This window comes from Enterobacter sp. WP_7_1, from assembly GCF_003688535.1.
Taxonomy (GTDB): Bacteria; Pseudomonadota; Gammaproteobacteria; order Enterobacterales; family Enterobacteriaceae; genus Enterobacter; species Enterobacter asburiae.
On record NZ_REFK01000007.1, the window covers coordinates 57672 to 113438 of the forward strand.

The following is a 55767-nucleotide window of genomic DNA, read 5'->3' on the forward strand; positions in this document are numbered from 1 at the left end:
AAAACGCGCCTACGCCGACCGTTCGGAATATCTCGGCGATCCGGATTTCGTGAAGGTGCCGTGGCAGGCGCTGACCAACAAGGCGTATGCCAAATCCATTGCGGATCAGATCGACATCAACAAGGCCAAACCGTCGAGCGAGATCCGCCCCGGCAAGCTGGCGCCGTATGAAAGCAACCAGACCACCCACTTCTCGGTGGTGGATAAAGACGGTAACGCGGTGGCGGTGACCTATACGCTCAACACCACCTTCGGAACCGGGATTGTGGCGGGCAACAGCGGCATTCTGCTGAACAACGAGATGGATGACTTCTCCGCCAAGCCGGGCGTGCCAAACGTCTACGGGCTGGTCGGCGGTGATGCCAACGCCGTCGGGCCGAAGAAGCGTCCGCTGTCGTCCATGTCGCCCACCATTGTCGTGAAAGACGGGAAAACCTGGCTGGTGACCGGCAGCCCTGGCGGCAGCCGTATTATCACCACCGTACTGCAAATGGTAGTAAACAGCATCGACTTTGGCATGAACGTCGCCGAAGCGACCAACGCCCCGCGTTTCCACCACCAGTGGCTGCCGGACGAGCTGCGCGTGGAGAAGGGCTTTAGCCCGGACACCATTAAGCTGCTTGAACAGCGCGGGCAGAAGGTGGCGGTGAAGGAGGCGATGGGTAGCACCCAGAGTATTATGGTCGGGCCGGACGGGGCGCTGTTTGGCGCGTCGGACCCGCGGTCGGTGGATGATTTATCGGCGGGGTATTGATGGTTTGCCGGGTGGCGGCTTCGCCTTACCCGGTCTACGTTTTTCATTCCCTCTCCCTGTGGGAGAGGGTTAGGGTGAGGGCAACAAACTACTTCATTCGCGCCATATAATACGCATCTACATACTCGCCGTTGCGCAGGGCATAGCGTTTGCCGGTGCCTTCAATTTCGAACCCGTGTTTTTTGTACACCGCAATCGCCGGTTCGTTATCGACAAATACCGTCAGCTCAATGCGGTCAACGCGCAGCCAGTTATCGCACATATCAATCATGGTGCGCATCAGCGCGCTGGCAACGCCCCGGTTTTGCCACTGCGCGCCGACACAAATCCCAAAATCAGCCACATGGCTGCGGCGCGGGCGTTGCGCGACGACGATGCACAGATGGCCGGCAACATGACCGTCTATGCAGGCGACGAGCTGCTTGATGCCGGGCTGGTCGGATAGCCGTTCTTGCCACATTTGCTCAGAGGGATGAGGAACCTGTAGCGTGTTGTGGTACACCTCCGGCTGGGCGTGGATCTGACGAATGGCGTCATAATCTTTCGGTTCCGCATGGCGTATCACTATCTCACTCATTCCTTATTCCTCAGTCAGTTAAACGTCCCTTCCAACATCAATGACTTTAAAATTTGAGTCAACCGCTATTTTTTGCAAAAAGTATTGGACAAGTGCGAATGAGAATGATTATTATTGCTCTGCATTCAGGAAGACCGCTACGGGAACCTGAAAGCACGACATTGCTCACATTGCTTCCAGTATTACTTTAGCCAGCTTTTAGCTGGCTTTTTTTTTGTTATGGTTAGACTCAGTAACCTTCCAAAAGGACTGAGCCATGACACTACATTGCGCATTTATTGGATTTGGTAAAAGTACGACCCGCTATCACCTGCCGTATGTTCTCAACCGTAAAGACAGCTGGCACGTCGCGCACATCTTCCGCCGCCGCGCGAAGCCGGAAGAGCAATCCCCGCAGTATTCCCATATCCATTTCACCAGCGATCTTGATGAAGTACTTAACGACCCGCAGGTCAAACTGGTTGTCGTCTGCACCCACGCCGACAGCCATTTTGACTATGCGAAACGCGCGCTGGAAGCGGGTAAAAACGTGCTGGTGGAAAAACCGTTCACCCCAACTATCGCCGAAGCAAAAGAGCTGTTCGCGCTGGCGAAAAGCAAAGGCCTGACCGTTACGCCGTATCAGAACCGTCGCTTTGACAGCTGCTTCCTGACGGCGAAAAAAGCGATTGAAAGCGGCAATCTGGGCGACATCGTGGAAATCGAAAGCCACTTCGATTACTACCGTCCGGTCGCGGAAACTCAGCCCGGTCTGCCGCAGGACGGCTCGTTCTATGGCCTGGGCGTGCATACTATGGACCAGATCATCTCCCTGTTTGGCCGACCGGATCATGTCGCATACGACATCCGCAGCCTGCGTAATAAAGCCAACCCGGACGACACTTTTGAAGCGCAGCTGTTCTACGGCGACCTGAAAGCCATTGTCAAAACCAGCCATCTGGTGAAAATCGACTATCCAAAATTTATCGTTCACGGCACCCTGGGCTCGTTCATCAAGTACGGCATCGACCAGCAGGAGACCAGCCTGAAGGCCAACATCATGCCGGGTGAGCCGGGCTTTGCGGCCGATGATTCCGTGGGCGTGCTGGAGTACGTGAACGATGAGGGCGTAACGGTCAGGGAAGAGATGAAACCGGAAATTGGCGACTATGGCCGCGTCTACGATGCGCTGTATGAAACTCTCACAACCGGCGCGCCGAATTACGTCAAGGAATCTGACGTTCTGACCAACCTGGAAATCCTCGAACGGGCCTTCGAGCAGGCTTCTCCTGCCACGGTAACCCTCGCGAAATAAGCAAAAACGGCTCCTCTGCGCTTGTTCATAATTTTTGAACAGAGGAGTCAATTTTCACCCTCTATGATCCCAGGCGGTTTGCGTCCACACTTACTCCATCGAAACGAACTGAGGGTGAAAACAATGATCTACTTACGCAAAGCAAACGAACGTGGTCACGCGAATCATGGCTGGCTGGACTCATGGCATTCATTCTCGTTTGCCGACTACTACGACCCAAACTTCATGGGCTTCTCCGCACTGCGCGTGATTAACGACGACGTGATTGATGCAGGCCAGGGCTTCGGTACCCACCCGCACAAAGACATGGAAATCCTGACCTATGTGCTGGAAGGGGCGGTTGAGCACCAGGACAGCATGGGCAACAAAGAGCAGGTTCCGGCGGGCGAGTTCCAGATTATGAGCGCAGGTACCGGGGTGCGTCACTCCGAGTACAACCCGAGCAAAACGGAAAAACTGCACCTGTATCAAATCTGGATCATTCCAGAAGAGACCGGCATCACGCCGCGCTACGAGCAGCGCCGCTTCGACGCAAAACAGGGCAAACAGCTGGTGCTGTCCCCGGATGCGCGTGAAGGTTCCCTGAAGGTGCATCAGGATATGGAGCTGTACCGCTGGGCGCTGGCGAAAGACGAACAGTCTGTCCATCAGATTGCCGCCAACCGCCGCGTCTGGATCCAGGTGGTGAAAGGAGAAGTGTCCATCAACGGCACCAAAGCGACAACCGCCGATGGCCTGGCCGTCTGGGATGAGCAGGCGCTCTCCGTGCATGCCGACAGCGAAAGTGAAATTCTGCTGTTTGACCTGCCGCCGGTGTAATAAATCATAAATAAATGCCCATCCTTCCCTTTGACAGGGGAAGGATGGGCTTTGTCCGTGATAAACTGAGCAAATCTCTCACTTCAAGATTTCTCAGGACGATGAAAAAGAAACGCCCCGTACTTCAGGATGTCGCCGATCGCGTCGGTGTGACCAAAATGACGGTCAGCCGTTTTTTACGTAACCCGGAGCAGGTTTCCGTGGCGTTACGTGGCAAGATTGCCGCGGCCCTTGATGAACTGGGTTATATCCCCAACCGCGCGCCCGATATTCTCTCCAATGCGACCAGCCGTGCGGTGGGCGTCCTGCTTCCTTCCCTGACCAACCAGGTTTTCGCCGAAGTTTTGCGCGGCATTGAAAGCGTCACCGATGCTTTTGGCTATCAGACCATGCTCGCCCACTACGGGTACAAGCCGGAACTGGAAGAGGAACGTCTTGAATCGATGCTTTCCTGGAACATCGATGGCCTGATTTTAACCGAACGTACCCACACTGCCCGCACGCTCAAAATGATCGAAGTGGCCGGTATCCCGGTGGTGGAGCTGATGGACAGCCAGTCGCCGTGCCTCGATATCGCCGTGGGGTTCGATAACTTCGAAGCGGCGCGCCAGATGACGGCGGCCATCATTGCCCGTGGGCATCGTCATATCGCCTATCTGGGTGCGCGTCTTGATGAACGTACTATCATCAAACAGAAGGGATACGAGCAGGCGATGCTCGACGCGAACTTAACCCCCTACAGCGTGATGGTGGAGCAGTCCTCTTCCTACACGTCGGGTATTGAGCTGATGCGTCAGGCACGACGCGAGTATCCGCAACTGGACGGTATTTTCTGCACCAACGATGACCTTGCGGTCGGCGCGGCGTTTGAGTGCCAGCGTCTGGGGCTCAAGATCCCGGATGATATGGCAATTGCCGGTTTCCACGGCCACGACATCGGCCAGGTGATGGAGCCGCGTCTGGCGAGCGTCCTGACCCCGCGTGAACGTATGGGCCGCATTGGCGCAGAACGCCTGCTGGCGCGCATTCGTGGCGAGACGGTTACCCCAAAAATGTTAGATTTAGGTTTCACCTTGTCACCGGGTGGATCTATTTGAACTGACAAATTTGAAGTAGCTCACACTTATTCACTTCGCGCACGTTTGGATATTGCTTCTCTTTTGCCCCGGCAGGACAATGTTACCGATAACTGTTACCCGTAACAATTGACTGAGGGACACCCTTTGAGCACGACTAATCACGATCACCACGTCTACGTCCTGATGGGCGTTTCCGGTAGCGGGAAATCAGCCGTAGCCAGCGAAGTGGCGCATCAACTCCAGGCTGCGTTCCTTGATGGCGACTTCCTCCATCCGCGCAGCAACATCATGAAAATGGCCTCCGGTGAGCCGCTAAACGACGACGACCGCAAACCGTGGTTGCAGGCGCTGAATGACGCCGCGTTCGCTATGCAGCGTACCAACAAAGTCTCCCTGATTGTCTGCTCTGCGCTGAAAAAAACCTACCGCGACCTGCTGCGCGACGGCAACCCGAACCTCTCTTTCATCTATCTGAAAGGGGATTTCGAGGTGATTGAAAGCCGTCTGAAGGCGCGTAAAGGTCACTTCTTCAAAACTCAGATGCTGGTGACGCAGTTCGAAGCGCTGCAGGAGCCGGGTGAAGACGAGAAAGACGTCTTAGTGGTTGATATCGATCAGTCACTGGAGGGTGTTGTTGCCAGCACCATCGAGGTCATTAATAAAAGGCAGTAAGTTTTGAGTACATTAACGCTAGTTTTGACAGCAGTGGGTTCCGTATTGCTGCTGCTGTTTTTAGTGATGAAGGCGCGCATGCACGCTTTTGTTGCTTTGATGGTGGTTTCTATAGGTGCAGGTCTCTTTTCCGGTATGCCGCTCGACAAGATCGCCGCGACGATGGAAAAAGGGATGGGCGGTACGCTGGGCTTCCTGGCGATTGTGGTCGCCCTTGGCGCGATGTTTGGCAAGATTTTGCACGAGACGGGCGCGGTCGACCAGATTGCTGTCAAAATGCTGAAATCCTTCGGCCACAGCCGCGCGCACTACGCGATTGGTCTGGCTGGCCTGATTTGCGCGCTGCCGCTGTTCTTCGAAGTCGCCGTGGTGCTGCTGATAAGCGTCGCGTTCTCCATGGCGCGCCATACCGGCACTAACCTCGTGAAGCTGGTTATTCCGCTGTTTGCGGGCGTAGCGGCGGCCGCAGCGTTTCTGCTGCCGGGGCCTGCGCCGATGCTGCTGGCGTCTCAGATGCACGCTGACTTTGGCTGGATGATCCTGATTGGCCTGTGCGCGGCAATCCCGGGGATGATTATTGCCGGTCCGCTGTGGGGCAACTTCATCAGTCGTTACGTTGAGCTGCATATTCCGGAGGACATCACCGAGCCGCACCTGGGCGAGGGCAAAATGCCGTCCTTCGGCTTCAGCCTGTCGCTGATCCTGCTCCCGCTGGTTCTCGTGGGTCTGAAAACCATCGCCGCGCGCTTCGTGCCGGTGGGTTCCAGCGCCTACGAATGGTTCGAGTTCATCGGCCACCCGTTCACGGCAATCCTGGTGGCCTGTCTGGTGGCGATTTACGGCCTGGCGATGCGTCAGGGAATGCCAAAAGACCGGGTGATGGAGATCTGCGGTGCCGCGCTGCAGCCCGCGGGTATTATCCTGCTGGTGATCGGCGCCGGCGGCGTGTTCAAGCAGGTGCTGGTGGATTCCGGCGTGGGGCCGGCTCTGGGCGAAGCGCTGACCGGGATGGGCCTGCCGATTGCGGTCACCTGCTTCGTACTGGCTGCGGCGGTGCGTATCATCCAGGGTTCCGCAACCGTGGCGTGCTTAACCGCCGTGGGTCTGGTGATGCCGGTGATTGAACAGCTGAACTACTCCGGTGCGCAGATGGCCGCGCTGTCTATCTGTATCGCGGGCGGTTCGATTGTGGTTTCTCACGTTAACGACGCGGGCTTCTGGCTGTTCGGGAAATTTACCGGCGCTACCGAAGCGCAAACCCTTAAAACCTGGACGCTGATGGAAACCATCCTCGGCACGACGGGTGCGATTGTCGGGATGATAGCCTTTACGCTGCTGAGCTGAATGCGGTGATTTAACAAGGCTCAAAAATAAGGCCCGGTAGCGTTAGCGCTTACCGGGCCTTTATATTATGCAGAACGCCAGGCCGGGTCAGGTGAAGCCACCACCCGGCTTTTTCACATCACTCGCCCTGCGTCGCGCTCTCGATCGTCAAACGCACATCCGACGTAATGAGTTCGGCCAGCATCTGGTACACCTTCAGCGTCTCTTCCGGCTCGGCATCGCCCGTATCGCTGATGTAGCCTTCGTCACGCAGCGTCAGGACCAGAGAGCTGAAGACCGCTTTGTCGAAGAACTCCGGGGCGTTAATGCCGTGCAGAACGGACAGGCGCTGTGCCAGCGTCCGGCTCTCTTTCTCCAGCGTACCGCGGTTAATAGACGGGTTCGCACTCAGCAGCCAGAACGTAATGGCGTAGCGCTGCAGCGTTTCGCGCGCGCCGGCCGCCAGCAGTTGCAGGGTACGGGAACGCGACGGATTGATGTGCAGCTCGTCGTTTGAAACGGCGATCAGCCCCTGACGACGCAGCTCTTCCGTCAGTTTGTCCAGTTCGCCCGCCAGCTCATCCTTGCTCCAGCGCAGGAACAGTTCCGCTTTCAGCATCGGATAGAGCGTCTCAACGTGACGCAATAGCTCCTGACGCGAAATACTGCGGTGCTGGGTGATGATAGCCGCCATGAGCGACGGCAGCATCAGCATATGGGTGATGTTGTTGCGGTAGTAGGTCATCAGCACTGCCTGCTCGCGCGGCAGAATGATTATGTCGCCGATCGTGTCCTTTTCGACTTCAAACTTGTTCATCTGCAGCGCGTGATCGATAAGCTCACTGGCGGTAGCAGAAGGCACGGTTGAATCAACGGAATACGGCACGTTGCGCATCATATCCAGATAGCAATCCAGCTGCTCCGTGAGCTGTTCGCGGGTCAGCGAGCGCTGACGCGAAGCCAGAAGCGCCGTACAGCACAGGTTCATGGCGTTAGCCGCACCGGCGTTGTTAATGCGCACCATCAGCTCGGACGCGATGCCGTTGACCGTTGGCGTCAGCCAGGCCGGACGAATCGCTTCGATAGGATCGATGGATTCACGCCACTCGGGAACGTGATGGTTCAGATACGTCATCAGCGGCATCGGTTCGCCGAAGTTCACGTAGCCCTGACCGAGATTGCGTAGCTTGCTCAAGCCGCGAAGCATCTGCGGCAGGCTCTCTTTCTCTTTGGTCGCACCGCGCAGTTCTTTGGCGTATGTGCCCACTTCCATCACGTGCTCATAGCCAATGTAGATTGGCACCAGCGTGATTGGACGGGTTCCTCCGCGCAGCATCGCCTGAATGGTCATCGACAGCGTGCCGGTCTTCGGATCGAGCAGACGTCCGGTACGGGAACGACCGCCCTCCACGAAGTACTCAACGGAATAGCCGCGGCTGAACAGCTCGCCCAAATATTCGCGGAACACGGTGGAGTAGAGCTTGTTGCCCTTGAAGGTGCGACGGATAAAGAACGCGCCCAGGCGGCGGAAAATAGGACCTGCGGGCCAGAAATTCAGGTTGATACCGGCAGCAATGTGCGGTGGTACCAGCCCCTGGTGATAGAGCACGTAGGAAAGAAGCAGGTAGTCCATGTGGCTGCGGTGGCAGGGAACATAGACAATCTCATGGCCATCGTGCGCCAGCTGGCGTACGCGCTCGGCGTTATGAACGTTGATGCCCTGGTAGAGACGGTTCCAGGTAAAGCCGAGAATACGATCGGACAGGCGAATCATCTCGTAAGAGAAGTTCGCTGCAATCTCTTCCATCAGCGCAATGGCGTTCTGCTGGGCTTTCTCATGCGATATTTTCTTGCTGCGCGCTTCGTCTTCAACGGCGCGAGCAATCGCTTTGGAGGCCAACAGCTTGTTGAACAGATCCTGACGCGCCGGGAGACGCGGCCCTACGGCAGCCAGGCGCTGGCGGGCGAAGTGCATACGCGCCACGCGCGCCAGTTTTTGCGCGATGATCTTGTCGGTACCGTGCTCGTCCGCCATTCGACGCAGCGAAACGGAAGGGGAGAAACGCACAAAGCTGTCGCGTCCCAGCCAGGAGACCGCGAAGAACTTCTGGATGCCGTTAAGCATGCGCAGCGGCGGGTTCTCTTCACCTTTTTCACGGCCCGGACGACGACCAAACATCACCGATACCGGCACCATCTGTACATCCAGATCGGGGTTGCTGCGGTGCAGGTCGAGATAGTCGTGGAACAGCTTGATGGACTCTTCTTTTGGCGTGTAGTAGGTAAACACGCGCGGTCCACCGTGAATGAACACGTAGCGCGGCAGCAGCGTACCGTCAACTTCAAGCGGTTCAAGCGGGTCAGGTAAGTCATGCGCCAGACACTGGGCGCGAAGCGTCAGTAAGTCTGCCTTCGAGTTATAAGGCAAAACGTACATAATAGGACGCGAGGTATCGAGCCCCAATTCCAGCGCGGGTTCTGCTGGGATAGACTTGCTTTTTACCAGGATGCTTAATGGTAAATTAAGTAATTTGTAGTAAATTCGTGGCCAGCCGGACATAAACGATGTAAAGCCTCTGGTTAATAATGCAATTGCGGCGCAAGGATAACAGAAAGCGCGCAAAATTTCTGTTGTTACCCGTCATACTTCAGGCTGTAGCGAAACGCGCTACAGTTCCTGTTACTGACGCTTTTTTTCATAAAAGGTTCTTTTAATGGCCAATAATACCACTGGGTTAACGCGTATCATCAAAGCCGCCGGCTATTCATGGAAAGGTTTCCGTGCCGCGTGGATCAACGAAGCTGCCTTTCGCCAGGAGGGCGTCGCCGCAATCATCGCGGTGATCATCGCCTGTTTCCTTGATGTTGATGCTATTACCCGCGTACTTCTTATCGGTTCCGTACTTCTGGTGATGATAGTGGAAATTCTTAATAGCGCTATTGAGGCCGTTGTTGATCGCATTGGTTCAGATTTCCACGAGCTTTCTGGCCGCGCAAAAGACATGGGCTCTGCTGCCGTGTTGCTGGCGATTATCACTGCCGTTATCACCTGGGTCACGCTGCTTTGGTCACATTTCCGATGAGCCTCGAGGAATAATTAAGTCCCTGGTTTTTTGTGCAGTTTTTGGTTCCAAAATCGCCTTTGACTGTATATACTCACAGCATAACTGTATATACACCCAGGGGGCGGAATGAAAGCGTTAACGACCAGGCAGCAAGAGGTGTTTGATCTCATCCGGGATCATATCGGCCAGACGGGTATGCCACCCACGCGTGCGGAAATCGCGCAGCGTCTGGGCTTCCGTTCTCCGAATGCTGCTGAAGAACACCTGAAAGCGCTGGCGCGTAAAGGCGTGATTGAGATTGTTTCAGGCGCGTCACGCGGTATCCGCCTGCTGGTGGAAGAAGAGACGGGCATTCCGCTGATAGGCCGTGTTGCTGCTGGTGAGCCTTTACTGGCACAGCAGCATATTGAAGGCCACTACCAGGTCGATCCTGGCATGTTCAAACCGAGCGCTGATTTCCTGCTGCGCGTCAGCGGTATGTCGATGAAAGACATCGGTATTCTTGACGGCGATCTGCTTGCGGTGCACAAAACGCAGGATGTGCGTAACGGTCAGGTGGTTGTCGCGCGCATTGATGATGAAGTCACCGTCAAGCGTCTGAAAAAACAGGGGAACACCGTTCAGCTACTGCCTGAAAACAACGAGTTCTCCCCGATTGTGGTCGATCTCCGCGAACACAACTTCTCTATCGAAGGACTGGCGGTTGGGGTCATTCGCAACGGCGAATGGCTGTAACCCCTTCCTGACAGGCTATGGCGCCGCTGTAGCCTGCTTCATTCTCGACTCCCGGTATTTTTCATGTCACTGCTGACGGCATCCGATAAGGCATTGTGGCGTCTCGCTCTGCCGATGATTTTCTCCAATATTACCGTTCCCTTGCTGGGTCTGGTCGATACTGCCGTTATTGGTCACCTTGATTCGCCTGTTTATCTTGGCGGCGTGGCGATTGGCGCGACGGCAACCAGCTTCCTGTTTATGCTGCTGCTCTTTTTGCGCATGAGCACCACCGGGCTCACGGCCCAGGCTTATGGTGCAAAAGATCCGCTGCGTCTGGCCCGCGCGCTGGTCCAGCCGCTGATCCTTGCGCTCGGTGCAGGGGCGTTAATCGTTTTATTTCGTACGCCCCTGATCGACCTTGCGCTCCATGTTGTCGGCGGCAGCGAGGCGGTACTGGCTCAGGCGCGACGTTTCCTTGAAATCCGCTGGCTCAGCGCGCCCGCCTCGCTGGCAAACCTGGTTCTGCTGGGGTGGCTACTGGGCGTTCAGTACACCCGTGCGCCAGTGATTTTGCTGGTGGTAGGCAACCTTCTTAACATTGTGCTGGATGTCTGGCTGGTAATGGGCCTGCATATGAACGTGCAGGGCGCGGCGCTGGCAACGGCGATTGCCGAGTACGGAACTTTTATTATTGGCCTGTGGATGGTCTGGCGCGTGCTGGCGATGCGCGGCATCTCCCTGGCGCTGCTCAAAACCGCATGGCGCGGCAATATCCGTAAGCTGCTGGCGCTCAATCGTGACATCATGCTGCGCTCGCTGCTGCTTCAGCTCTGCTTCGGCGCGCTGACGGTTTTCGGGGCTCGACTGGGGCCAGAAATCGTCGCGGTCAACGCGGTATTGATGACGTTACTGACCTTTACCGCCTACGCGCTGGACGGTTTTGCCTATGCGGTAGAAGCGCATTCCGGGCAGGCGTACGGCGCGCGCGAAAGCGGGCAGCTGCGGGACGTCTGGCGGGCAGCCTGCCGCCAGTCTGGGCTGGTGGCGCTGGCGTTCGGCCTGGTTTACGCCTGCTTTGGTGAGCAAATCGTCGCATTGCTTACGTCTATCCCTGCGCTGCGCGAGCTGGCGAGTCACTATCTCATCTGGCAAGTCATCTTACCGGTGGTCGGCGTCTGGTGTTATCTGCTGGACGGCATGTTTATTGGTGCGACTCGCGGAGCGGAAATGCGTAACAGCATGGCGGTCGCGGCGGCCGGGTTTGGTCTGACGCTGCTGACGCTTCCCTGGCTGGGTAATCACGGTTTGTGGCTGGCCCTGGCCGTTTTCCTCTCGCTGAGAGGGATATCGCTGGCTTTTATCTGGCACCGCCACTGGCAAAACGATACCTGGTTCCCTTCACGTCACGATATATCGTGACGGTTAAAGATTCCGAATATGAAATCAACTGCCGAATCCTTAACTACAATAATTATCACGTCCAGCAGAAAAGAACGTAACGGACGTTACGACCCGACGCTTAACTAAGAGGACACGATGATGAATAAAGACGAAATCGGCGGCAACTGGAAGCAGTTCAAAGGTAAAGCGAAAGAACAGTGGGGTAAGCTGACTGATGACGATATGACCGTCATTGAAGGTAAACGCGATCAGCTTGTCGGTAAAATTCAGGAACGTTACGGCTACGCGAAAGACCAGGCGGAAAAAGAAGTAGGCGACTGGGAAAAACGCAACGACTACCGCTGGTAACCGGGCTATACCCGCAAGTACAAGGAAGTACACCCTGAGGGCGGCCATGAGCCGCCTTTTCTTTTGCCGTTAACGCGGTTTTTTCTTCACAAGAATAGAGTGGTCGTGCTGACATGCGTCCTGATGACGGCAGGCTTCCACTTCCACGCAGGCAGAGCACAGCCCGTGCGCTTCAATCACGTTATGACGCAGGGCAAAACCCATTTTCGCTGCCAGCGTATGCATAATATCTTCCACGCCTTCCGCGGCTTCTTCTTTCACCACGCCGCAGCGGTCACAGATAAACATCGCCGATGTGTGGGTGGGCTGATCGAACAGATGGCACAACACATAGCTGTTTGTGGACTCAACTTTGTGCACGAATCCTTGTTCCAGCAGGAAATCCAGGGCGCGATACACGGTCGGAGGTTTCGCCTGCGGCTCGCTTTCGCGGAGCAGGTCCAGCAGATCGTAGGCGCTGATAGCACCCTGCTGCAGGCTCATCAGACGTAAGACTTCAAGGCGCTGCGGAGTCAGGCGCACATTGCGTTGCGCACACAGCTTTTCGGCCTGCGCTAACAGCTCTTTTGTGGACTTATCCATTTAGCACCCCGGATGTTATAGGACGGAAAACCCTCACTTTATCATGTTCTGGTAAAAACGCCGAGATCCGCCAGTCTGTGCTATACCTGACCCATTGCAAAACGGGAAATAAACAATGAAAAAACCTGACTGTATTCGGCACTGGCGCGACGTTGAAGGTGCGGATGATTCGACCTATCCAGATAGCGATGAGCTTTTTTCTATCGGCGCCCCATTGGCTCGCAAGCTTGGGCTCGGGCGCATTGGTATCCATCATGAGCGTTTACCGCCCGGGCGCAGGACGTCCTATCCGCATGCGGAAAGCGATGAAGAAGAGTTCATTTACGTGCTCGAAGGTCATCCAGAAGCGTGGATTAATGGCTATTTATGGAAACTTGAACCGGGCGACAGCGTGGGGTTTCCTGCCGGAACTGGTATCTGCCACACCTTTATCAACAACACGGACGAAGAGGTGCGGTTACTGGTCGTTGGCGAGGCCAATAAGAAGCACAACCGCATCTACTATCCGCTCAACCCCGTATATGCCGCTACCCGTGAGGATCGCTGGGTAGACCACCCGCCCCAGTTTTTTGGACCGCATGATGGAAAACCTGGGAAAAAATAATTTCCTCTTCTATAAATATTGAGGGCCGTCACAAAATACAACAGGCCGTAAGGGAGTTTTACTTAGGGATAGAAATAGCGGGTCTTTTACTACTTATTCACAGCAATAGTTCGTTCCTGTTTGGGTGATAACAGACAGGGGTTATTTCATAACAGACTATAACGGGCATACTGTGAAAAAAAATTTTAAATTTTCGGTGGTTAGTATCGCTGTTTCCTTGTTTATGGCAAATCAGGCGGGAGCAGCCAATACCTGGACAGAATCACGGAGTGACGCAATGGGTGGTACCGGCGTTGCGGCTGGGAGCTATGGTAGCGGGGCGTTAATCAACCCCGCGTTGCTGGCAAAGGCAAAACCGGACGATGATGTGACGGTCATTTTGCCGTCCGTTGGCGTACAGGTGACGGATGAGGACAATCTTCAGGACGAGATAGATACCATCAACGACAAAATCAATCACTATAAGGATGTGGTTGACGACCTCACCCCAAGAGACATTATCACCAATCCGTTAGGTTCCATTAATCAGTTCCAGGGCGCGGCCAAAGATCTGGCTGATGAACTGGACTATCTCAAGGGTAAAACCGCACGCGCGACGGCAGGTGCAGGGCTTGCCGTGAGTATCCCTAACGATGTGCTTTCCGTGGCCTTTATGGCGAAAGGCTATGCCCATGGCCGGGTGAGCTCGTCTATCGATCAGCAAGATATTGATTATCTGCGCGGTATTCAACAAAGCAAAGTGGTGGCTGCCGGTGTTGCCCTGGACGCTGCGCTGAACGGCACGGATCAGATCACTAAAAATCTCAACTCAACGGCGTCTGGCCGGGCAGCGATTGTGTCCGACTATGGTGTTGCCGTTGCCCGTCAGTTTGACCTCGGCGGCGTCCCGGTTTCCGTGGGCGTGACGCCAAAGCTGCAAAAAACCTGGGTCTATAACTACACCACGTCAATCTACGATTACGACAGTAACAAGTGGAACGACAGCCGCTACCGCACGGACGACACGGGCTTTAACGTCGATGCCGGTATTGCGGCTGATTTCGGCGAACACTGGACCGTTGGCGTGAGCGGCCAAAACCTGATGTCGCGCGATATCGACACCAAAGATATCCGTATCCGCAACGGCCGGACGGGAGAAGTGGTGAGCTATAAAGACACCTACCAGATCCGTCCGCTGGTGACCGCCGGTGCCGCCTGGCACAACGACCTGGTAACGCTGACCGCCGATGGCGATCTGACCGAAACCAAAGGCTTCAAGAGCGAAGATACCTCGCAGTACGTTGGCGTCGGTGCCGAGGTTACGCCGCTCAGCTGGCTGGCGGTGCGTGCGGGTTATCGCGCGGACGTGAAGGGTAACGACAGCAATGTCTTTACCGGCGGTGTCGGCTTCGCGCCGTTCAGTACCGTTCATGTTGACCTGATGGGCCTGTACGGCGAGGACGAAACCTGGGGCGCCGGGGCTCAGCTGAGCATGACGTTCTAAAGTCCACCGGAGGCGCTGCGCCTCCGGCTTTTCTTTGTGCTATAGTAGCGCCCCTTTTCCACCAGATGCTTAAAACTTCGCCATGTCGTCAGAATTACAGACCGCTTTCCCTGCACACCGTTTCTCCATTGCGCCGATGCTCGACTGGACGGACAGACACTGCCGCTATTTCCTGCGCCAGCTCTCCCGCCATACGCTGCTGTACACCGAAATGGTGACCACGGGCGCAATCATTCACGGGAAGGGCGACTATCTGGCCTATAGCGAAGAAGAGCATCCGGTTGCCCTGCAGCTGGGCGGCAGCGATCCGGCCGCGCTGGCGCAGTGCGCGAAGCTGGCAGAAGAACGCGGCTACGACGAGATCAACCTGAACGTTGGCTGTCCGTCCGACCGCGTGCAAAACGGCATGTTTGGCGCCTGTCTGATGGGGAATGCGCAGCTGGTAGCGGACTGTATCAAGGCGATGCGCGATGTGGTCTCCATTCCGGTTACGGTCAAAACCCGTATCGGCATTGACGACCAGGACAGCTACGAATTCCTGTGCGACTTCATCAACACGGTATCCGGGAAAGGCGAGTGCGAGATGTTCATCATCCACGCGCGAAAAGCCTGGCTCTCCGGCCTCAGCCCGAAAGAGAACCGTGAGATCCCGCCGCTGGACTATCCGCGCGTGTATCAGCTGAAGCGTGATTTCCCGCACCTGACGATGTCCATCAACGGCGGCATCAAGTCGCTGGAAGAGGCCAAAGCGCATCTGGCGCATATGGATGGCGTGATGGTTGGCCGCGAGGCGTATCAGAACCCGGGCATTCTGGCGACGGTCGATCGCGAAATCTTTGGTGTCGAAGGCGCGGACACCGATCCGGTTGCCGTCGTGCGTGCGATGTACCCTTACATTGAGCGCGAGTTGAGCAATGGCACGTATCTCGGCCATATCACCCGCCATATGCTTGGCCTGTTCCAGGGGATTCCGGGCGCGCGTCAGTGGCGCCGCTACCTGAGCGAGAATGCGCATAAAGCCGGAGCCGATATCGAGGTGCTGGAACATGCGCTGCGACTGGTGGCAGACAAGCGATAACTTTCGCTAAAAGTTCGTCAAATTCACCACGCCCTGCGAACGTTCGCGGGGCGTTTTGCTTTAATAACAATAGGTTAATGCTGGCATGATTCTTGTAATGCCTACTGCATTACTCGGGAACTCGTGGGAGAGCACCATGCTGGAACTACTTTTTGTGATTGGATTTTTTGTCATGCTGTTAGCGACAGGCGTTTCGCTGCTCGGCATTCTGGCGGCTATCGTGGTGGCGACGGTGGTCATGTTTATTGGGGGACTGTTTGCCCTGACGATCAAACTGTTGCCGTGGCTACTGCTGGCCATTGCGGTCGTGTGGGTGATTCGGGCGATTAAAGCGCCAAAAGTGCCCAGTTATCAGCGCAATAACCGCTTCCGTTACTAAGGTATTGAGGGGTTCGTCACATACTTGTAACTTTTCCGGCGGCAGGGCTTAGAACAGAATAGGATTTACTTATCGAATCTGTCACTATGACTGCCGCTAAAGAATTCATCGAGCTGTACCCTACATACAGCCGAACTAAAAAAAGAAAGGGCTTCCCACGGGAAGCCCAATTTCTTTTTGGGGCTCAGGGAATCAACAAACTCGACCCCTGCGTCGCCCGACTCTCCAGCACCTCATGCGCGCGCTGCGCATCGGTCAGCGCGAATTTCTGCGCCTCTGCCACGTCCACTTTGATGACACCGCTGGCGATCAGCGAGAACAACTCGTTGCTGGCTTCCTCAAGTTCTTCCCGGTTGGTGATGTAACCCTGCAAAGAAGGGCGCGTCACGTACAGAGACCCTTTCTGGTTCAGGATGCCCAGGTTAACGCCGGTCACCGCGCCTGACGCATTCCCGAAGCTTACCATCAGACCACGACGCTGCAGGCAGTCCAGCGACGCTTCCCACGTGTCTTTCCCCACCGAGTCATACACCACGCGCACTTTTTTGCCGCTGGTGATCTCCTTCAGCCGCTCAACAATGCTCTCTTCACGGTAGTTAATCACCTGCCAGGCACCCGCCTGCAGCGCGCGCTGCGCTTTTTGTGCATTTCCTACGGTGCCGATCAGCTTCGCGCCCAGTGCTTTTGCCCACTGACAGGCGATGAGCCCGACGCCACCCGCTGCGGCATGAAACAGGAACTGCTCGTCGGGTTTAATTTCATAGGTTTTGCGCAGCAGGTAGTAAACCGTCAGACCTTTCAGGAACGAGGCTGCCGCCTGCTCAAAGGAGATGGCGTTAGGCAGCAGGGCGGCTTTATCCGCCGGAACGTTGTGGACGGAGCTGTAAGCGCCCAGCGCTGACTGCGCGTACACCACGCGGTCGCCCTCTTTAATATGCTTGACCGCGCTGCCCACTTTGACGACGACACCGGCTGCCTCGGTGCCCAGGCCGCTCGGCATTGACGGAGGCGGGTAGAGACCGCCGCGAATATAGGTGTCGATGTAGTTTATGCCGATGGCTTTGTTTTCAACCTGCACTTCGTTTTCGCCAGGCGCGGCAGGGGTGAACTCCACCGCTTTCAGTACGTCTGGCCCACCGTGTTTCTGGAATTCAATGCGCGTTGCCATGCTCCCTCCGTAAGAAAAATATGGTAATCTTTCGACCCACTCTTTATCTCGGTAACTCCATTCACTATGGCAGGAAACAAACCCTTCAACAAACAGACTGAACCTCGCGAGCGTGATTTCCAGGTCGCAGGGTTAAAAGTCCCGCCGCACTCGATTGAAGCGGAACAGTCGGTGTTGGGCGGTTTAATGCTGGATAACGAACGCTGGGACGACGTCGCCGAGCGCGTCGTGGCGGAAGATTTTTACACCCGCCCTCACCGCCATATCTTTACCGAAATGGCGCGTCTGCAGGAGTCGGGCAGCCCGATCGACCTGATCACGCTCGCGGAATCGCTGGAGCGTCTTGGGCAACTCGACAGCTGCGGCGGGTTTGCGTATCTGGCGGAACTGTCAAAAAACACGCCAAGTGCGGCGAACATCAGCGCTTATGCCGATATCGTGCGCGAACGTGCCGTCGTGCGCGAGATGATCTCGGTGGCGAACGAGATCGCCGAAGCCGGTTTTGATCCGCAGGGTCGCACCAGTGAAGACCTGCTCGACCTCGCTGAGTCCCGCGTCTTTAAAATCGCCGAAAGCCGCGCCAATAAAGACGAAGGCCCAAAAAACATCGCCGATGTCCTCGACGCCACCGTGGCCCGTATCGAACAGCTGTTCCAGCAGCCGCACGACGGCGTCACCGGCGTGAACACCGGCTATGACGATTTGAACAAGAAAACCGCCGGCCTGCAGCCGTCGGATTTGATCATCGTCGCCGCGCGTCCGTCGATGGGTAAAACCACTTTTGCGATGAACCTCGTCGAAAACGCGGCGATGTTGCAGGATAAGCCGGTGCTTATCTTCAGTCTTGAGATGCCCTCCGAGCAGATTATGATGCGTTCTCTGGCGTCGCTGTCGCGTGTGGATCAGACCCGCATTCGTACCGGCCAGCTCGATGATGAAGACTGGGCGCGCATCTCCGGCACCATGGGCATTCTGCTGGAAAAACGTAACATCTATATTGATGACTCCTCCGGCCTGACGCCGACGGAGGTTCGTTCCCGCGCGCGCCGTATCGCCCGTGAACACGGCGGCATCGGTCTTATCATGATCGACTACCTTCAGCTGATGCGCGTGCCGTCGCTCTCCGACAACCGTACGCTGGAAATTGCGGAGATTTCCCGCTCGCTCAAGGCGCTGGCCAAAGAGCTGCACGTGCCGGTGGTGGCGCTGTCGCAGCTGAACCGCTCCCTGGAACAACGTGCCGACAAGCGTCCGGTCAACTCTGACCTGCGTGAGTCCGGCTCCATCGAGCAGGATGCCGACTTAATCATGTTCATCTACCGTGATGAGGTTTATCACGAGAACAGCGACCTGAAAGGGATCGCCGAGATTATTATTGGTAAACAACGTAACGGCCCGATCGGGACGGTGCGTCTGACCTTTAACGGACAGTGGTCGCGTTTCGACAACTATGCCGGTCCTCAATATGATGATGAGTAATTTCTAAGGAATTCAAATGCAAGCGGCAACTGTTGTTATTAACCGCCGCGCTCTGCGACACAACCTGCAACGTCTGCGTGAACTGGCGCCCGCCAGCAAGCTCGTTGCAGTCGTGAAAGCGAACGCTTACGGACACGGTCTTCTGGAGACCGCGCGAACGCTCCCCGATGCCGACGCCTTTGGCGTCGCCCGTCTTGAAGAAGCCCTCCGCCTGCGCGCGGGCGGCATTACTCAACCCATTCTGCTCCTCGAAGGCTTTTTCGAAGCCACAGATTTGCCGACCATCGCTGACCAGCATCTGCATACGGCGGTGCACAACGAAGAACAGCTCGCCGCACTCGAAACCGCCAAGCTGAGCGAGCCGGTGACCGTCTGGATGAAGCTCGATACGGGCATGCACCGTCTGGGCGTGCGTCCGGAGAGCGCGGAAGCGTTTTATCAGCGTTTATGCCGGTGCAAAAACGTGCGCCAGCCGGTGAATATCGTTAGCCACTTCGCCCGCGCCGATGAACCCGAGTGCGGTGCGACCGAGCGGCAGCTGGATATCTTTAATACCTTTTGCGAAGGCAAGCCGGGGATGCGCTCGATTGCGGCATCCGGCGGTATTCTGCTGTGGCCGCAGTCGCATTTCGACTGGGCGCGACCGGGCATCATTCTCTACGGCGTGTCGCCGCTGGAGAACAAACCCTGGGGGCCGGACTTTGGCTTCCAGCCGGTCATGTCGCTGGTCTCTAACCTGATTGCCGTGCGTGACCATAAAGCGGGTGAGCCGGTGGGCTACGGCGGTACCTGGACCAGCGAGCGTGATACCCGTCTCGGCGTGGTGGCGATGGGCTATGGTGACGGATATCCGCGTGCTGCACCGTCGGGTACGCCGGTTCTGGTCAACGGTCGCGAGGTGAAGATTGTTGGCCGCGTGGCGATGGACATGATTTGTGTCGATCTGGGGCCTGAAGCCCAGGATAAGCCAGGCGACGATGTGGTGATGTGGGGCGAAGGTCTGCCCGTCGAACGCATTGCTGAAATTACGAAAGTGAGTGCTTACGAACTTGTCACGCGCCTGACGTCAAGGGTGGCGATGAAGTACATCGACTGAGACTCGCACATAGTCGTCCAACGGCATAAGCTGCCGTTGGACGCGTAACGCTTATTTCAATACGTTATAGATCGCCTGATTAGTCAAATAATCCGACGCGAGCCCTGACTCCGGACTGAAGCGCGAACCCTGGATGGACGAGAACCGTTTTCCAGTGCTGCCCAGCGAGACATAGCGCTCCCCTCCATCGTTTTCCGAAATGGTGTACACCGTTTTTTGCATCTCGGCGAATAGCGGAGCGTTGCGCTGAATGGCCTGGTGCAATTCCAGCAGCTGCACTCCATCCAGATTGAGCTTTTTATCCAGCGTGACGCCCCATCTTTGCAGGCAAACTTCTGCAAAATGACGCACGATCGTGCCGGGCTCATGGACCACTTTATCCCCGCTATTCCCATTGGCCGAAGCATTCCCCACCAGCGTAGCGTGGCGACCAGACATGGGATAAATATGTACTTTTGTCGCGCTATCGGTCTGTGGAATGACGCACGAGAAACCTTTTGATCGCTCATGTCTGGCATAGAAAGCCACATACTCCTTAACGTTGCTGCCCAGAGTGACTTTGTCCGCCTGGAAATTACCCATACCCGGAACCGGATCGACCGCAAAAATATTCACCGGAATCGTCGTTAAAAGGGGATCGGCAAGCATTGCATTGGCAAGCATATGGCAGCTAATTCCGCCCCGGCTCCACCCAACAAGGTTCACCTGAGTGGGTAGGATCTGACCCTGGCGGAAGGTTTTGATGATTTGCTGCTGCAGCGCCTGCTGGGTCACTTTACGGTCGCCATAGTCATATTTGCGCCACCAAAAGGAACCGGTAACCTCAACGTCCTGAATCGGCACGCCCGCCTTTTTAAGCTGCTCATAGTTTTCTTTTGTGAGCTTCTCACGCTGCCAGTCAACGTGACCTTTGATAATATTGATCGCATGCTGAACATTCTCATTCCAGCCGCTGCCCAGAAGCTGGGCGCGAAGCTGAGAATATTCTCCGCTTTTGACCCAAAGCTCATCGCTTTGTAGATTGCCGCTCCCCGGGCCATCAAGAATGACCCATTCGGCGAACTCTTTACCCTTGTTATTGGCTGCCAGAGAAGAGATGAGCTCGCCGTTCCAGTAATTAGCATGAGACTCATCAAATTTATTAGATCCAGTACCACAGAAATACACTGTTAGTATTGTCATAAATGACCTCATTGAAATATTAATATGTAGGTGGATAGCACGCGTGCAGTTAAATAATATGTGTCAGCAATTTTTCGGGGAATATGCTATTAAGCCCAGGCTGTTTTTGATAATGATAAGATCGTTTTTAATTAAATATGGCTATGTCTAATGTGTAGTACTGCTTAACTTTTTGCTTTGGGTATATGACGTTTGCCTTATGCCGAATGCTGTTTTTACAGTTTTGTAATAGCACGCATACTTAATTTCGGAATAAGTTGGTTGAATAACCTAAGAAAATAGATTTTACACGGGGTTATGCTACGATGAATATATTAATGATCGATGAATTACCGATCTTCATTCACGGTATGAAAACAGAGCTGGAACGCGTAATGCCGGAATGCACTGTTTTTGCAGCGAACAATTTTGAAGATGCACACGCAATTTTAACCTCTATGCCGGTCAGCATTATTTTGCTGGATGGTGAAATGAAGTGCCGTGATTTTATCACTAATTTGATGACAAACTGGCCTGGGCTACCGATCGTGGTGATGTTACGAAAAACGACGGATAAGATATTCAACTTCTACATCCGCCAAAGCATTAAGGGCATTTTTACCAAGGATCTCCCTGCCGAGAAAATCAGCCAGATACTTTGCATGGTTTCCTCGGGGGTGGTCTGTTTTCCGGAGCAAGCCGTGGTCCAGCGAGAACAAACCACTGGCGGGTTGCCGATCTACTCCCTGAGTCGTCGGCAGAAGGAAGTTCTTAAGCTGCTGGCGAATGGAGGAACAAATAAGCAGATCAGCCGGCAATTGAATATCAGTGCAGGTACGGTCAAAGTACATCTTGAATCCATCTTTCACCGATTACAGGTCAACAATCGGACACAGGCCGCAATGCTCTATTTTAAATATATGTCTAATTAGTCGATTTCCAGCAAAGCGAAGGGCTGCAGTCAAAATGCGTTAAGTGAAAAGCGCAACAGACAGACGTCTGTTGCGCTTTTTTTAACGGTAGTGAGATTTAAAATAATATATTACCACCACCAGCGTTCCGAAGTCCTGCAATAGCCAGAACGGAAAGCTGTCACTCAGTATATCAGCACCGGTAAGAATAAATTTCATGTTTAAGCTGCTCTCACCAAAAAAACCAAAAGCGAGGGCGGCTAAGCCGATTTTACACATTACCGGCAGGGCATGGACTCTTCGGCTATAAGCGGCAAACAAAATCAGCAGCGATGTTACCAGGTCGACGAAGATAATAAAGGGAAGCACCCAGCCATTCATTATGTTAAGCATTTATTCTCCATCGGGCTTGTTGTGGGTTAAATCAGGCGGAGAAAATGACTCATGCCTGACTTTACTTCTAATGACGCTTGCAACATCAAAAATATCGCGCTGTTCATGCCGGCGAAAAAAGTTTGCCAGCCAGACGATCAGGCCATTACTCATTGCCCCGAGGATATACCCTAAACCAAGCGTGATATCGGCCTGATTAAGATCTATCTTTAACCAGCGGGCGGCCAATCCACCTAATGCGACGGCCGCGCCCATGCTGATTCCACCAAAAATAATGCCTGCCATAAATCGGCTGTGCTGGTGCAATCGCTGCGGTTGCCAGAAAAACGAGATACTGACGCCGCCAAATAAACCTGAAAAAGCCAGCAAGGCTTCACTGATGAGGGTCGGGAGATAGATGTCAGTCATACGTTCATCCTCTGCAAGGATAAATCCCCCTGGAAAAGGGGATTTATTATCGTAACGGGCGCTTATTATTGGCAGGGATCCAGCTCAACAATATGCTGATACTTATCGGTCGTAATAAAGCGCTGTTGCCCTGACAGGCTGTAAATCAAACGCTTGGGAGAGCGATATCCCTTCACGACATCGACATCCGCGCTAAGCCAGAGCAGACTGGAAGGAAGAGCGCGATCGCTGTATTTATCACCACCGATCCATTTTTGATTGGTGAGTTTCACTCCCCAAAGCGATTCGTTTTCACTACCCGACCAGCCGAGGCGTTTGGCCTCATCCGAGGTGATATAGCGGTCGGGCAGGCGTCCAAAGTTTTTTATATGACGAAGCGTTGTCGCCAGATCGGTCACGTTATTGACGGGCACCATACCCTGAGAAGATAAAAAGGCGTTGGCTTCCTTTATTTCCTCTTCGCAGGTTGGCATGGCGGCGGTTGCCTGTAACACGGTGAATAACGAAACAGACAGTACGGCCATTTTCACTATGGATAGTGGTTTCATTGTATTTTTCCTGTTGAATTAACTAAGAAATAGCTTCATTTCCGCTTCGCGGCGTCGGGTAAGCCCGGTCAAAACCTTACCACCTGCCTTATTCCAGCTTTTGAACTGCATTGCGGCGCCCTGAATGTCACCTGCGTTGAATTTTTTGAGCAGCGTGGATTTCTTTAAATTGCCCACGCCAAGGTTGAAGGCGAACGAAACCAGCGCGTCGAATTGGTTCTGTGTCGAAGCGCTGTTCAACAGTTTTTTCACGCCGTCCTCGGTGCGTTTCAGATCTTTGCGCAGCAGATCTTTGGCTTCACCGGTGGTAATTTTGGTGAGCTTTTCCATCTCCTCTTTGAGGATCAAATGGCCGTAGCCGATGGTCCATAAACCTACGGCATCGCGATAACGCTCCAGCCTCAGCCCTTCAAACTGGCAAATAAGCTGAATGCCCTTGTCACCTGTACGTTCTGGTTGTTTTTGCATTACGGAGTCTCCTCTGCTTTCGGACGGGGAATCACCTTGTTGGTGTATTCGTCAATCAAACGCATGACGCTTTCCGGTGGCTCAAGTGCGGTAAATTGCATCTCAACATCGACGTGGCGGCTGTCACGCCCGCCTTTGTTATCGCTGGAAGGCGAAAGGCTGACGTGAAAGCGGCCAAATTCGTTTTCACCGGACTGGCGGGAAGGCGCCTGCATGCCTTCCGTGCGGATCGTCAGGTTGACCTTCATCTTTTCCAGCATCAGCCCGCGCGGTGTTGAAAGCGCGACTAAGGGCAGGTCAAAGTAGTGCTTTTCATCCAGTGCCAGCTGTACGGTGCGTGGAATTAACGAACCGTCTTCTGCGGGTTCGAAAAAGGGATCCAGCGCCTTCATATACTGCTGAGCAATCAGTTCATTGGCCGCAGTGGCCGCGTACTGCATCCCACGCGTGATATCTTCAAGCGAGATCGGCACGCCGGGAATATCGGCTGTAGGCGATGGAGGCGTGTTTTCCTGTACCGGTGGCGTGCCTTCATCCTCTTTGCCCGCCCTGTTTTCCGGCTCTTCATCCTTGCCGCCGCGCAGCCATTTTTTAAAAGACATATTTCGCTCCTGGAAAAAGGGCTACCCGGGTAGCCCCTGCGTTACGGAATCGCACCTATGTCGCGGCGTGGAAGATTATTGCGCGGCGACAGGCTTGGTTTTGGCGTTGGTCAGGTAATCAATCACGCGCTGCAGAGCTTCAGGTGGTTCCTGGCGTTTAATCTGGGTATGAATGGAATATTTCGCGCGTGTATCGGTCGAACGGGTCTGCTCCGATTTATGGGAGACCTTGCCGGTCATTTTCGCTTTGAAAACGCCCCAGCCGATGGACGCTTCCACGGAAGCCTCCGCTTCGGTGCTGCTGGAACTGGCTTCGCTCTGGCTCACTTCCAGCTCGAAGTCGATGGTGCCGTCCTCGATGCAGATGATGGGGTGGGTGACAGCCGCCAGGAGTGGAATACTCATCTTGCGGGTCACGCTGCCTTTATTGACCCCCTGTTCGTCTACCACGGTTTCGTCGTAGTCAAACTCGATCGCGACAGCTTTGCCGTCTTTAATACAGACGGAGAGCAGGAAGTCGGTATAGGCCTTGCTCGCCTGGACCTGTGCTTTGATCATCGCCTGCAGCGGACCGCCGATCATATGTTCCAGCGGCAGGGCGTTAATAACTGAACCAATAAATTGTGAATCCATGATGTGAACTCCTTGAATCAGTGAATGCGCGGTTGCGCAGGAGCCACATTACGGAAAGCGAGAAGGGGAAAATATTGGGTAAATGGCATGGCGAGAGGACGCAAAAAACCTATGCCGATCGCAGGATAATCTTAAGGGGTGGTGTTGAGTGATTTTCCGGTTTATTGTTGAAATCCCTGCCTCATCGAATTCCGGAGAACCATCGCGTGTTTCAGAAAGTTGACGCCTATGCCGGCGACCCTATCCTCTCCTTAATGGAGCGTTTCAAAGAAGATCCTCGCAGCGACAAAGTGAACCTTAGCATCGGTTTGTATTACAACCACGAGGGTTTTATTCCTCAGCTGCAGGCCGTTGCCGAAGCTGAAGCGCGTCTGAACGCTGTTCCACACGGTGCTTCACTTTATCTGCCGATGGAAGGGTTAAATGCCTATCGCAGCACTATTGCGCCGCTGCTGTTTGGTGCCGATCACGCGGTGCTCGCGCAAAAGCGCGTGGCGACCATCCAGACGCTGGGCGGCTCGGGTGCGCTGAAAGTGGGTGCAGACTTCCTGAAAAAATACTTCCCGGATTCAGGCGTGTGGGTCAGTGACCCGACGTGGGAAAACCACGTTGCGATCTTCGAGGGCGCAGGCTTCAAAGTAGCGACCTATCCGTGGTTCGACAGCGAAACGAACGGCGTGCGCGTTGAAGCGCTGCTGGAAAAACTGAACACGCTGCCGGCGCGCAGCATTGTGCTGCTGCACCCATGCTGCCATAACCCGACCGGGGCGGATCTCACCAACGCCCAGTGGGATGCGGTGATTGAGGTACTGAAGGCCCGCGACCTGATTCCGTTCCTCGACATTGCTTACCAGGGCTTTGGCGCAGGCATGGAAGAAGATGCTTACGCCATCCGCGCCGTGGCCAGCGCAGGGTTGCCAGCGCTGGTCAGCAACTCCTTCTCTAAAATCTTCTCCCTGTACGGTGAACGCGTTGGCGGTCTGTCCGTGGTCTGTGAAGACGCCGAAGCGGCGGGTCGCGTGCTCGGCCAGCTGAAGGCGACGGTGCGCCGCATTTACTCCAGCCCGCCGAACTTTGGTGCGCAGGTGGTGGCGACGGTTCTCGGCGACGAACAGCTGAAAGCGTCCTGGCTTGCCGAAGTAGAAGCGATGCGTAAGCGCATCCTGGCCATGCGTCAGGAGCTGGTTAACGTGCTGAAAGAGGCGGTGCCGGGACATAACTTCGACTATCTGCTCAAGCAGCGAGGGATGTTCAGCTATACCGGACTGAGCGCTGCGCAGGTCGATCGCCTGCGCGAAGAGTTCGGCGTTTACCTGATCGCCAGCGGCCGTATGTGCGTGGCGGGCCTGAATGCCAGCAACGTTCATCGCGTGGCGCAGGCGTTTGCTGCTGTGATGTAAGTACTTACTATTCACTTCGCTCTCTCCCTGTGGGAGAGGGCCGGGGTGAGGGCATCATGCCGCACAAAAACGTTGCCCGGCGCTTTGTGATCGTCTTCTTTTTATTCAGCTTCATAAGCAAAAACTCCTTCCCTTCACCTCCCGCTGGGGTTATGGTCGGATAGTTTTTTGACCATCTACTCAAATTAAAACGATAACAAACTGAATATTCAGGGGAAAATATGCGCAAGATCACACTGGCGCTCAGCGCCGCCTGCTTATTGTTCTCGCTTAATAGCGCCGTCGTCGCGCGAGCTTCTGCCCCGACGCCGCTTTACACCGGCACCACCGCCGCCATTCTCGCCGAGCAGGCGCCCATTCACTGGGTTTCCGTGGCCCAAATCGAAAACAGCCTGATGGGCCGTGCGCCAATGGCCGTGGGTTTTGACATTGACGATACCGTGCTTTTCTCAAGCCCCGGCTTCTGGCGCGGGAAGAAAACGTATTCACCCGACAGCGAAGCGTATCTGAAGAACCCGGAATTCTGGGAAAAAATGAATAACGGCTGGGACGAATTCAGCATCCCGAAAGAGGTTGCCCGTGCGCTTATTGCCATGCACGTGAAGCGCGGTGACAGCATCTACTTTGTCACCGGCCGCAGTCAGACCAAAACCGAAACCGTCTCTAAAACGCTGCAGGATGATTTCCAGATCCCGGCGACCAGCATGAATCCGGTAATTTTTGCCGGTGACAAAGAAGGGCAAAACACCAAAACCCAGTGGCTGGAAAAGAAAAATATCAAAGTATTCTACGGCGATTCGGATAACGACATCACCGCCGCGCATGACGTGGGAGCCAGAGGGATCAGGGTGTTACGTGCCTCTAACTCGACCTATCGACCGCTGCCGATGGCCGGAAAGTTTGGCGAAGAGGTGATCGTCAACTCGGAGTATTAAGTACCCGGCAGCGGGTTTGACTCTTTTTTAATCAAATCTCGCTGCTGCGGGTTTTACCTTTCGTCTTCTTGCTGCACACTTAGAAAGATTCATCTTTCATCACGGAGCAGCACATGTGGTACCAACAGACCCTGACCTTAAGCGCAAAACCACGCGGATTTCACCTGGTGACGGATGAAGTCATCGGTCAACTCCGCGACCTGTCGCGGGTGAAAACGGGTTTGCTGCATCTGCTGCTTCAGCACACGTCCGCCTCTCTCACGCTTAATGAAAATTGCGATCCCACCGTCCGGTCCGACATGGAGCACCATTTTCTGAAGAGCGTCCCGGACAACGCGCCTTATGAGCATGACTATGAGGGGGCGGACGACATGCCTTCGCATATTAAATCCTCCCTGCTGGGCGTATCGTTGATGCTGCCGGTTCACAACGGGCGGCTGATGTTGGGAACGTGGCAGGGGATCTGGCTGGGAGAGCATCGCATTCACGGTGGTTCGCGTAAAATTATCGCCACGCTACAAGGGGAATAAAGATGACAATTTCGGAGATACTTCAGTACTGCATGAGCAAGCCCGGCGCGGAGCAGAGCGTCCACAGCGACTGGAAAGCCACGCAGATTAAGGTGGGTGATGTGCTGTTTGCGATGGTGAAAGAGGTGGAAGGCCGCCCGGCGGCGTCGCTGAAAACCAGCCCTGAACTGGCGGATTTGCTACGTCAACAGCATGATGACGTGAGGCCGAGCAAGCACCTCAATAAGGCGCACTGGAGCACCGTCTATCTGGATGGGTCGATTCCAGGCTCGCAGATTTACTACCTGGTGGACGCGTCCTATCAGCAGGCGGTTGAGCTGCTGCCGGAAACCACCCGACAGCAACTCTCCGTGTGACAATTACAGCAACGGTTTAAGGAAGCGCGCGGTGTGCGAGGCTTCGCACTCTGCAACGGTCTCTGGCGTACCGGAGACGAGAATTTCACCGCCGCCGCTGCCGCCTTCCGGGCCGAGATCGACAATCCAGTCCGCGGTTTTAATCACGTCCAGGTTATGCTCGATGACCACGATGGTGTTGCCCTGATCGCGCAGCTGATGCAGAACCTCGAGCAGCTGCTGGATGTCGGCAAAGTGCAGGCCCGTAGTCGGCTCGTCCAGAATGTAGAGCGTCTGACCGGTGCCGCGTTTTGACAGCTCACGCGCCAGCTTCACGCGCTGCGCTTCACCGCCGGACAGCGTGGTTGCGGACTGTCCCAGACGAATGTAGGTCAGGCCTACGTCCATCAGCGTCTGCAGCTTACGCGCCAGCGCAGGGACGGCGTCAAAGAACTCGCGCGCCTCTTCGATGGTCATGTCCAGCACTTCGTGGATGGTTTTGCCTTTGTACTTAATCTCCAGCGTTTCGCGGTTATAGCGCTTGCCTTTGCACTGGTCGCACGGCACGTAGATATCCGGCAGGAAGTGCATTTCAACCTTGATCACACCGTCGCCCTGGCACGCTTCGCAGCGGCCGCCGCGTACGTTAAAGCTGAAACGTCCAGGCGTATAGCCGCGGGAGCGCGCTTCCGGCACGCCGGCAAACAGTTCACGTACGGGCGTAAAGACGCCGGTATAGGTCGCCGGGTTAGAGCGCGGGGTACGGCCAATCGGGCTCTGGTCAATGTCGATAACCTTATCGAAATGCTCCAGACCCTGGATATCGCGGTACGGCGCAGGCTCGGCCAGCGTCGCGCCGTTCAGCGCCGTCTGCGCAATCGGGAACAGCGTATCGTTGATTAGCGTCGATTTACCGGAACCGGACACGCCGGTGATACAGGTAAACAGACCAACCGGCAGCGTCAGGGTGACGTCTTTCAGGTTGTTGCCGCGCGCGCCGGTCAGCTTCAGCACTTTTTCCGGATCTGCCGCTACGCGCTGTTTCGGCACTTCAATCTTGCGCTTGCCGCTCATAAATTGGCCGGTCAGCGACTCGGGCACCGCCATGATGTCCTTCAGCGTGCCTTCCGCGACCACCTGGCCGCCGTGTACGCCAGCGCCTGGGCCAATGTCGATGACGTGGTCGGCCGCGCGGATCGCATCTTCATCGTGCTCGACCACAATTACCGTGTTGCCGAGGTTGCGCAGGTGAACCAGCGTCCCGAGCAGACGCTCGTTGTCGCGCTGGTGCAGGCCGATGGACGGCTCATCCAGCACGTACATCACGCCTACCAGACCTGCACCAATCTGGCTCGCCAGACGGATACGCTGGGCTTCACCGCCGGAGAGCGTTTCCGCCGAGCGGGAAAGCGTCAGGTAGTTCAGGCCGACGTTCACCAGGAACTTGAGGCGATCGCCGATCTCTTTCAGCACTTTTTCGGCAATTTTCGCGCGCTGGCCGGAGAGCTTCAGGTTGTTGAAGAAGTCCATCGCGTGGCCGATGCTCATGTCTGAGATAGTCGGCAGCGCGGTGTTTTCCACAAACACGTGGCGCGCTTCGCGACGCAGGCGCGTGCCTTCACAGGTGGCGCAGGAGCGGTTGCTGATGAACTTCGCCAGCTCCTCGCGCACCGCGCTGGATTCGGTCTCTTTGTAGCGGCGCTCCATGTTGTGCAGCACCCCTTCGAACGGGTGGCGACGCACGGAGGTATCGCCGCGATCGTTCATATACTTGAACTCGATGTTCTCTTTGCCGGAACCGAACAGGATCACTTTGTGCACGTTCGGGCTCAGGCTCGCCCACGGGGCTTCGACGTCGAACTTGTAGTGCTCCGCCAGCGACTTCAGCATCTGGAAGTAGTAGAAGTTACGCTTGTCCCAGCCGCGAATGGCGCCGCCCGCCAGTGACAGCTCCGGGTTCTGGATCACGCGGTCCGGGTCGAAATACTGCTGGACGCCCAGGCCGTCACACGTCGGACACGCGCCCGCCGGGTTGTTGAATGAGAACAGGCGCGGTTCCAGCTCGCGCATGCTGTAGCCGCAAATCGGGCAGGCGAAGTTGGCGGAGAAGAGCAGCTCTTCCGCTTTTGGGTCGTCCATGTCGGAGACCACGGCCGTGCCGCCAGAGAGTTCCAGCGCCGTTTCAAAAGATTCCGCCAGACGCGTGGCGAGATCGTCGCGCACCTTAAAGCGGTCAATCACCACCTCGATGGTGTGCTTCTTCTGCAGCTCCAGCTTTGGCGGATCGGACAGGTCACACACCTCGCCGTCGATACGGGCGCGGATATAGCCCTGGCTTGCCAGGTTTTCCAGCGTTTTGGTGTGTTCGCCTTTTCGCTCTTTGATGATCGGCGCCAGCAGCATCAGGCGTTTGCCTTCCGGCTGCGACAGCACGTTATCCACCATCTGGCTGACGGTCTGGGCCGCCAGCGGGACGTCGTGGTCCGGGCAGCGCGGCTCACCCACGCGGGCATACAGCAGACGAAGGTAGTCATGAATTTCGGTAATGGTACCGACCGTTGAGCGCGGGTTATGCGAGGTGGACTTCTGCTCAATAGAGATAGCAGGGGACAACCCTTCAATGTGGTCGACATCCGGTTTTTCCATCAGCGACAGGAACTGACGCGCGTACGCAGAGAGCGATTCAACGTAACGACGCTGTCCTTCGGCATACAAAGTGTCGAAAGCCAGTGAGGATTTGCCAGACCCCGAAAGCCCGGTCACGACAATGAGTTTGTCGCGAGGGATTATGAGGTTGATATTCTTGAGATTGTGGGTGCGGGCGCCCCGAACTTCGATCTTATCCATTCACCTTTCCCGGTTGGAACACGGATTGCCTGATTTGTTTGAAGGACAAACGGCTGTCAGAAACGGCTAATTATGACACAATTTGACCTGTTTGAATATACAGTATTGGAATGCATTTTCTGATTGGCTGTGTAACAATGTGGAGTTGCGGGAGAACTCTGGAACGTGCTACGCAACTATCAAAGTGCAGCATGGAAATGGTACACTCGCGCGTTTACACTATTAAGAAACGTATTCAGGAGACACGAACATGGCCAGCAGAGGCGTAAACAAGGTGATTCTCGTCGGTAATCTGGGCCAGGACCCGGAAGTACGCTACATGCCGAGTGGTGGCGCAGTTGCCAACATTACGCTGGCTACTTCCGAATCCTGGCGTGATAAAGCGACCGGTGAGATGAAAGAGCAGACCGAATGGCACCGCGTAGTGCTGTTTGGCAAACTGGCCGAAGTGGCCGGTGAGTATCTGCGTAAAGGTTCTCAGGTCTATATCGAAGGCCAGCTGCGTACCCGCAAATGGACCGATCAGGCCGGCGCTGAGAAGTACACCACAGAAGTCGTGGTCAACGTGGGCGGCACCATGCAGATGCTGGGTGGCCGTCAGGGCGGTGGTGCACCGGCAGGTGGCGGCCAGAGCCAGCAGCAGGGCGGTTGGGGTCAGCCTCAGCAGCCGCAGGGCGGCAACCAGTTCAGCGGCGGCGCCCAGTCTCGTCCGCAGCAGCAGTCTGCTCCGGCGCCGTCTAACGAACCGCCAATGGATTTCGACGACGACATTCCGTTCTGATTTCCGCGTGCTGAAAACAAAAACCCAGACTATCGTCTGGGTTTTTTTATTCCGTCAGGGATCAGGTAATCACCATCGGCCAGTCTGGCGGCGTGTGGCTCATCGCCTCAACCATCACCACTTTAATATTTTCCCAGACGGCGGCGATATCCAGCAGGGTGATGCCAAGCAGACCCGTTGCAAACCAGCAGGCCGCACCCAGCCCCAGGAGGGTGCTGATGACAGCAAGACCCGCATAGTCAGATTTACGAAACTGAATATTCAGCGTGCTGGCTAAAAACATCAGTACCGCACTCAACAAAGGCCAGCGCAGGAGAACCATGCTGGTAGTAATGGTTGCCATAAAACCCATCCTCTACAAAACAGACGAACTGAATGAAACGGTGTTTCTCGTTACAAAATATGTGTGAACTATATCACATTTGTTGATTTATTCGCCAGTATCTGAGCGATCAAAAAAGAGGATTTTATTCCTCAGAAAAGGCGATTGTGCGGGTTGGTTCGGCCTTCAGTGCATGAGGAGGTGGGCACACAGCGCGCCGGAAACGCCCATCGGGCAGGTGGAGAAGCCGCAAATTCGGTTTTTATAAGAGGGACGTTATTCTCACCCAATCCTGAAAATATTGTGGTGAAGGCTGACTATTTATAAATCAACGAACACAATGCCTCCGAGCAAATAGCATAAAACGTCCTGATGAAGTTGTACTTTTTTCATGCTGTCAGACGTTTGGCTTAATCAACGATCGTCTGTTGTGTTATCTTCCCGTCAGCCCAAACGGGCTGGATAATTATTTTCCTTAATTGAAACGGAACGAATACTTACAGTTTAACTTACGGGAAAATATTATCGGCATAACGAAATTTAAGATTTTTAATACTAAAAGTCAGTTGCTAACTTCGCATGATTCATGCAACGTAATCACCTGTTTAACAAAGCATCCGGCCTTCATTACTACAGGCGTACAACATGCAGGGATATAGGGCGGGAAATGAATCGTAGCGCGCGGCGCAAAATGCTCAGGGTGGTAGGGATCATCATGGTAGTTATGCTGCCGGTGATGCTTGCGCTATGGTTTGCCCAGCTACGAGCCGTTTCTGAAACAAGTGCCCAGCTACGCACATTTGCTGAACTGGCTTTAGACAAAACAGAGCTGGTTATTCAACAGGTTGAGCTGGCCAGGAACGAGGCTGTAAAATATCAGGGTGAGCTTTGCACGCCGGGACACCGTCAATATATGCTGAACGTTGTTCGTGGCCGCCTGTTTGTCGCCGATTTAATTTACGCTGAAGGTCAGAATTTTCTTTGTTCGACCGTTTTTACACCGGATCATCCCTACGCCATTCCTGTCGCTAATTACACGCGTAAACCTGACGTCGCTATCTATTATTATCGCGATACCCCATTTTATACTGGCTATAAAATGACATATATGCAGCGCGGAAATTATGTGGTGGTCGTCAATCCGCTTTCATACAGCGAAGTCATGTCCGCGGATCATTCTCTCTCCTGGGGTGTGTACGACACGGTAACCAATGCTTTCTTTTCCGTCAGCCAGAAAGCCAATGTTTCTTTATTAAATTCGATGATTCGGGATAAGGAATCGGTATTTCAAAAAGATAACCGCTTTTATACGATCGTAACATCTCCCAAAAGACCGATTGCGGCCATTGTCTCGACATCGAATAAACGTTTTTATGAAACGCTTTATCACCAGGCGACGTTGACGCTGCCGCTGGGCATGATCTGCAGCATTATTATTTTGCTGGTATGGTCGCGTACCCATCGTGAGCTCAATTCGCCGGGGCGCTTATTGCACCGGGCGCTGAACAAACGACAGCTTTGCGTTCACTATCAGCCGATTATTGATATTAAGAATAACCAGTGCGTGGGCGCGGAGGCGCTGTTACGCTGGCCCGGTTTTAACGGGCAGGTGATGAGCCCGGCAGAGTTTATTCCGCTGGCGGAAAATGAGGGGATGAGCGAGCGGATTACGGACTATGTCGTTGAGGAGGTGTTCAACGATCTGGGTCATTTCCTGGCCGAGCATCCGCATCTCTATATTTCGATTAACCTGTCGGCCACGGATTTCCACTCCTCGCGGCTGATCGCCATGATTTCCGACAAGGCCCGCCACTACGCCGTCCGTGCGCAGCAAATCAAAATAGAAGTGACGGAACGCGGTTTTATCGATGTGCCAAAAACCACGCCGGTGATTCAGGCTTTCCGTCAGGCGGGTTACGAAGTCGCGATCGATGATTTCGGTACCGGCTACTCGAACCTGCACAACCTCTACTCGCTGAACGTGGATATTCTGAAAATCGATAAATCGTTTATCGATACCTTAACGACCAACAGTACCAGCCACCTGATCGCCGAGCATATTATCGAGATGGCGCAAAGCCTGCGGCTGAAAACCATTGCGGAAGGGGTAGAGACGGCAGAGCAGGTAAGCTGGCTGTTGAAGCGCGGCGTCCAGTTTTGTCAGGGATGGCACTTCGCGAAAGCGATGCCGCCCCAGGAATTTATGACCTGGCAGCAGCAGCCTTTGCACTGAGGGTGATTAATTCAACTGGTGGCGATAGTCGCTCGGCGTGCGGTCAAACTCGCGGCGAAACACGCGGGAAAAGGTTTGTTGCGACACATAGCCAAGGTCCATCGCGATATCAAAAATGGGCCGCTGCGTTGAGCGTAGCGCCTGCGCCGCCAGCAGCAGCCTGCGCTGGCGAATGTACTCGCCCAGCGTTTGATGCATGACCGTGCGGAACATTCTCTGTAAATACCATTTCGAATAGCCCGACTTTTTAGCGACCACATCAATGTTCAACGGTTGGTCGATATGTTCATCAATCCATTCAATAAGCGTCTGAATAATCTGCTGATGCGACATAAGGTTGCCCCTCTGTAGATACAACTATCTCGGTTAATTCGTCGTTTTCTCTGCGGGCGAGTATAATTCCTCAAGTTAACTTGAGGTAAAGAGGTTTTATGGAAAAGAGATTGCCGCGAATTAAAGCGCTTTTAACTCCCGGTGAAGTGGCGAAGCGAAGCGGCGTTGCGGTATCGGCGCTCCACTTCTATGAAAGCAAAGGGTTAATTAAAAGCATCCGCAACGGCGGCAACCAGCGCCGCTATACCCGAGACGTGCTCCGCTACGTGGCGATTATCAAAATTGCGCAACGAATCGGAATTCCCCTGGCCACGATCGGCGAGGCGTTTGGCGTGCTGCCGGAAGGGCATACGCTGAGCCCGAAAGAGTGGAAAGAGCTGTCGTCCCAGTGGCGTGAAGAGCTGGACCGGCGTATTCATACGCTGGTCGTCCTGCGTGATGAGCTGGATGGCTGTATCGGCTGCGGCTGCCTTTCGCGTAGCGATTGTCCGTTGCGTAACCCTGGCGACAGGCTGGGCGAGCAGGGGACGGGGGCGCGGCTGCTGGAAGAGGACTGAGTTTGTGCGGCCGGTAAAAAGCATTATAAAGAACTAAAGCGCCACATAAGGGCGCTTTAGTTTTTCCCGGTCTTTGTCTTTCACTCTATCCCGCTGGTTCACGGGAGGGTTTCCCCCGACGTCAGCACCCCTCAGTGTCGAGCTGGTTGGGGAGGTTCCGGATTGTGCTGACACTTTAATTCTATGCAAGACCCGTTTTTTCGCCAGCCTCATCGACCGTTTTTTCGACGAATTTTTTTCGCGGTGTTGTTCAATTTTCTATAGTTAAAAAGTATGAATAACAGGAGAAAACCATGCTCACGGTACACCACCTTAACCAGTCGCGCTCGCACCGCGCGATCTGGGCGCTGGAAGAACTCGGCCTGCCTTATGAGATCGTTCACTACCAGCGCGAAAAGAACATGCTGGCACCGGAGGCTCTCAAAAAGGTGCATCCGTTGGGCAAATCGCCGGTCATCGAAGATAACGGGCTGATTCTTGCGGAGTCTGGCGCCATCCTGGAGTACCTGCAGGAAACGTACGATGCCGAGTCGCGGCTTAAGCCTTTGGATCCTGCGCATAAGGTGCAATACCGCTTCTGGCTGCATTACGCCGAAGGCTCCCTGATGCCGCTGCTGTTAATGAAGCTGGTCTTCAACAGCCTCGGCAAGCCGCCGGTGCCGTTTGGTATCAGAACCCTGGGCAAAGCGCTGGGGCAGGGGGTGCAGAAAGCGTATCTCAACCGTCAGCTGGAGACCCATGCGCGCTTTATTGAATCACATCTTGCCGAAAACAGCTGGTTTGCCGGGGATACGCTCAGCATGGCCGATATCCAGATGAGCTTCCCGATCTTTGCGCTGCTGGCACGCGGCGGTATCGCTAATCTGCCGCATATTCAGGCATGGAAGACAAAAGTTGAGAACAGCCCTGGCTGGCAAAGAACCCTGGAACAAGGGGGACCGTTATCTATTCCCGGTGAGGACTGAAATGTAAACAAATTGCGCATAGACGATAACGTTTGCGCATCCTCTGTTTATTTCTTCAGCGTCATAAGTGAATTTTAGCGAAAAACGAGAAAGTTCAGTTGAAAAGGGCGGGGATTACGCTAGATAATCGTTTGCCTTAATTTGACCACCCGTTTGTAAGCGCGGAGCTAAACGTTTGCTTTTTTTGTGACGCCCTTTCGTCACAAACGCAACACAAGGATTTGACGTTCAGCTGGCAGTGGCGTCTCCACCTCGCTTACGGACTTCCTAAAAAAACTCTCAGGGGATGTTTTCTATGTCTACGCCATCTGCGCGTACTGGCGGTTCACTTGACGCCATGTTTAAAATTTCGGCTCGCGGCAGCACCGTGCGCCAGGAGATTGTTGCCGGTTTGACAACGTTTCTGGCGATGGTTTATTCCGTCATCGTTGTGCCGGGCATGCTGGGCAAAGCAGGCTTCCCGCCAGCGGCCGTCTTTGTGGCGACCTGCCTCGTAGCCGGCGTGGGCTCCATCGTGATGGGCCTGTGGGCGAACCTGCCGCTGGCGATTGGTTGCGCTATCTCTCTGACCGCGTTTACCGCGTTCAGCCTGGTGCTGGGTCAGCACATCAGCGTACCGGTTGCGCTGGGTGCCGTGTTCCTGATGGGTGTGCTGTTTACCGTGATTTCGGCGACCGGCATCCGTAGCTGGATCTTGCGCAACCTGCCGCAGGGCGTGGCGCACGGTACCGGCATCGGTATCGGCCTGTTCCTGCTGCTGATCGCCGCCAACGGCGTTGGTCTGGTCATCAAGAACCCGCTGGACGGTCTGCCGGTAGCGCTGGGCCACTTCGCCAGCTTCCCGGTGATTATGTCGCTGATCGGTCTGGCGGTGATTATCGGTCTGGAAAAACTGAAGGTCCCGGGCGGTATTCTGCTGACCATTATCGGTGTTTCCGTTGTCGGCCTGATTTTCGATCCAACCGTGCACTTCTCCGGTATCTTCGCCATGCCGTCGCTGAGCGATGACAAAGGCAACTCCCTGATTGGCAGCCTGGATATCGTTGGCGCGCTGAACCCGGTGATCCTGCCAAGCGTGCTGGCGCTGGTCATGACCGCCGTGTTTGACGCGACCGGTACCATTCGTGCGGTGGCCGGTCAGGCGAACCTGCTGGATAAAGACGGTCAGATTATTGACGGCGGCAAAGCGCTGACCACTGACTCCCTGAGCAGCGTCTTCTCCGGCCTGGTGGGCGCGGCGCCTGCGGCGGTGTACATCGAATCCGCAGCGGGTACGGCGGCAGGCGGTAAAACCGGCCTGACGGCGATCACCGTCGGCGTGCTGTTCATGCTGATCCTGTTCCTCTCTCCGCTCTCCTATCTGGTTCCGGCGTATGCGACCGCGCCAGCGCTGATGTACGTTGGCCTGCTGATGCTAAGCAACGTGGCGAAAATCGATTTTGCGGATTTCGTTGACGCGATGTCTGGCCTGATTACCGCGGTCTTCATCGTGCTGACCTGTAACATCGTGACCGGCATTATGATCGGCTTCGCGTCGCTGGTGATTGGTCGTCTGGTCTCCGGTGAGTGGCGCAAGCTGAACGTCGGCACCGTGATTATCGCCGTTGCGCTGGTGGCATTCTACGCGGGCGGCTGGGCAATCTAAGTTGTCCTTTGATGCGAAAACGGGTGGCTCAGGCCGCCCGTTTTTATTTTCAGGACTCATCCTGTTGCCTTTTGCGTTACTCTGGGGAAGATAGAATAAAAGGCACGACGCCTTCCGGAGTACATAAGCAACACAGCAAACAGGGAACGCATGGAAATCTTCTTCACAATACTCATCATGACCCTTGTGGTCTCGCTATCCGGGGTGGTTACACGCGTACTGCCCTTTCAGGTCCCCCTGCCATTAATGCAAATTGCCATCGGCGCGCTGCTGGCGTGGCCGACGTTTGGCCTGCACGTGGAATTTGACCCCGAACTGTTCCTCGTGCTGTTTATCCCGCCGCTGCTGTTTGCCGATGGCTGGAAAACGCCCACGCGCGAATTCCTTGAGCACGGGCGCGAGATCTTCGGCCTGGCGCTGGCGCTGGTGGTGGTCACCGTCGTCGGGATTGGTTTTCTGATCTATTGGGCGGTGCCGGGCATTCCATTAATACCGGCTTTTGCGCTGGCCGCCGTGCTGTCGCCAACCGATGCCGTGGCGCTGTCCGGCATTGTGGGTGAAGGCCGTATTCCGAAGAAAATCATGGGGATTTTACAAGGTGAGGCGCTGATGAACGACGCTTCCGGCCTGGTTGCCCTGAAGTTTGCCGTGGCCGTTGCGATGGGCACGATGGTCTTTACCGTCGGCGGCGCAACCCTGGAATTCTTCAAGGTAGCGATTGGCGGTATTCTCGCAGGTTTCGTGGTGAGCTGGCTTTACGGCCGCTCATTGCGCTTCCTCAGCCGCTGGGGCGGCGATGAGCCCGCTACGCAGATCGTACTGCTGTTCCTGCTGCCGTTTGCCTCTTATCTGATTGCCGAACATATCGGCGTGTCGGGCATTCTGGCAGCGGTGGCGGCAGGGATGACCATCACCCGCTCCGGCGTAATGCGCCGCGCGCCGCTGGCCATGCGCCTGCGTGCTAACAGCACCTGGGCCATGCTGGAATTTGTCTTTAACGGCATGGTGTTCCTGCTGTTGGGCCTGCAGCTGCCGGGCATTATGGAATCCTCGCTGGTGGCGGCCGAAGCCGACCCGAACGTTGAGGTCTGGATGCTGTTTACCGACATCGTGCTGATCTACCTGGCGCTGATGCTGGTGCGTTTCGGCTGGCTGTGGACGATGAAGAGATTCAGCGTGCGCTTCCTGAAGAAAAAGCCGATGGAGTTCGGCTCGTGGACAACGCGTGAGCTGCTGATCGCCTCTTTTGCGGGCGTACGCGGGGCGATCACTTTGGCTGGTGTGCTCTCCATTCCGCTGCTGCTGCCTACGGGCGACGTCTTCCCGGCGCGCTACGAGCTGGTCTTCCTGGCGGCGGGCGTGATTCTGTTCTCACTGTTTGTCGGCGTGATTATGCTGCCGATTTTACTCCAGCATATTGATGCCGGTGATTCGACCCAGCAGCATAAAGAAGAACGTATTGCCCGGGCGGCGACTGCCGAAGTGGCAATTGTCGCGATTCAGAAAATGGAAGAGCGTCTGGCCGCGGATGCGGAAGAGAACATCGACAATCAGCTGCTGACGGAAGTCAGTTCCCGCGTGATTGGTAACCTGCGCCGCCGCGCTGACGGGCGCAACGACGTGGAAAGTTCGCTGCAGGAGGAGAACCTGGAGCGCCGGTTCCGCCTGGCGGCGCTGCGCTCCGAGCGTGCCGAGCTGTACCATCTGCGCGCCACGCGGCAGATCAGCAACGAAACGCTGCAAAAGCTGCTGCACGATCTGGACCTGCTGGAAGCGCTGTTGATAGAGAATCAGTAGCGCTGTTTTGCCCCTCACCCTAGCCCTCTCCCCACAGGGGAGAGGGAACCGATCGAGCCCCTAGCCCCTATGGGGAGAGGGGTTGGGGTGAGGGGTCAGGGCACCCAAAACCCCTCACAACACTGCAGCCACGCCTGCGCGCTCTGCGATAAATACACCCCTTCACGCCAGATCATCCCCAGCTGCCAGTGCAGGTCGCTCTCCAGCGGGATCCAGCGCAGCGTGTTTTTATCCAGACGCTCGCAGATAGGCTGCGGCAGAATGGCAATCCCCACGCCGGCCTGCACCATCGCCGCCAGGAAATCCCACTGTCCGCTGCGCACCGCTATGCGCGGCTTGACGTTATGCTGGTTAAACAGCGTCATCAGCTGGCGGCTGAGAGCGAAGTCTTCGTTGTAGATCAGCAGAGGGTGCTCGCCGAGCAGTTCAGGTCTCACCGAGTCTAACTTCAGCCAGTCGCCGGAGCGGGGAACCAGCACGCACAGCGGGTGGCTAAAGAGCGGAAGCGTCGCCAGACCGCTCTCTTCCTCAACGGGAAGGGCGGTCATTGCCACGTCGAGCTCGCCGTTGGTGACGGCCTGCTGGACGGTTAACCCACCAAACTCCGAAATCTTCAGCTCAACGCCGGGATAACGCTGGCGAAACAGGCCGATCGGTCCGGCCATCATCATCCCCACCATTGGCGGAATGCCGAGGCGAAGCACACCTTTCTTCAGATGATTGATATCGCCCAGCTCTGCTTCCAGCTGGCGAAACTCCGCCAGAATCGCCAGCCCGCGTTCGAACACCACGCGTCCGGTGTCGGTCAGCAACAGCTTGCGCCCGTCGCGGATCAGCAGGGTACAGTTCAGTTCATCTTCGAGGTTTTTCAGCATCTTGCTGATGGTGGGCTGGGTAACAAACAACTTCTCCGCTGCGCGGGTAAAACTTTGCTGACGAACCACTTCGACAAAATAGCGCAGCGTTCTTATGTCCATGATTATTCCTCGAAACTATACCTTTGATGATTTTAATTCATTTCAGTCCATACCGTGCGCTCTCTATACTGGCGCCTCGTCTCATTTTTGAGGAAAACCCCCATGGCCGTGGCGTTAAGCCGTGTTACGCCTGCCGTTGTGCAACGACTCCAGGTCCCGGTGCAGGTACTGCTCTACGCGGGACTGTTTGTTTTCGCGGAATATCTTGTCGGCTGGCTGCATCTGCCGCTGCCTGCCAATCTTGTCGGGATGCTGCTGATGCTCACGCTTATTCTGTGCCGCGTGATCCCCCTTAACTGGGTGCGCGCCGGGGCGCGCTGGCTGCTGGCGGAGATGCTGCTGTTCTTTGTTCCTGCCGTGGTGGCGGTGGTGAACTACGCCCAGCTGCTGATGGTGGACGGCTGGCGAATCTTTGCGGTTATCGCGCTGAGTACGCTGATGGTGCTGGGGGCGACCGCCTGGGTGGTGGATAAAGTGTATCGCTTTGAAATCAGCAGGCATAAACATGACTAATTTTCAGATCAGCGTCTTGTGCCTGATTGCGACGCTAATTATCTACTTTGCCAACAAGCGGCTCTATCGCCGCTTTCACGCGCTACCGCTGATGCCGCTGGTCTTCACGCCGATCCTGCTGGTGCTGATGCTGGTCTTCGGCCATATCTCCTGGCAAAACTACATTGGCGAATCCCACTGGCTGCTGTGGCTGCTCGGCCCGGCGACCATCGCTTTTGCCGTCCCCGTTTACGACAACCTCGCCATTATCAAACGCCACTGGATGTCGCTCAGCGCAGGCGTGATCACCGCCACGGTGGTGGCGGTGTGCAGCTCCGTCTGGCTGGCGCGGCTGTTTACGCTGCCCGATGAAATTCAGCGCAGCCTGGCCGTGCGTTCGGTGACCACGCCGTTTGCGCTGGCGGCGGCTAAACCGCTCGGCGGGCAGCCGGATCTGGTGGCGCTGTTTGTTGTCGTGACGGGTGTGTTCGGTATGGCGGTCGGCGATATGTTGTTCCTGCGCTTGTCGATCCGTGAAGGGATGGCGAAAGGCGCGGGGTTTGGCGCGGCATCGCACGGGGCGGGCACGGCACGTTCGTATGAGCTGGGCCAGCAGGAGGGCGTTGTCGCAAGCCTGGTGATGATGCTTTCGGGCGTGGTAATGGTGCTGATTGCGCCGCTGGTGGCGTGGGTGATGTTTTAAGCTCCCCGGCCAGAATGACCGGGGAGAAAGGCTTAGTGCGCGCGGCCCTGCTCGACGCCCAGGCCGGTTTGAGAACGGATAAACTGGGCGCGGAATTTCTCACGCTCCAGGTTACCCTCCGGCGAATTGTCGGTGGCCGAGAAGAACCAGATGCCGATAAACGCCACGGCGATAGAGAACAGCGCCGGGTATTCATACGGGAAGATAGCGCTTGCGTGACCGAGGATCTGCACCCAGATGGTTGGGCCCAGAATCATCAGGATCACCGCCGTCAGCAGCCCCAGCCAGCCGCCAATCATCGCGCCGCGCGTGGTCAGTTTCGACCAGTACATGGAGAGCAGGATGATCGGGAAGTTACAGCTTGCCGCAATCGAGAAGGCCAGCCCCACCATAAAGGCGATGTTCTGCTTCTCGAACAGAATGCCTAACAGTATCGCCACCACGCCCAGCACCAGCACGGTGATTTTAGAGACCTTCAGCTCGTCGCGCTCGCTCGCGCCTTTACGAATCACGTTAGCGTAGAGGTCATGCGACACCGCAGACGCGCCGGCCAGCGTCAGCCCTGCAACCACCGCAAGTATGGTGGCGAAGGCCACGGCGGAGATAAAGCCGAGGAACAGGTTACCGCCCACCGCGTCAGCCAGGTGCACCGCCGCCATGTTGTTACCGCCAATCAGTGCGCCCGCCGCGTCTTTAAACGCCGGGTTCGCCCCCACCAGCATGATCGCGCCAAAGCCGATGATAAAGGTGAGGATATAGAAGTAACCCATGAAACCGGTGGCGTAGAAGACGCTCTTGCGCGCTTCACGCGCATCGCTCACGGTAAAGAAGCGCATCAGGATATGCGGCAGGCCAGCGGTGCCGAACATCAGGCCGAGACCCAGCGAGAGCGCGGATATCGGGTCTTTCACCAGCCCGCCCGGGCTCATGATCGCTTCCCCTTTCGGGTGGACCGCCATCGCTTCAGTAAACAGGTTATTGAAGCTGAACCCGACGTGTTTCATCACCATAAAGGCCATAAAGCTGGCGCCGAACAGCAGCAATACCGCTTTGATGATCTGCACCCAGGTGGTTGCCAGCATGCCGCCGAACAGGACGTACATCACCATCAGCACGCCAACCAGCACCACCGCGATGTGGTAGTTCAGGCCGAACAGCAGTTGGATCAATTTACCCGCGCCGACCATCTGCGCAATCAGGTACAGCGCCACCACCACCAGCGAGCCGCAGGCAGAGAGGGTGCGAATCGGCCCCTGCTTCAGGCGATACGAAGCCACGTCAGCGAAGGTATAGCGGCCCAGGTTACGCAGGCGCTCGGCAATCAGGAACAGGATGATCGGCCAGCCGACGAGGAAGCCGAGGGAGTAAATCAGGCCGTCATAGCCGGAGGTGTACACCAGCGCGGAGATCCCGAGGAACGAGGCGGCGGACATAAAGTCACCCGCGATCGCCAGCCCGTTCTGGAAGCCGGTAATATTGCCGCCTGCGGTGTAGTAATCATTACGGGAGCGCACGCGTTTCGACGCCCAGTAGGTGATGTACAGCGTCAGCAGGACGAAAATCAGGAACATCACAATGGCCTGCCAGTTGGTTGGCTGGCGCTGGACCTCGCCGGTAATGGCATCCGCCGCGTGGGCGGCAAAGGGAAGCGTGGCGGCGAGCGCCGTCAGAACTCTCTTCATGATGCTTTTACCTCTTGCAGTACCGCTTTATTAAGTCGATCGAATTCACCGTTCGCGCGCCAGACGTAGACGCCGGTCAGCAAGAATGAAATCACAATCACGCCAATGCCAATCGGAATACCGCGCGTCACGCTGGTACCCTCGTGCAGCGGAGTGCCCAGCCAGTGCGGGGCAAAGGCGATCAGCAGAATAAAGCCGACGTAGATAACCAGCATGATGATGGAAAGGATGAAGGCAAACCGTTGCCGCTTATCGACGAGCTCCCTGTAGTGCGCACTATTCTCTATCTGCTGACAAATATCGTTATTCATCACAGAGTCTCCAAAGGTAAGGTAGGTTTGTTTTTAGTCCCCTCTCCCTTTTGGGGAGAGGGTTAGGGTGAGGGGAGGAAGGTGCGGTCTGATGCCCTCACCCCAGCCCTCTCCCACGGGGAGAGGGAGAAAACACTAGGAAGGCATCGCGATGGCCTGCTTCTCTTCGAGCAGTTTTTCCACCACGCCAGGATCCGCGAGCGTTGAGGTATCACCGAGGTTGCTGGTGTCTCCAGCCGCGATTTTGCGCAAGATACGACGCATAATTTTGCCGGAACGGGTTTTCGGCAGCGAGTCGGTCCAGTGCAGCACGTCCGGCGTCGCCAGCGGGCCAATCTCTTTACGCACCCAGTTGCGCACCTCAGCGTAGAGCTCAGGCGACGGCTCTTCGCCGTGGTTCAGGGTGACATAGGCGTAAATCGCCTGGCCTTTGATGTTGTGCGGAATACCGACCACGGCGGCTTCGGCAATCTTCGGATGCGACACCAGCGCCGATTCAATCTCAGCGGTGCCCAGACGGTGGCCGGAGACGTTCAGCACGTCGTCCACGCGCCCGGTTATCCAGTAATAGCCATCTTCGTCACGACGCGCGCCGTCGCCGCTGAAGTACATGTTTTTAAAGGTCGAGAAGTAGGTCTGCTCGAAGCGATCGTGATCGCCGAACAGAGTACGCGCCTGACCCGGCCAGGAGTCTGTGATCACCAGGTTGCCTTCGGTGGCGCCTTCCAGCGGGTTGCCTTCGTTATCCACCAGCGCAGGCTGCACGCCGAAGAACGGACGGGTTGCGGAACCGGCCTTCAGCTGCGTGGCGCCCGGCATCGGAGTGATCATGAAACCGCCGGTTTCGGTCTGCCACCAGGTGTCCATCACCGGGCATTTCTCGTTACCGATTTTCTTCCAGTACCACTCCCAGGCTTCAGGGTTGATTGGCTCACCCACGGAACCGAGGATGCGCAATGAAGAGCGGTCAGTGCCTTCGATGGCTTTATCGCCTTCCGCCATTAATGCGCGGATCGCCGTTGGCGCGGTGTAGAGAATGTTGACCTGGTGTTTGTCGACCACCTGACACATACGCGCCGGGGTCGGCCAGTTTGGTACGCCCTCAAACATCAGCGTGGTTGCGCCACAGGCCAGCGGGCCGTACAGCAGATAGCTGTGTCCGGTAACCCAGCCCACGTCGGCGGTACACCAGTAGATGTCGCCCGGATGGTAGTCGAAGACGTATTTAAAGGTGGTGGCCGCATAGACCAGATAGCCGCCGGTGGTGTGCAGCACGCCTTTCGGCTTACCGGTGGAGCCGGAGGTATAAAGAATGAACAGCGGATCTTCTGCGTTCATCTCTTCCGGCTGATGCTGGTCGCTCGCTTTCTCGATCAGGTCGCTCCACCACAGGTCGCGCCCCTCGTTCCAGTCGATTTTGCCGCCGGTACGCTTAAGGACGATAACGTTACTGACCGTTTTGACGTTCGGGTTTTTCAGCGCTTCGTCGACGTTTTTCTTCAGTGGGATACCGCGCCCGGCGCGCACGCCTTCATCGGCGGTGATCACCAGTTTTGAACTGGAATCGACAATGCGGCCCGCTACCGCCTCTGGCGAGAACCCGCCGAAAATTACCGAGTGGATCGCGCCGATACGCGCGCAGGCCAGCATGGCCACCGCCGCTTCCGGCACCATCGGCATATAGATAGCGACCACATCGCCTTTTTTAATGCCCTTTTCCAGCAGGACGTTGGCGAAGCGGCACACGTCGCGGTGCAGCTCTTTGTAGGTAATGTGTTTGCTTTGCGAGGCATCATCGCCTTCCCAGATGATGGCCGTCTCGTTCCCGCGCTCGGCAAGGTGACGATCGAGGCAGTTCGCCGCCAGGTTCAGGGTGCCATCTTCATACCATTTAATGGAGACATTGCCGGGTGCAAAGGAGGTGTTCTTCACCTTCTGATAAGGTTTGATCCAGTCAAGGATATGGCCCTGCTCACCCCAGAAGGTGTCCGGGGCGGTGATAGATTGCTGATATTTCTCGTGGTACTGCTCCGGGGTGATCAGGCAACGGTCCGCAATATTTGCGGGAATGTCGTGTTTATGTATTTGGCTCATGGCTTTTTTTCTCCTTGTAAGATGTTAATAATATGTCGCAAAAACGTTAATTGTAGGGGCTTTACAAGCTTTGTTTATTATTTGGGCTACAGATCACGCATTGTTTGAAGAGTATGAAAATTGAGCGAATGAAACTTTGAAGGAAAATAATTGATGCTGACGATTATTCACATTTATGTTTAAAAAAGCGTTTTTATAACAAAAGGTTATTTATAAGAATTAGAACAAACTCCCGTCATCGTCGCTTTTATGAGTGAAACGCGTCGTTCTTTAAGGCTTGCGCAACAGGTCGCGCAAATGATACTCATACGCCGCGTTAAAAAATCCCATAAACCAACGCAACACAATTCATACCCTTTCAGTATGTCTCCCTGTTCATGCAGTTTGAGTGAATAAGGCGCTTCATTGAGGAAGTCAGTTTCTATGAAAAACGTTAAAGTCAGCCTTGCCTGGCAGATCTTAATCGCCCTTGTGCTGGGCATCTTGCTGGGCAGTTACCTCCACTATCATAGCGACAGCCGCGAATGGCTGATTGCGAACCTGCTCTCTCCGGCAGGGGATATCTTTATTCATCTGATCAAGATGATTGTGGTACCGATTGTGATCTCGACGCTGGTGGTCGGTATTGCGGGCGTCGGCGATGCGAAACAGTTAGGCCGTATTGGCGCGAAAACCATTATCTATTTCGAAGTGATCACTACGGTTGCGATTATCCTCGGTATCACGCTGGCGAACGTGTTCCAGCCGGGTTCCGGGATCGATATGTCGCAGCTGGCCACGGTGGATATTTCGAAATACCAAAGTACGACCGCTGACGTGCAGAGTCATGCGCATGGCCTGATGGGCACTATTCTGTCGCTGGTGCCGACCAACATCGTGGCGTCGATGGCGAAGGGCGAGATGCTGCCTATCATCTTCTTCTCGGTGCTGTTTGGTCTGGGACTCTCTTCACTGCCGGCGACGCATCGCGAACCGCTGGTGACCGTGTTCCGCTCTATCTCCGAAACCATGTTTAAAGTGACCCACATGGTGATGCGTTACGCGCCGGTAGGGGTGTTTGCGCTTATCGCGGTGACCGTGGCGAACTTCGGTTTTGCCTCCCTGTGGCCGCTGGCGAAGCTGGTGCTCCTGGTGCACTTCGCCATTCTGTTCTTCGCGCTGGTGGTGCTGGGGATCGTGGCGCGCCTGTGCGGGCTGAGCATCTGGATCCTGATTCGCATCCTGAAAGATGAGTTGATTCTGGCGTACTCCACGGCAAGTTCTGAGAGCGTGCTGCCGCGCATCATTGAGAAGATGGAAGCCTACGGCGCGCCTGCCTCTATTACCAGCTTCGTGGTACCGACCGGCTACTCCTTTAACCTGGACGGTTCGACGCTGTACCAGAGCATCGCCGCTATCTTTATTGCGCAGCTGTACGGCATTGACCTGTCGCTGTGGCAGGAGATCGTACTGGTGCTGACGCTGATGGTGACGTCCAAAGGTATTGCAGGCGTTCCGGGCGTCTCCTTCGTGGTGCTGCTGGCAACGCTTGGCAGCGTCGGTATTCCGCTGGAAGGTCTGGCGTTTATCGCCGGTGTTGACCGTATCCTCGACATGGCGCGTACCGCGCTGAACGTGGTGGGGAATGCTCTGGCGGTGCTGGTTATCGCCAAGTGGGAACACAAATTCGATCGTAAAAAAGCGCTGGCGTATGAACGCGAGGTGCTGGGTCGTTTTGATAAGACGGCCGACCAGTAACATCCTAAGCCCGGTGGCGCTGCGCTTACCGGGCCTGCGGGTTTTGTAGGCCGGGTAAGGCGAAGCCGCCACCCGGCACTTTACTCCCCGCTTAACGCATCAAACTCTTCGCATCCCGTATCAAACCCTTCCGTACAGCTCAGGTTCAACCAGTAGAGCGCTTTCTGTTTATTGGGCGTGATAAAGCCTTTCTCTCCCTGCCTGAACAACATCCCTGCCCAGTACTCGGCGTAGCCCGTGCGTGAAAGTGCCGAGCTCCGCTTGAACCACGAGGCGGCCTGCACGTCGTCCTGGGCCACTTCAACGCCGTTGGCATAAATCAGCCCGAGCAGCATTTGCGCATCTACCGCAGAATCGTTATCGATATCTTCGGCCGCCGTTTGCAGCAGTTTGATGGCCTGAGGATAGTCAGTTTTACCTGCCTGAGTATTGACCAGCACGCGCGCCAGCATGATCGCGCCGCGTTTGCTGCCCGCTATGGTTGCCTGCTGCGCCAGTGCCTTAGCTTGCGCATAATTTCCCTGGGTAAAGAGGATTTGAGAGAGCAGCCCCATGGCGTCGACATCGCCACCTTTAGCGGCTTTCTCGGCCCACAGCGCGGCCTGCTTGCTGTCACCGGAGCTAAGGTATGTATCGGCCAAATAATACTGGGCACGGGCGTCACCCGCTTCAGCCTGTTCTTTGTACTGACTGCCAATCTCGTCGGCACGGACAAGCGATGTAAAAAGTAACAACAACAGAAAAATATGTTTCATGGGTTCTTATCATCGGGGTACACGCCGCGCAGTATAATCGCGGCGACAGAAGAAAAAAATGGGTGCATTAAGACCTCAGCATCCTGCAAGCCGGGCGGAACCGTGGTTCCGCCCGTAGAGGTTAGCCTGCGTTACAGGCTAATTTTGCCGCCACCTCCTGATGTTCACCCTTTATTGAAAACTCGCATAACTTACCTCGAGTAATAAAGGTAAAGATCACTATCGTCAGGCAAATAATAAAGACGATGCCTAACGCAGTTTTTAATGGCGTCATGCCTTTTACTCCTTGTCAAAAAAAGAATAAGAGGCTACTCTCAACTTGTTCGGAGTTGAGGGAGTAGCCTCGGGTAAATGAAAATTTCCCGGGGCTTTCTACTTTCTGTCCCTCAACAATGCTCAAGACAGAAAGTCTTAAGCACCCGCCGCACATCTTATCCCTCTGAATTAAAATGCAAAGATGTAATTCTTTTTCGCGAAAATTACATTATTTCTGCGAGCCGCTTTCCAGAATAATAATTCATATATTTGATGAGTTAATCGGAAATAAAAAGGGAGTGAATATCTCACTCCCTTTATTCACTTATGAATTAACGGCTTCAGCCCATTGCGCTTTCGCGCAGTCGGGCTTTCAGCTTGTTATATTCGTCGATGACATACTGTTCCGCAGCGTGCTGATCCGCAATTGGCTCCACGCGTACGGCGCAGTATTTATACTCCGGCGTTTTGGTTATCGGACTTAAGTTCTCCGTGACCAGCTCGTTACAGGCGCCAATCCACCACTGGTAGGTCATATAGACCGCCCCTTTGTTCGGACGATCGCTGACCTGCGCACGGGTAATGATCCGGCCTTTGCGCGAGTTCACCCACACCAGCGCTTCATCCTCAATGCCGAGGCGCTCTGCGTCGGCGGTGTTGATTTGCGCGTAGCCCGGTTCGTCCGCCAGCGCCGCCAGCGCGGCGCAGTTGCCGGTCATCGAGCGACAGGAGTAGTGGCCTACTTCACGCACGGTGGAGAGCACCATCGGATACTCGTCGGTGAGTTTATCGATCGGCGCGACCCAGTCGCAGGTGAAGAACTGCGCCAGCCCGTTCGGGGTGTCGAACTTCTCTTTAAAGAGATAGGACGTCCCCTGGTCGGCTTCTGACTCATCCCGACACGGCCACTGGATGTATCCCAGCTCACCCATTTTTTCATAGGTTGCACCGTAGAAGTCCGGACACAGATTGCGCAGCTCGTCCCAGATCTCCTGAGTGTTGTTGTAGTGCATCGGGTAGCCCATGCGGGTGGCGATTTCGCTGATGATCTGCCAGTCGGTTTTCAGATCCCACTTCGGCTCGACCGCCTTAAAGAAGCGCTGGAAGCCGCGGTCCGCCGCCGTGTAGACGCCTTCATGCTCGCCCCAGGAGGTTGACGGTAGAATCACATCCGCCGCCGCCGCGGTTTTAGTCATGAAGATATCCTGGACAATCACCAGCTCCAGATCCTCGAACCCTTTGCGCACCGCAGACAGCTCGGCGTCGGTCTGGAGCGGATCTTCACCCATGATGTAGGCCGCACGCACTTCGCCGTGCGCCGCGCGGTGCGGCAGCTCGCTGATGCGATATCCGGTGTGTTCCGGCAGGCTTTCCACGCCCCAGGCCTTCGCGAATTTCTCGCGGTTTTCCGGGAACTTCACGTACTGGTAGCCCGGGTAGGTGTCCGGCAGCGCGCCCATATCGCAGGCGCCCTGAACGTTATTCTGACCACGTACCGGGTTGACGCCTACGTGCGCTTTACCCAGATTGCCGGTCAGCATCGCGAGGCTTGTCAGAGAACGCACGGTTTCCACACCCTGATAGAACTGGGTCACGCCCATTCCCCACAGGATGGCGGCGGTTTTCGCCCCGGCATACATCCGTGCCGCCTGGCGGATCTCCTGCGCGCTGACGCCGGTGATTGTTTCCACCGACTCTGGCGTATAGCCTTCGACAATTTTCCGATACTGTTCAAAACCTTCCGTACGGGTCGCGACAAACGCCTGGTCGTACAGGTTCTCCTCAATAATGACGTGCCCCATTGCGTTCAACAGCGCGATGTTCGAGCCGTTTTTCAACGCGATGTGCATATCCGCAATGCGCGCGGTTTCAATTTTGCGCGGATCGCAGACGATGATTTTCGCCCCGTTCTGCTTAGCGCGAATAACGTGGTTCGCGACGATAGGGTGAGAATCCGCCGGGTTATAGCCAAAGATGAAGACGAGATCGGTGTTATCTATCTCGTTGATGGCATTACTCATTGCGCCGTTACCGACCGACTGGTGCAGACCTGCAACCGATGGGCCGTGTCAGACGCGAGCGCAGCAGTCGACGTTATTGGTTCCAATAACGGCGCGCGCGAATTTTTGCATCACATAGTTGGTTTCATTGCCCGTCCCGCGTGAGGAGCCGGTGGTCTGAATCGCATCCGGGCCATATTTGGCCTTGATGGCGCTCAGACGCGTGGCGACGTAATCCAGCGCCTCGCTCCAGGAGACGGCTTCCAGCTTGCCGCCGCGCTCGCGGCGGATCATAGGGGTTTTCAGGCGCGGGGTGAGGATTTGGGTATCGTTAATAAAATCCCAGCCGTAGTAACCTTTCAGGCATAGCGTGCCCTGGTTGGTTTTCCCCTGTGCGGCCTCCGCCCGGACGATTTTGCCGTTATCGACCACCAGGTGGATCTTGCAACCTGAGGCACAATAAGGGCAAACCGTGACGACTTTTTTCATCAGTCTGCTCCAGTTAATCGAATCATTCGCACCCACTATGCAGCTTCTATGCCATGTTTTTTGTATGGGTATACCCTGACTTTACGGTCCCTTCGCGGTGAAAACCCTGACAAAAAGCAGCCAATCGTCAAAATTGACGTGTCGACAGGGCAGCGGATGTGACATGGGTTGAATTTCCGTCACTGAAAAAACCATTTGACTGGAGCCGACGGCAGAATGGTTCAGACTTAACATAATCCCCTGACGGAAGCATACGATGAAACCGGCGATTCTGGTGGTAGATGACGATACGGCAGTCTGCGAACTGCTTCAGGACGTGCTAAGCGAGCACGTCTTTAGCGTGCTTGTCTGCCATAACGGCCAGGATGCACTGCGGCAGGTACAGCAGGAGCCGAATATCGCGCTGGTGCTGCTGGATATGATGCTGCCGGATATCAACGGCTTACAGGTTTTGCTGCAGCTGCAAAAGCAGCGCCCGGCGCTACCGGTGATCATGTTAACCGGGCTGGGCAGTGAGTCAGACGTGGTTGTGGGGCTGGAGATGGGGGCCGACGATTATATTGGCAAACCGTTCAACCCGCGCGTGGTGGTCGCCCGCGTTAAAGCGGTATTGCGCCGTACGGGCGTGCTGGCTGCGGAAGTCCCCGCAGCGCCCGTAGCGGGCATTGCTTTTAACGGATGGACGCTCGATACCACCCGCTGTGAGCTGAGCGATCCGCAGCGTAACCCTGTCCCCTTAACCCAGGGCGAGTACGGCCTGCTGCTGGCGCTTACGCAAAATGCCCGTCGGGTGCTGAGTCGTGACCGGCTGCTTGAGCTGACCCACAGCGAAAGCGCGGACGTGTTCGACCGCACGATTGACGTGTTGATCATGCGCCTGCGCCGGAAGATCGAGGCTAATCCGCATCAGCCTGCGCTCATCAAAACCATCCGGGGGCTGGGTTACGTGTTTGCCACCGATGTTTCACATAGCGAGAAAGCGGCCTAAGTATTCTCTTTGATAAACAGCTGCAGCTCGGCCAGCGTTTTCGCGCCGTCAATCGCGTTGGCGGCCAGCAGGCTGGCTCGCGCGCAGGCGTGTGCAAGATAAATGCTCTCCGTGAGCGGGAGCGATTCATGGCAGCCGTATAAAAACCCCGCGCAAAACGCATCGCCCGCGCCGACGCTGCCGACAATGTCTTTTTGCTCCAGGAGCCATGAGGGGATCCAGCGACCTTGCTCACCCGGCGCTTCGCCCCACGCGCCTTCCGGACAGTGGATCACCACCCGCTGACGCACGCCTGCCGCCAGCAGCTGCGTCGCGGCATCGGCGATATGGGCGATATTCAGCACATCGTCGCCGTCGCGCATCTCCAGCCCGCTAAACTCCCCGGCTTCCAGGTCGTTAATCACCAGATAATCAAGGTGGCGCAGGGCTGGAAGCACCAGCGGCTGGTAGCGCGGGTCGCCCTTGCGGGACACCAGATCGAGCGACGTTTCATACCCCTGGTCGCGCATCTGCGCCAGCAGGCGCGCGCTGCGGGTACCAAACTCGTCATCGGGCATATCCAGGCTGTCGAGCAGCAGCAGGTAGCCGAGATGGAAGATCTTCATCGATCCGTCTAAGCGATCGAAGGCGGGAAGATCCAGCAGGCGGTTGGCGCCCGGCGAGTGGAAGAAGGTGCGCTGTCCGCTGGGATCGGTCATAACCTGCGACATGGAGGTCGGGGCAAAGGTGGTGCGCTGCACGCGCTGGCGGTTGACGTGGTACTGGTCGAGCATTGCCAGAATGTAATCCCCGTCGGCATCTTCACCAATCAGCCCCACTGCCTGCAGCGGCAGGCCAACGTGCATTTTTGCCAGCGTCAGCAGCACGTTGAGCGGCGCGCCGCCGGTTGAGCGTTCGCTGTGGGTAATTTCCGCCAGCCAGCCGCGCTCCGGCCACTGCACGATCTGGTGGACGTGATCCACCAGCATGTTGCCTGCGGCGATGATGCCTTTGCGTTCCATTATGCCTGCCCCGCGCTGCCGAAGATGCGCATCTGTTCGGCGACCGTATCGGTAATCGCCTCTTCTATCCCCAGCAGCAGCTCGGCAAACTCATCGTACAGCGGCTGACGGTTCGCCATGCGCTGCTCCACGGCGGCGAGTGCGGCCTGCGACATGCCGGTGTAGAAGTTGATTTTATGAATGCCGAGCCCGATGGCGCGGCGGAAGTCGGCATCGCTAATCCCGGAGCCGCCGTGTAAAACCAGCGGCAGCCCCGTCTGCTGGCGAATGGCGTCCAGGCGTGGGAAATCGAGTTTCGGCTCGCCCTTGTATTTACCGTGCGCGTTACCGATGGCAACCGCCAGCGCGTCAATACCGGTTGAATCGACAAATTCGCGCGCCAGCTGCGGGTCGGTAAAGAACGCTTCATCCGCATGCCCGTACAGCGCGCCGCCTTCATCGCCACCGACCGCGCCCAGCTCTGCTTCCACCGACACGCCGACCGCGTGGCACATCTTCACCACCTCCCGCGTCTGGCGAATGTTCTCCTCATAGCTCAGCGTAGAGCCGTCGAACATCACCGAGCTGAACCCTAAGCGCAGGGCGCGCACCACCGCCTCGAAATGCAGGCCGTGGTCGAGATTGAGCACCACGGGAATATCGTGGCGGGCGGCCTCGAACTTCACCGCTTCGACAAGCGAATCCAGGGAGACGTACTTAAAATGCACTTCGGCGATGTTGATGATAAACGGCGAGCGTTCCTGCTTCGCGGCGGCGAACAGCGCGCGCAGGAAGTGGGAGTCGAGCACGTTAAACGCGCCCAGCGCGTAGCGATGCGCCCTGGCGTGCTCCAGACCGTCGGCAAGAGAGATCAATGGCATCATTTACTCCTTATATCCGGAACAGGTTGTACTCGTTGCACAGCACCAGCAGCGCCGGTTCGTCTTCTTCGATGTTGTTATAGCGGGCAACGGGCTGCAAAAAGTGGTTATCGTGCTCGTCGTCGTTTACCGATGACACCTCCCCAACCAGCACGTCACCGAAGCCGCGTTCTCCCCAGAAGCTGTGGTACAGACCGGGTGTCAAACAGACGCTTTCCCCTGGCATGAGGCGCAGCTGGCTGCCGGGCGCGTGGGTCTGACGGCAGCCGTCGACGGTGACCGTCACGTCGGTGTTTTCCGTTTCTTCATGCGCCCCGGCATTCCATAACTCAATAATCAGATTCCCGCCGCCCCGGTTGATGATGTCTTCCCGCTTGCGCCAGTGAAAATGCATCGGCGTCACCTGGCCGTCGCGCACGTGCATAATTTTTTCGGCATAGCACTTTTCATAAGGCACGCCGTTGGGCGAGCCGTTGCGTAGCGTAAACAGCGTCAGGCCCTCGGCGGCAAAGCTGTTGCCGCCGAACGCCGTCACGTCCCAGCCGAGCTTGAGGTCGAACACTTCCTGCCAGGCGGCCTGGTCAAGCTGCTGCCATTTTGTGGGCGGGAAGCTGGCAAACGGCGGGAGATGCACGTCGTGCATGGAAAAGAACTGTCGCGTGTGGCCGAGAATTTCATTGATGTCGGAGCGTTTCATGGGGACTCCTTGAAAACAGTTCCCTCTCCCTGCGGGAGAGGGAAAAGGATCATTTAACCGTCCAGCCCTTGTACGTGCCGACGTTCTTTTTATCGATCATCGTCACCGGGATCAGCACCGGCGCTTTCGGCGCAGGTTTGCCCTGTAGAATGTCATAGCCGATCTCCACCGCTTTTGCCGCCATCACCTGCGGATCCTGCGCCGGGGTCGCGACAAACAGCGAGTTTTCCCGCTTCAGCGCTTCTTCACCGTCCGGGCTGCCATCCACGCCGACGATAAAGAACTCGTTGCGCTGAGCCTGTTTCGCGGCCAGATCGGCGCCGATCGCGGTCGGATCGTTAATCGCAAACACGCCGTCGATCTTCGGATTGGCCGCCAGCAGGGAGGTCATGACTTCCAGACCGCCTTCACGACTGCCTTTGGCGTTTTGGTTATCCGAGAGCACCTTGATATCCGGATGTTTTTTGAATTCTGTCTGACAGCCTTCCACGCGGTTTTGCACCGCAGAGACCGGTGGTCCGTTGATGATTACCACGTTGCCTTTGCCTTTCAGGCGGTCGGTAATGTACTTACAGGCCATTTCGCCCGCCTGGGTGTTATCGGAGGTGATGGTCGCATCAGCGCCTTCCGCCGCCACGTCAACCGCAACGACCACGATCCCGGCGTCCTTCGCGCGCTTCACCGCCGGGCCGATCCCTTTGGAATCCGCAGCGTTGAGGATGATCATGTCCACCTTCGCGGCGATGAAGTTATCGATCTGCGCCACCTGCTGGCCCAGATCGTAACCGCTGGAGACCAGCGTCACCTTGACGTTATCGCCAGCCAGCTTGCGCGCTTCCAGCTCGGCACCTTTGGTGATCTGCACGAAGAACGGGTTGGCCAGGTCGCCCACCGTCACGCCGATGGACTTCAGATCTTTTGCCTGCGCAAACGGCGTTGCGGCAAGCAGCGCGCCAGCACAGAGCGCGGTCACTAACGGTTTCAAACGCATATAGTATTCCTCG

At 55.8% G+C, this 55767-nt stretch carries 56 protein-coding genes (1 of these 56 cut by a window edge); 31 read left to right on the top strand and 25 right to left on the bottom strand.

The genetic code is table 11. The features are described 5' to 3' along the window. Window positions 1-754, top strand: the 3' portion of a protein-coding gene (ggt, locus tag BJ885_RS21255; protein ID WP_183128644.1) for a gamma-glutamyltransferase. 992 nt of this gene lie to the left of the window's left edge; 754 of the gene's 1746 nt are visible here — the last part of the coding sequence; the start codon falls outside the window, past its left edge; the stop codon is at window positions 752-754. Window positions 755-842: 88 nt separating this feature from the next. Here the strand turns inward: ggt and yhhY are convergent, their stop codons facing one another. Further along, window positions 843-1331, bottom strand: a complete 489-nt coding sequence (gene yhhY, locus BJ885_RS21260) for an N-acetyltransferase (RefSeq protein WP_045143059.1) — start codon at window positions 1329-1331, stop codon at window positions 843-845. Between the two features lie 256 nt (window positions 1332-1587). Here yhhY and BJ885_RS21265 point away from each other — a divergent pair, with 256 nt between their 5' ends. From BJ885_RS21265 to gntU, 5 genes are all read left to right on the top strand, one after another. Next, window positions 1588-2625: an oxidoreductase gene (locus BJ885_RS21265; protein ID WP_121932739.1), complete on the top strand. Its 1038-nt coding sequence runs from the start codon at window positions 1588-1590 to the stop codon at window positions 2623-2625. Between the two features lie 123 nt (window positions 2626-2748). Further along, a complete protein-coding gene (locus BJ885_RS21270) occupies window positions 2749-3444 on the top strand; it encodes a pirin family protein (protein ID WP_003861565.1) in 696 nt (231 codons plus the stop codon). Window positions 3445-3545: 101 nt separating this feature from the next. Further along, complete coding sequence (gene gntR / locus BJ885_RS21275) at window positions 3546-4541, top strand: gluconate operon transcriptional repressor GntR (protein ID WP_021242747.1); 996 nt, start codon at window positions 3546-3548, stop codon at window positions 4539-4541. Window positions 4542-4667: 126 nt separating this feature from the next. Beyond that, complete coding sequence (gntK, locus tag BJ885_RS21280) at window positions 4668-5195, top strand: gluconokinase (protein ID WP_008503362.1); 528 nt, start codon at window positions 4668-4670, stop codon at window positions 5193-5195. A 3-nt stretch (window positions 5196-5198) separates the two neighbouring features. Continuing rightward, complete coding sequence (gene gntU, locus BJ885_RS21285) at window positions 5199-6539, top strand: gluconate transporter (protein WP_121932738.1); 1341 nt, start codon at window positions 5199-5201, stop codon at window positions 6537-6539. Between the two features lie 118 nt (window positions 6540-6657). Here gntU and plsB read toward each other — a convergent pair whose 3' ends face one another. Continuing rightward, window positions 6658-9078, bottom strand: a complete 2421-nt coding sequence (plsB, locus tag BJ885_RS21290; protein WP_029741579.1) for a glycerol-3-phosphate 1-O-acyltransferase PlsB — start codon at window positions 9076-9078, stop codon at window positions 6658-6660. 154 nt (window positions 9079-9232) lie between these two features. Between plsB and BJ885_RS21295 the strand changes: the two genes are divergently transcribed. The 4 genes from BJ885_RS21295 (at window position 9233) to BJ885_RS21310 (ending at window position 12049) form a co-directional block, all read left to right on the top strand. Then, entirely contained in the window at window positions 9233-9601 is a 369-nt protein-coding gene (locus BJ885_RS21295; protein WP_023334158.1) for a diacylglycerol kinase, read from the top strand. Window positions 9602-9709: 108 nt separating this feature from the next. After that, window positions 9710-10318, top strand: coding sequence for a transcriptional repressor LexA (gene lexA / locus BJ885_RS21300; protein ID WP_023310039.1), 609 nt, complete (start codon window positions 9710-9712; stop codon window positions 10316-10318). A 63-nt stretch (window positions 10319-10381) separates the two neighbouring features. Further along, the gene (dinF, locus tag BJ885_RS21305; RefSeq protein WP_121932737.1) at window positions 10382-11719 is read left to right on the top strand and encodes an MATE family efflux transporter DinF; all 1338 of its coding nucleotides are present in this window, start codon (window positions 10382-10384) and stop codon (window positions 11717-11719) included. 120 nt (window positions 11720-11839) lie between these two features. After that, window positions 11840-12049, top strand: a complete 210-nt coding sequence (locus tag BJ885_RS21310) for a CsbD family protein (protein ID WP_014830284.1) — start codon at window positions 11840-11842, stop codon at window positions 12047-12049. A gap of 69 nt (window positions 12050-12118) precedes the next feature. Here the strand turns inward: BJ885_RS21310 and zur are convergent, their stop codons facing one another. After that, entirely contained in the window at window positions 12119-12631 is a 513-nt protein-coding gene (zur, locus tag BJ885_RS21315) for a zinc uptake transcriptional repressor Zur (protein ID WP_008503369.1), read from the bottom strand. 115 nt (window positions 12632-12746) lie between these two features. On the opposite strand from zur, the gene BJ885_RS21320 reads away from it, so the two are divergent. From BJ885_RS21320 to pspG, 4 genes are all read left to right on the top strand, one after another. Beyond that, complete coding sequence (locus tag BJ885_RS21320) at window positions 12747-13235, top strand: cupin domain-containing protein (RefSeq protein ID WP_121932736.1); 489 nt, start codon at window positions 12747-12749, stop codon at window positions 13233-13235. 172 nt (window positions 13236-13407) lie between these two features. Continuing rightward, complete coding sequence (locus BJ885_RS21325; protein ID WP_047646892.1) at window positions 13408-14718, top strand: conjugal transfer protein TraF; 1311 nt, start codon at window positions 13408-13410, stop codon at window positions 14716-14718. Window positions 14719-14800: 82 nt separating this feature from the next. Next, on the top strand, window positions 14801-15796 hold the full coding sequence (gene dusA, locus BJ885_RS21330) for a tRNA dihydrouridine(20/20a) synthase DusA (RefSeq protein WP_121932735.1): 996 nt from the start codon (window positions 14801-14803) through the stop codon (window positions 15794-15796). Between the two features lie 136 nt (window positions 15797-15932). Continuing rightward, window positions 15933-16175, top strand: a complete 243-nt coding sequence (gene pspG, locus BJ885_RS21335; protein ID WP_023310044.1) for an envelope stress response protein PspG — start codon at window positions 15933-15935, stop codon at window positions 16173-16175. Window positions 16176-16359: 184 nt separating this feature from the next. On the opposite strand, the gene BJ885_RS21340 is transcribed toward pspG, so the two are convergent. Beyond that, entirely contained in the window at window positions 16360-17343 is a 984-nt protein-coding gene (locus BJ885_RS21340) for a quinone oxidoreductase (protein WP_121932734.1), read from the bottom strand. A gap of 66 nt (window positions 17344-17409) precedes the next feature. Between BJ885_RS21340 and dnaB the strand changes: the two genes are divergently transcribed. Both dnaB and alr read left to right on the top strand, forming a co-directional pair. Beyond that, entirely contained in the window at window positions 17410-18822 is a 1413-nt protein-coding gene (dnaB, locus tag BJ885_RS21345; RefSeq protein ID WP_023310046.1) for a replicative DNA helicase, read from the top strand. A gap of 16 nt (window positions 18823-18838) precedes the next feature. Beyond that, entirely contained in the window at window positions 18839-19918 is a 1080-nt protein-coding gene (alr, locus tag BJ885_RS21350) for an alanine racemase (protein ID WP_121932733.1), read from the top strand. A 51-nt stretch (window positions 19919-19969) separates the two neighbouring features. Here alr and BJ885_RS21355 read toward each other — a convergent pair whose 3' ends face one another. Next, window positions 19970-21100: a hypothetical protein gene (locus tag BJ885_RS21355; RefSeq protein ID WP_121932732.1), complete on the bottom strand. Its 1131-nt coding sequence runs from the start codon at window positions 21098-21100 to the stop codon at window positions 19970-19972. 317 nt (window positions 21101-21417) lie between these two features. On the opposite strand from BJ885_RS21355, the gene BJ885_RS23365 reads away from it, so the two are divergent. Further along, complete coding sequence (locus tag BJ885_RS23365; RefSeq protein WP_243737949.1) at window positions 21418-22011, top strand: response regulator transcription factor; 594 nt, start codon at window positions 21418-21420, stop codon at window positions 22009-22011. Between the two features lie 81 nt (window positions 22012-22092). On the opposite strand, the gene BJ885_RS21365 is transcribed toward BJ885_RS23365, so the two are convergent. The 6 genes from BJ885_RS21365 to BJ885_RS21390 all read right to left on the bottom strand — a co-directional run bounded on the left by BJ885_RS21365 (window position 22093) and on the right by BJ885_RS21390 (window position 25042). Then, window positions 22093-22383, bottom strand: a complete 291-nt coding sequence (locus BJ885_RS21365; RefSeq protein ID WP_029740221.1) for a hypothetical protein — start codon at window positions 22381-22383, stop codon at window positions 22093-22095. After that, window positions 22384-22791, bottom strand: coding sequence for a hypothetical protein (locus tag BJ885_RS21370; RefSeq protein ID WP_029740220.1), 408 nt, complete (start codon window positions 22789-22791; stop codon window positions 22384-22386). A gap of 65 nt (window positions 22792-22856) precedes the next feature. After that, window positions 22857-23339: a ribonuclease domain-containing protein gene (locus BJ885_RS21375; protein WP_050583713.1), complete on the bottom strand. Its 483-nt coding sequence runs from the start codon at window positions 23337-23339 to the stop codon at window positions 22857-22859. An 18-nt stretch (window positions 23340-23357) separates the two neighbouring features. Continuing rightward, complete coding sequence (locus BJ885_RS21380) at window positions 23358-23807, bottom strand: lysozyme (RefSeq protein WP_121932730.1); 450 nt, start codon at window positions 23805-23807, stop codon at window positions 23358-23360. Further along, window positions 23807-24409, bottom strand: a complete 603-nt coding sequence (locus BJ885_RS21385) for a DUF2589 domain-containing protein (protein WP_072034188.1) — start codon at window positions 24407-24409, stop codon at window positions 23807-23809. Before BJ885_RS21385 ends, BJ885_RS21380 begins: the two co-directional genes overlap by 1 nt. Before the next feature lie 75 nt (window positions 24410-24484). Continuing rightward, on the bottom strand, window positions 24485-25042 hold the full coding sequence (locus tag BJ885_RS21390; RefSeq protein WP_029740216.1) for a DUF2589 domain-containing protein: 558 nt from the start codon (window positions 25040-25042) through the stop codon (window positions 24485-24487). 206 nt (window positions 25043-25248) lie between these two features. Here BJ885_RS21390 and tyrB point away from each other — a divergent pair, with 206 nt between their 5' ends. From tyrB to BJ885_RS21410, 4 genes are all read left to right on the top strand, one after another. After that, the gene (tyrB, locus tag BJ885_RS21395; RefSeq protein ID WP_121932729.1) at window positions 25249-26442 is read left to right on the top strand and encodes an aromatic amino acid transaminase; all 1194 of its coding nucleotides are present in this window, start codon (window positions 25249-25251) and stop codon (window positions 26440-26442) included. Window positions 26443-26663: 221 nt separating this feature from the next. After that, a complete protein-coding gene (gene aphA / locus BJ885_RS21400; protein ID WP_059347291.1) occupies window positions 26664-27377 on the top strand; it encodes an acid phosphatase AphA in 714 nt (237 codons plus the stop codon). A 113-nt stretch (window positions 27378-27490) separates the two neighbouring features. After that, on the top strand, window positions 27491-27907 hold the full coding sequence (locus tag BJ885_RS21405; RefSeq protein WP_029740213.1) for a secondary thiamine-phosphate synthase enzyme YjbQ: 417 nt from the start codon (window positions 27491-27493) through the stop codon (window positions 27905-27907). A gap of 2 nt (window positions 27908-27909) precedes the next feature. Further along, window positions 27910-28263 carry an MmcQ/YjbR family DNA-binding protein gene (locus BJ885_RS21410; protein ID WP_023310053.1) on the top strand — a complete coding sequence of 118 codons (354 nt, stop codon included), beginning with the start codon at window positions 27910-27912 and terminating at the stop codon, window positions 28261-28263. Between the two features lie 3 nt (window positions 28264-28266). Here BJ885_RS21410 and uvrA read toward each other — a convergent pair whose 3' ends face one another. Next, the gene (uvrA, locus tag BJ885_RS21415) at window positions 28267-31089 is read right to left on the bottom strand and encodes an excinuclease ABC subunit UvrA (protein ID WP_029740212.1); all 2823 of its coding nucleotides are present in this window, start codon (window positions 31087-31089) and stop codon (window positions 28267-28269) included. A gap of 250 nt (window positions 31090-31339) precedes the next feature. Here uvrA and ssb1 point away from each other — a divergent pair, with 250 nt between their 5' ends. Further along, entirely contained in the window at window positions 31340-31870 is a 531-nt protein-coding gene (ssb1, locus tag BJ885_RS21425) for a single-stranded DNA-binding protein SSB1 (protein ID WP_029740211.1), read from the top strand. Window positions 31871-31931: 61 nt separating this feature from the next. Here the strand turns inward: ssb1 and BJ885_RS21430 are convergent, their stop codons facing one another. Then, a complete protein-coding gene (locus BJ885_RS21430) occupies window positions 31932-32213 on the bottom strand; it encodes a YjcB family protein (RefSeq protein WP_008503385.1) in 282 nt (93 codons plus the stop codon). 646 nt (window positions 32214-32859) lie between these two features. Between BJ885_RS21430 and BJ885_RS21435 the strand changes: the two genes are divergently transcribed. Continuing rightward, window positions 32860-34425, top strand: coding sequence for an EAL domain-containing protein (locus tag BJ885_RS21435; RefSeq protein WP_121932728.1), 1566 nt, complete (start codon window positions 32860-32862; stop codon window positions 34423-34425). 6 nt (window positions 34426-34431) lie between these two features. Here the strand turns inward: BJ885_RS21435 and soxS are convergent, their stop codons facing one another. Next, window positions 34432-34758: a superoxide response transcriptional regulator SoxS gene (gene soxS / locus BJ885_RS21440; protein WP_013095071.1), complete on the bottom strand. Its 327-nt coding sequence runs from the start codon at window positions 34756-34758 to the stop codon at window positions 34432-34434. 98 nt (window positions 34759-34856) lie between these two features. On the opposite strand from soxS, the gene soxR reads away from it, so the two are divergent. The 4 genes from soxR to BJ885_RS21460 all read left to right on the top strand — a co-directional run bounded on the left by soxR (window position 34857) and on the right by BJ885_RS21460 (window position 39722). Next, a complete protein-coding gene (gene soxR, locus BJ885_RS21445) occupies window positions 34857-35315 on the top strand; it encodes a redox-sensitive transcriptional activator SoxR (RefSeq protein ID WP_023310057.1) in 459 nt (152 codons plus the stop codon). Between the two features lie 293 nt (window positions 35316-35608). Continuing rightward, on the top strand, window positions 35609-36280 hold the full coding sequence (locus BJ885_RS21450; protein ID WP_121932727.1) for a glutathione S-transferase family protein: 672 nt from the start codon (window positions 35609-35611) through the stop codon (window positions 36278-36280). A 295-nt stretch (window positions 36281-36575) separates the two neighbouring features. Continuing rightward, window positions 36576-37925, top strand: a complete 1350-nt coding sequence (ghxP, locus tag BJ885_RS21455) for a guanine/hypoxanthine transporter GhxP (RefSeq protein WP_047646881.1) — start codon at window positions 36576-36578, stop codon at window positions 37923-37925. Between the two features lie 150 nt (window positions 37926-38075). After that, window positions 38076-39722 (top strand): Na+/H+ antiporter, encoded by a 1647-nt coding sequence (locus BJ885_RS21460; RefSeq protein ID WP_029740207.1) that lies wholly within the window; start codon window positions 38076-38078, stop codon window positions 39720-39722. A 95-nt stretch (window positions 39723-39817) separates the two neighbouring features. On the opposite strand, the gene BJ885_RS21465 is transcribed toward BJ885_RS21460, so the two are convergent. Continuing rightward, window positions 39818-40699 (bottom strand): LysR family transcriptional regulator, encoded by an 882-nt coding sequence (locus BJ885_RS21465; RefSeq protein ID WP_121932726.1) that lies wholly within the window; start codon window positions 40697-40699, stop codon window positions 39818-39820. A 102-nt stretch (window positions 40700-40801) separates the two neighbouring features. On the opposite strand from BJ885_RS21465, the gene BJ885_RS21470 reads away from it, so the two are divergent. Together BJ885_RS21470 and BJ885_RS21475 are read left to right on the top strand one after the other, a co-directional pair. After that, window positions 40802-41212, top strand: a complete 411-nt coding sequence (locus BJ885_RS21470; protein WP_021242769.1) for a CidA/LrgA family protein — start codon at window positions 40802-40804, stop codon at window positions 41210-41212. Then, window positions 41205-41894 carry an LrgB family protein gene (locus tag BJ885_RS21475; RefSeq protein ID WP_038417700.1) on the top strand — a complete coding sequence of 230 codons (690 nt, stop codon included), beginning with the start codon at window positions 41205-41207 and terminating at the stop codon, window positions 41892-41894. The genes BJ885_RS21470 and BJ885_RS21475 overlap by 8 nt, the downstream gene beginning before the upstream one ends. Before the next feature lie 32 nt (window positions 41895-41926). Here BJ885_RS21475 and actP read toward each other — a convergent pair whose 3' ends face one another. The 3 genes from actP to acs all read right to left on the bottom strand — a co-directional run bounded on the left by actP (window position 41927) and on the right by acs (window position 45981). Continuing rightward, window positions 41927-43576, bottom strand: a complete 1650-nt coding sequence (actP, locus tag BJ885_RS21480) for a cation/acetate symporter ActP (RefSeq protein WP_038417698.1) — start codon at window positions 43574-43576, stop codon at window positions 41927-41929. Then, window positions 43573-43887: a DUF485 domain-containing protein gene (locus BJ885_RS21485; protein WP_023310065.1), complete on the bottom strand. Its 315-nt coding sequence runs from the start codon at window positions 43885-43887 to the stop codon at window positions 43573-43575. The genes actP and BJ885_RS21485 overlap by 4 nt, the downstream gene beginning before the upstream one ends. Window positions 43888-44022: 135 nt before the next feature. Beyond that, on the bottom strand, window positions 44023-45981 hold the full coding sequence (acs, locus tag BJ885_RS21490; RefSeq protein WP_115876906.1) for an acetate--CoA ligase: 1959 nt from the start codon (window positions 45979-45981) through the stop codon (window positions 44023-44025). 423 nt (window positions 45982-46404) lie between these two features. Between acs and gltP the strand changes: the two genes are divergently transcribed. Further along, window positions 46405-47718, top strand: a complete 1314-nt coding sequence (gene gltP / locus BJ885_RS21495; protein ID WP_023310067.1) for a glutamate/aspartate:proton symporter GltP — start codon at window positions 46405-46407, stop codon at window positions 47716-47718. A gap of 80 nt (window positions 47719-47798) precedes the next feature. Here gltP and BJ885_RS21500 read toward each other — a convergent pair whose 3' ends face one another. The 3 genes from BJ885_RS21500 to fdhF form a co-directional block, all read right to left on the bottom strand. Beyond that, entirely contained in the window at window positions 47799-48473 is a 675-nt protein-coding gene (locus BJ885_RS21500; RefSeq protein WP_121932725.1) for a tetratricopeptide repeat protein, read from the bottom strand. Between the two features lie 121 nt (window positions 48474-48594). Further along, a complete protein-coding gene (locus BJ885_RS21505) occupies window positions 48595-48747 on the bottom strand; it encodes a Hok/Gef family protein (RefSeq protein ID WP_032644722.1) in 153 nt (50 codons plus the stop codon). A 322-nt stretch (window positions 48748-49069) separates the two neighbouring features. Continuing rightward, window positions 49070-51217, bottom strand: a complete 2148-nt coding sequence (fdhF, locus tag BJ885_RS21510; RefSeq protein ID WP_121932724.1) for a formate dehydrogenase subunit alpha — start codon at window positions 51215-51217, stop codon at window positions 49070-49072. Between the two features lie 256 nt (window positions 51218-51473). Here fdhF and BJ885_RS21515 point away from each other — a divergent pair, with 256 nt between their 5' ends. Then, on the top strand, window positions 51474-52205 hold the full coding sequence (locus tag BJ885_RS21515; protein WP_029740750.1) for a response regulator: 732 nt from the start codon (window positions 51474-51476) through the stop codon (window positions 52203-52205). Here the strand turns inward: BJ885_RS21515 and BJ885_RS21520 are convergent. The 4 genes from BJ885_RS21520 to BJ885_RS21535 are packed head-to-tail and all read right to left on the bottom strand — an operon-like array spanning window position 52202 to window position 55754. Beyond that, complete coding sequence (locus BJ885_RS21520) at window positions 52202-53206, bottom strand: carbohydrate kinase family protein (protein ID WP_121932723.1); 1005 nt, start codon at window positions 53204-53206, stop codon at window positions 52202-52204. The genes BJ885_RS21515 and BJ885_RS21520 overlap by 4 nt on opposite strands. Next, window positions 53206-54066, bottom strand: a complete 861-nt coding sequence (locus tag BJ885_RS21525; protein ID WP_121932722.1) for a ketose 1,6-bisphosphate aldolase — start codon at window positions 54064-54066, stop codon at window positions 53206-53208. Before BJ885_RS21525 ends, BJ885_RS21520 begins: the two co-directional genes overlap by 1 nt. Before the next feature lie 10 nt (window positions 54067-54076). After that, the gene (locus BJ885_RS21530) at window positions 54077-54763 is read right to left on the bottom strand and encodes a D-lyxose/D-mannose family sugar isomerase (protein WP_121932721.1); all 687 of its coding nucleotides are present in this window, start codon (window positions 54761-54763) and stop codon (window positions 54077-54079) included. A gap of 49 nt (window positions 54764-54812) precedes the next feature. Continuing rightward, the gene (locus BJ885_RS21535) at window positions 54813-55754 is read right to left on the bottom strand and encodes an ABC transporter substrate-binding protein (RefSeq protein ID WP_021242935.1); all 942 of its coding nucleotides are present in this window, start codon (window positions 55752-55754) and stop codon (window positions 54813-54815) included. Between the last annotated feature and the right edge of the window lie 13 nt (window positions 55755-55767).

Excerpts from the sequence above, each read along its gene's own strand:
- BJ885_RS21520 (WP_121932723.1), bottom strand. The coding sequence starts at position 53,206 with ATGGAACGCAAAGGCATCATCGCCGCAGGCAACATGCTGGTGGATCAC.
- BJ885_RS21460 (WP_029740207.1), top strand. The coding sequence starts at position 38,076 with ATGGAAATCTTCTTCACAATACTCATCATGACCCTTGTGGTCTCGCTA.
- BJ885_RS21405 (WP_029740213.1), top strand. The coding sequence starts at position 27,491 with ATGTGGTACCAACAGACCCTGACCTTAAGCGCAAAACCACGCGGATTT.
- BJ885_RS21515 (WP_029740750.1), top strand. The coding sequence starts at position 51,474 with ATGAAACCGGCGATTCTGGTGGTAGATGACGATACGGCAGTCTGCGAA.
- gltP (WP_023310067.1), top strand. The coding sequence starts at position 46,405 with ATGAAAAACGTTAAAGTCAGCCTTGCCTGGCAGATCTTAATCGCCCTT.
- BJ885_RS21450 (WP_121932727.1), top strand. The coding sequence starts at position 35,609 with ATGCTCACGGTACACCACCTTAACCAGTCGCGCTCGCACCGCGCGATC.
- alr (WP_121932733.1), top strand. The coding sequence starts at position 18,839 with ATGCAAGCGGCAACTGTTGTTATTAACCGCCGCGCTCTGCGACACAAC.
- pspG (WP_023310044.1), top strand. The coding sequence starts at position 15,933 with ATGCTGGAACTACTTTTTGTGATTGGATTTTTTGTCATGCTGTTAGCG.
- BJ885_RS21470 (WP_021242769.1), top strand. The coding sequence starts at position 40,802 with ATGGCCGTGGCGTTAAGCCGTGTTACGCCTGCCGTTGTGCAACGACTC.
- ghxP (WP_047646881.1), top strand. The coding sequence starts at position 36,576 with ATGTCTACGCCATCTGCGCGTACTGGCGGTTCACTTGACGCCATGTTT.
- actP (WP_038417698.1), bottom strand. The coding sequence starts at position 43,576 with ATGAAGAGAGTTCTGACGGCGCTCGCCGCCACGCTTCCCTTTGCCGCC.
- soxS (WP_013095071.1), bottom strand. The coding sequence starts at position 34,758 with ATGTCGCATCAGCAGATTATTCAGACGCTTATTGAATGGATTGATGAA.
- soxR (WP_023310057.1), top strand. The coding sequence starts at position 34,857 with ATGGAAAAGAGATTGCCGCGAATTAAAGCGCTTTTAACTCCCGGTGAA.
- BJ885_RS21430 (WP_008503385.1), bottom strand. The coding sequence starts at position 32,213 with ATGGCAACCATTACTACCAGCATGGTTCTCCTGCGCTGGCCTTTGTTG.
- BJ885_RS21370 (WP_029740220.1), bottom strand. The coding sequence starts at position 22,791 with ATGACTGACATCTATCTCCCGACCCTCATCAGTGAAGCCTTGCTGGCT.
- BJ885_RS21535 (WP_021242935.1), bottom strand. The coding sequence starts at position 55,754 with ATGCGTTTGAAACCGTTAGTGACCGCGCTCTGTGCTGGCGCGCTGCTT.
- BJ885_RS21375 (WP_050583713.1), bottom strand. The coding sequence starts at position 23,339 with ATGAAACCACTATCCATAGTGAAAATGGCCGTACTGTCTGTTTCGTTA.
- BJ885_RS21365 (WP_029740221.1), bottom strand. The coding sequence starts at position 22,383 with ATGCTTAACATAATGAATGGCTGGGTGCTTCCCTTTATTATCTTCGTC.
- BJ885_RS21270 (WP_003861565.1), top strand. The coding sequence starts at position 2,749 with ATGATCTACTTACGCAAAGCAAACGAACGTGGTCACGCGAATCATGGC.
- BJ885_RS21340 (WP_121932734.1), bottom strand. The coding sequence starts at position 17,343 with ATGGCAACGCGCATTGAATTCCAGAAACACGGTGGGCCAGACGTACTG.
- BJ885_RS21530 (WP_121932721.1), bottom strand. The coding sequence starts at position 54,763 with ATGAAACGCTCCGACATCAATGAAATTCTCGGCCACACGCGACAGTTC.
- BJ885_RS21295 (WP_023334158.1), top strand. The coding sequence starts at position 9,233 with ATGGCCAATAATACCACTGGGTTAACGCGTATCATCAAAGCCGCCGGC.
- BJ885_RS21435 (WP_121932728.1), top strand. The coding sequence starts at position 32,860 with ATGAATCGTAGCGCGCGGCGCAAAATGCTCAGGGTGGTAGGGATCATC.
- BJ885_RS21465 (WP_121932726.1), bottom strand. The coding sequence starts at position 40,699 with ATGGACATAAGAACGCTGCGCTATTTTGTCGAAGTGGTTCGTCAGCAA.
- BJ885_RS21505 (WP_032644722.1), bottom strand. The coding sequence starts at position 48,747 with ATGACGCCATTAAAAACTGCGTTAGGCATCGTCTTTATTATTTGCCTG.
- uvrA (WP_029740212.1), bottom strand. The coding sequence starts at position 31,089 with ATGGATAAGATCGAAGTTCGGGGCGCCCGCACCCACAATCTCAAGAAT.
- dusA (WP_121932735.1), top strand. The coding sequence starts at position 14,801 with ATGTCGTCAGAATTACAGACCGCTTTCCCTGCACACCGTTTCTCCATT.
- lexA (WP_023310039.1), top strand. The coding sequence starts at position 9,710 with ATGAAAGCGTTAACGACCAGGCAGCAAGAGGTGTTTGATCTCATCCGG.
- BJ885_RS21390 (WP_029740216.1), bottom strand. The coding sequence starts at position 25,042 with ATGGATTCACAATTTATTGGTTCAGTTATTAACGCCCTGCCGCTGGAA.
- BJ885_RS23365 (WP_243737949.1), top strand. The coding sequence starts at position 21,418 with ATGATCGATGAATTACCGATCTTCATTCACGGTATGAAAACAGAGCTG.
- BJ885_RS21385 (WP_072034188.1), bottom strand. The coding sequence starts at position 24,409 with ATGTCTTTTAAAAAATGGCTGCGCGGCGGCAAGGATGAAGAGCCGGAA.
- aphA (WP_059347291.1), top strand. The coding sequence starts at position 26,664 with ATGCGCAAGATCACACTGGCGCTCAGCGCCGCCTGCTTATTGTTCTCG.
- zur (WP_008503369.1), bottom strand. The coding sequence starts at position 12,631 with ATGGATAAGTCCACAAAAGAGCTGTTAGCGCAGGCCGAAAAGCTGTGT.
- yhhY (WP_045143059.1), bottom strand. The coding sequence starts at position 1,331 with ATGAGTGAGATAGTGATACGCCATGCGGAACCGAAAGATTATGACGCC.
- BJ885_RS21380 (WP_121932730.1), bottom strand. The coding sequence starts at position 23,807 with ATGCAAAAACAACCAGAACGTACAGGTGACAAGGGCATTCAGCTTATT.
- ssb1 (WP_029740211.1), top strand. The coding sequence starts at position 31,340 with ATGGCCAGCAGAGGCGTAAACAAGGTGATTCTCGTCGGTAATCTGGGC.
- BJ885_RS21320 (WP_121932736.1), top strand. The coding sequence starts at position 12,747 with ATGAAAAAACCTGACTGTATTCGGCACTGGCGCGACGTTGAAGGTGCG.
- acs (WP_115876906.1), bottom strand. The coding sequence starts at position 45,981 with ATGAGCCAAATACATAAACACGACATTCCCGCAAATATTGCGGACCGT.
- dinF (WP_121932737.1), top strand. The coding sequence starts at position 10,382 with ATGTCACTGCTGACGGCATCCGATAAGGCATTGTGGCGTCTCGCTCTG.
- BJ885_RS21500 (WP_121932725.1), bottom strand. The coding sequence starts at position 48,473 with ATGAAACATATTTTTCTGTTGTTGTTACTTTTTACATCGCTTGTCCGT.
- BJ885_RS21310 (WP_014830284.1), top strand. The coding sequence starts at position 11,840 with ATGAATAAAGACGAAATCGGCGGCAACTGGAAGCAGTTCAAAGGTAAA.
- BJ885_RS21525 (WP_121932722.1), bottom strand. The coding sequence starts at position 54,066 with ATGCCATTGATCTCTCTTGCCGACGGTCTGGAGCACGCCAGGGCGCAT.
- gntR (WP_021242747.1), top strand. The coding sequence starts at position 3,546 with ATGAAAAAGAAACGCCCCGTACTTCAGGATGTCGCCGATCGCGTCGGT.
- BJ885_RS21355 (WP_121932732.1), bottom strand. The coding sequence starts at position 21,100 with ATGACAATACTAACAGTGTATTTCTGTGGTACTGGATCTAATAAATTT.
- BJ885_RS21410 (WP_023310053.1), top strand. The coding sequence starts at position 27,910 with ATGACAATTTCGGAGATACTTCAGTACTGCATGAGCAAGCCCGGCGCG.
- BJ885_RS21485 (WP_023310065.1), bottom strand. The coding sequence starts at position 43,887 with ATGAATAACGATATTTGTCAGCAGATAGAGAATAGTGCGCACTACAGG.
- plsB (WP_029741579.1), bottom strand. The coding sequence starts at position 9,078 with ATGTCCGGCTGGCCACGAATTTACTACAAATTACTTAATTTACCATTA.
- BJ885_RS21475 (WP_038417700.1), top strand. The coding sequence starts at position 41,205 with ATGACTAATTTTCAGATCAGCGTCTTGTGCCTGATTGCGACGCTAATT.
- BJ885_RS21265 (WP_121932739.1), top strand. The coding sequence starts at position 1,588 with ATGACACTACATTGCGCATTTATTGGATTTGGTAAAAGTACGACCCGC.
- dnaB (WP_023310046.1), top strand. The coding sequence starts at position 17,410 with ATGGCAGGAAACAAACCCTTCAACAAACAGACTGAACCTCGCGAGCGT.